At 64.7% G+C, this 57,671-nt stretch carries 53 protein-coding genes and 2 tRNA genes (2 of these 55 running past the window's edge); 38 read left to right on the top strand and 17 right to left on the bottom strand.

What is annotated here, in order from left to right; translation table 11 throughout:
* Positions 1-532: the 3' end of an MFS transporter gene (locus art_RS10575; protein ID WP_052136240.1), read on the top strand. The gene continues 698 nt to the left of window position 1, outside the view; the window shows 532 of its 1,230 coding nt (coding positions 699-1,230); its start codon lies beyond the left edge, outside the window; its stop codon occupies positions 530-532.
* Between the two features lie 178 nt (positions 533-710).
* Positions 711-1,091 (top strand): co-chaperone YbbN, encoded by a 381-nt coding sequence (locus tag art_RS10570; RefSeq protein WP_038464849.1) that lies wholly within the window; start codon positions 711-713, stop codon positions 1,089-1,091.
* A 110-nt stretch (positions 1,092-1,201) separates the two neighbouring features.
* Here art_RS10570 and art_RS10565 read toward each other — a convergent pair whose 3' ends face one another.
* The 6 genes from art_RS10565 to art_RS10540 form a co-directional block, all read right to left on the bottom strand.
* A complete protein-coding gene (locus art_RS10565; protein ID WP_038464847.1) occupies positions 1,202-1,480 on the bottom strand; it encodes a putative quinol monooxygenase in 279 nt (92 codons plus the stop codon).
* Between the two features lie 94 nt (positions 1,481-1,574).
* Positions 1,575-2,318, bottom strand: coding sequence for a GolD/DthD family dehydrogenase (locus art_RS10560; protein ID WP_038464846.1), 744 nt, complete (start codon positions 2,316-2,318; stop codon positions 1,575-1,577).
* A 3-nt stretch (positions 2,319-2,321) separates the two neighbouring features.
* Positions 2,322-2,780, bottom strand: a complete 459-nt coding sequence (locus tag art_RS10555; protein WP_038464844.1) for a ribose-5-phosphate isomerase — start codon at positions 2,778-2,780, stop codon at positions 2,322-2,324.
* Positions 2,781-2,824: 44 nt separating this feature from the next.
* Positions 2,825-4,534, bottom strand: coding sequence for a dihydroxyacetone kinase family protein (locus tag art_RS10550; RefSeq protein ID WP_038464842.1), 1,710 nt, complete (start codon positions 4,532-4,534; stop codon positions 2,825-2,827).
* Positions 4,535-4,568: 34 nt separating this feature from the next.
* The gene (locus art_RS10545; protein ID WP_038464840.1) at positions 4,569-5,873 is read right to left on the bottom strand and encodes an MFS transporter; all 1,305 of its coding nucleotides are present in this window, start codon (positions 5,871-5,873) and stop codon (positions 4,569-4,571) included.
* A 59-nt stretch (positions 5,874-5,932) separates the two neighbouring features.
* Complete coding sequence (locus tag art_RS10540; protein ID WP_367643779.1) at positions 5,933-7,129, bottom strand: alcohol dehydrogenase catalytic domain-containing protein; 1,197 nt, start codon at positions 7,127-7,129, stop codon at positions 5,933-5,935.
* A 121-nt stretch (positions 7,130-7,250) separates the two neighbouring features.
* Here art_RS10540 and art_RS10535 point away from each other — a divergent pair, with 121 nt between their 5' ends.
* On the top strand, positions 7,251-8,228 hold the full coding sequence (locus tag art_RS10535; protein ID WP_052136943.1) for a sugar-binding transcriptional regulator: 978 nt from the start codon (positions 7,251-7,253) through the stop codon (positions 8,226-8,228).
* Between the two features lie 33 nt (positions 8,229-8,261).
* Here art_RS10535 and art_RS10530 read toward each other — a convergent pair whose 3' ends face one another.
* Both art_RS10530 and art_RS10525 read right to left on the bottom strand, forming a co-directional pair.
* On the bottom strand, positions 8,262-9,743 hold the full coding sequence (locus tag art_RS10530) for an FGGY-family carbohydrate kinase (RefSeq protein WP_038464838.1): 1,482 nt from the start codon (positions 9,741-9,743) through the stop codon (positions 8,262-8,264).
* Positions 9,744-9,859: 116 nt separating this feature from the next.
* Positions 9,860-10,816, bottom strand: coding sequence for a DNA-3-methyladenine glycosylase (locus art_RS10525; RefSeq protein ID WP_038464836.1), 957 nt, complete (start codon positions 10,814-10,816; stop codon positions 9,860-9,862).
* Positions 10,817-11,032: 216 nt separating this feature from the next.
* Between art_RS10525 and art_RS10520 the strand changes: the two genes are divergently transcribed.
* Entirely contained in the window at positions 11,033-11,656 is a 624-nt protein-coding gene (locus tag art_RS10520) for a hypothetical protein (RefSeq protein ID WP_157875234.1), read from the top strand.
* 143 nt (positions 11,657-11,799) lie between these two features.
* Here art_RS10520 and art_RS10515 read toward each other — a convergent pair whose 3' ends face one another.
* Positions 11,800-12,735, bottom strand: a complete 936-nt coding sequence (locus tag art_RS10515; RefSeq protein WP_038464832.1) for a LysR substrate-binding domain-containing protein — start codon at positions 12,733-12,735, stop codon at positions 11,800-11,802.
* A 143-nt stretch (positions 12,736-12,878) separates the two neighbouring features.
* On the opposite strand from art_RS10515, the gene art_RS10510 reads away from it, so the two are divergent.
* Positions 12,879-16,331 carry a bifunctional proline dehydrogenase/L-glutamate gamma-semialdehyde dehydrogenase gene (locus art_RS10510; protein ID WP_038464830.1) on the top strand — a complete coding sequence of 1,151 codons (3,453 nt, stop codon included), beginning with the start codon at positions 12,879-12,881 and terminating at the stop codon, positions 16,329-16,331.
* A gap of 111 nt (positions 16,332-16,442) precedes the next feature.
* Here art_RS10510 and art_RS10505 read toward each other — a convergent pair whose 3' ends face one another.
* The 3 genes from art_RS10505 to art_RS10495 are packed head-to-tail and all read right to left on the bottom strand — an operon-like array spanning position 16,443 to position 17,981.
* Positions 16,443-16,844, bottom strand: a complete 402-nt coding sequence (locus tag art_RS10505) for a VOC family protein (RefSeq protein WP_038464828.1) — start codon at positions 16,842-16,844, stop codon at positions 16,443-16,445.
* Between the two features lie 10 nt (positions 16,845-16,854).
* A complete protein-coding gene (locus tag art_RS10500; protein WP_082000546.1) occupies positions 16,855-17,355 on the bottom strand; it encodes a helix-turn-helix transcriptional regulator in 501 nt (166 codons plus the stop codon).
* Positions 17,356-17,369: 14 nt separating this feature from the next.
* Positions 17,370-17,981: an ATPase AAA gene (locus art_RS10495; RefSeq protein WP_038464826.1), complete on the bottom strand. Its 612-nt coding sequence runs from the start codon at positions 17,979-17,981 to the stop codon at positions 17,370-17,372.
* Between the two features lie 80 nt (positions 17,982-18,061).
* On the opposite strand from art_RS10495, the gene art_RS10490 reads away from it, so the two are divergent.
* Both art_RS10490 and art_RS10485 read left to right on the top strand, forming a co-directional pair.
* The gene (locus tag art_RS10490) at positions 18,062-19,447 is read left to right on the top strand and encodes a cystathionine beta-synthase (protein ID WP_038464824.1); all 1,386 of its coding nucleotides are present in this window, start codon (positions 18,062-18,064) and stop codon (positions 19,445-19,447) included.
* Between the two features lie 28 nt (positions 19,448-19,475).
* Entirely contained in the window at positions 19,476-20,651 is a 1,176-nt protein-coding gene (locus art_RS10485) for a cystathionine gamma-synthase (RefSeq protein WP_038464822.1), read from the top strand.
* Between the two features lie 161 nt (positions 20,652-20,812).
* Here art_RS10485 and art_RS10480 read toward each other — a convergent pair whose 3' ends face one another.
* A complete protein-coding gene (locus tag art_RS10480) occupies positions 20,813-21,628 on the bottom strand; it encodes a hydrolase (RefSeq protein ID WP_038464820.1) in 816 nt (271 codons plus the stop codon).
* Positions 21,629-21,715: 87 nt separating this feature from the next.
* Positions 21,716-21,964: a hypothetical protein gene (locus tag art_RS10475; protein WP_157875233.1), complete on the bottom strand. Its 249-nt coding sequence runs from the start codon at positions 21,962-21,964 to the stop codon at positions 21,716-21,718.
* A 96-nt stretch (positions 21,965-22,060) separates the two neighbouring features.
* Between art_RS10475 and soxR the strand changes: the two genes are divergently transcribed.
* Both soxR and art_RS10465 read left to right on the top strand, forming a co-directional pair.
* Positions 22,061-22,555 carry a redox-sensitive transcriptional activator SoxR gene (gene soxR, locus art_RS10470; protein WP_038464817.1) on the top strand — a complete coding sequence of 165 codons (495 nt, stop codon included), beginning with the start codon at positions 22,061-22,063 and terminating at the stop codon, positions 22,553-22,555.
* Between the two features lie 307 nt (positions 22,556-22,862).
* On the top strand, positions 22,863-23,573 hold the full coding sequence (locus art_RS10465) for a transglycosylase family protein (protein ID WP_038464815.1): 711 nt from the start codon (positions 22,863-22,865) through the stop codon (positions 23,571-23,573).
* Between the two features lie 185 nt (positions 23,574-23,758).
* Here art_RS10465 and art_RS10460 read toward each other — a convergent pair whose 3' ends face one another.
* Positions 23,759-25,135 (bottom strand): amidohydrolase, encoded by a 1,377-nt coding sequence (locus tag art_RS10460; protein WP_082000236.1) that lies wholly within the window; start codon positions 25,133-25,135, stop codon positions 23,759-23,761.
* A gap of 97 nt (positions 25,136-25,232) precedes the next feature.
* Here art_RS10460 and art_RS10455 point away from each other — a divergent pair, with 97 nt between their 5' ends.
* The 22 genes from art_RS10455 (at position 25,233) to art_RS10355 (ending at position 48,906) form a co-directional block, all read left to right on the top strand.
* A complete protein-coding gene (locus tag art_RS10455; protein ID WP_038464813.1) occupies positions 25,233-25,982 on the top strand; it encodes an SDR family oxidoreductase in 750 nt (249 codons plus the stop codon).
* A 476-nt stretch (positions 25,983-26,458) separates the two neighbouring features.
* Positions 26,459-26,551 (top strand): K(+)-transporting ATPase subunit F, encoded by a 93-nt coding sequence (gene kdpF / locus art_RS21665; RefSeq protein ID WP_157875232.1) that lies wholly within the window; start codon positions 26,459-26,461, stop codon positions 26,549-26,551.
* Positions 26,552-26,560: 9 nt separating this feature from the next.
* The gene (gene kdpA / locus art_RS10450) at positions 26,561-28,216 is read left to right on the top strand and encodes a potassium-transporting ATPase subunit KdpA (protein WP_038464811.1); all 1,656 of its coding nucleotides are present in this window, start codon (positions 26,561-26,563) and stop codon (positions 28,214-28,216) included.
* Entirely contained in the window at positions 28,213-30,348 is a 2,136-nt protein-coding gene (gene kdpB, locus art_RS10445; RefSeq protein ID WP_082000234.1) for a potassium-transporting ATPase subunit KdpB, read from the top strand. Before kdpA ends, kdpB begins: the two co-directional genes overlap by 4 nt.
* A 2-nt stretch (positions 30,349-30,350) precedes the next feature.
* Complete coding sequence (kdpC, locus tag art_RS10440; protein ID WP_038464809.1) at positions 30,351-30,947, top strand: potassium-transporting ATPase subunit KdpC; 597 nt, start codon at positions 30,351-30,353, stop codon at positions 30,945-30,947.
* A gap of 3 nt (positions 30,948-30,950) precedes the next feature.
* Positions 30,951-33,488: a DUF4118 domain-containing protein gene (locus tag art_RS10435; RefSeq protein WP_038464807.1), complete on the top strand. Its 2,538-nt coding sequence runs from the start codon at positions 30,951-30,953 to the stop codon at positions 33,486-33,488.
* Positions 33,485-34,159 (top strand): response regulator, encoded by a 675-nt coding sequence (locus tag art_RS10430; protein ID WP_038464805.1) that lies wholly within the window; start codon positions 33,485-33,487, stop codon positions 34,157-34,159. The genes art_RS10435 and art_RS10430 overlap by 4 nt, the downstream gene beginning before the upstream one ends.
* 69 nt (positions 34,160-34,228) lie before the next feature.
* Positions 34,229-34,831: a PadR family transcriptional regulator gene (locus art_RS10425; protein ID WP_038464803.1), complete on the top strand. Its 603-nt coding sequence runs from the start codon at positions 34,229-34,231 to the stop codon at positions 34,829-34,831.
* A gap of 112 nt (positions 34,832-34,943) precedes the next feature.
* A complete protein-coding gene (locus art_RS10420; protein WP_052136239.1) occupies positions 34,944-36,413 on the top strand; it encodes an MFS transporter in 1,470 nt (489 codons plus the stop codon).
* Between the two features lie 260 nt (positions 36,414-36,673).
* Positions 36,674-37,342: an MOSC domain-containing protein gene (locus tag art_RS10415; RefSeq protein ID WP_038464801.1), complete on the top strand. Its 669-nt coding sequence runs from the start codon at positions 36,674-36,676 to the stop codon at positions 37,340-37,342.
* A 437-nt stretch (positions 37,343-37,779) separates the two neighbouring features.
* Positions 37,780-39,711, top strand: a complete 1,932-nt coding sequence (locus art_RS10410) for a DEAD/DEAH box helicase (protein ID WP_082000233.1) — start codon at positions 37,780-37,782, stop codon at positions 39,709-39,711.
* A 366-nt stretch (positions 39,712-40,077) separates the two neighbouring features.
* A tRNA-Thr gene (locus art_RS10405) sits at positions 40,078-40,149 on the top strand.
* A 64-nt stretch (positions 40,150-40,213) separates the two neighbouring features.
* Positions 40,214-40,287 (top strand) — tRNA-Met (locus art_RS10400).
* A gap of 370 nt (positions 40,288-40,657) precedes the next feature.
* Positions 40,658-41,320 carry an NAD(P)H-binding protein gene (locus tag art_RS10395; protein ID WP_038464798.1) on the top strand — a complete coding sequence of 221 codons (663 nt, stop codon included), beginning with the start codon at positions 40,658-40,660 and terminating at the stop codon, positions 41,318-41,320.
* 10 nt (positions 41,321-41,330) lie between these two features.
* Complete coding sequence (locus art_RS10390; protein ID WP_038464797.1) at positions 41,331-42,905, top strand: Na+/H+ antiporter; 1,575 nt, start codon at positions 41,331-41,333, stop codon at positions 42,903-42,905.
* 117 nt (positions 42,906-43,022) lie between these two features.
* Positions 43,023-43,574, top strand: a complete 552-nt coding sequence (locus art_RS10385) for a GNAT family N-acetyltransferase (protein WP_038464795.1) — start codon at positions 43,023-43,025, stop codon at positions 43,572-43,574.
* Positions 43,575-43,633: 59 nt separating this feature from the next.
* Positions 43,634-44,548 carry a hypothetical protein gene (locus art_RS10380; protein ID WP_038464793.1) on the top strand — a complete coding sequence of 305 codons (915 nt, stop codon included), beginning with the start codon at positions 43,634-43,636 and terminating at the stop codon, positions 44,546-44,548.
* 99 nt (positions 44,549-44,647) lie between these two features.
* Positions 44,648-45,520 carry a CoA ester lyase gene (locus art_RS10375; protein WP_038464791.1) on the top strand — a complete coding sequence of 291 codons (873 nt, stop codon included), beginning with the start codon at positions 44,648-44,650 and terminating at the stop codon, positions 45,518-45,520.
* Positions 45,521-45,522: 2 nt separating this feature from the next.
* Complete coding sequence (locus art_RS10370; RefSeq protein WP_052136236.1) at positions 45,523-46,434, top strand: hypothetical protein; 912 nt, start codon at positions 45,523-45,525, stop codon at positions 46,432-46,434.
* Positions 46,435-46,715: 281 nt separating this feature from the next.
* Positions 46,716-46,976, top strand: coding sequence for a hypothetical protein (locus art_RS10365; RefSeq protein WP_052136234.1), 261 nt, complete (start codon positions 46,716-46,718; stop codon positions 46,974-46,976).
* Between the two features lie 225 nt (positions 46,977-47,201).
* Positions 47,202-48,407 carry a Cmx/CmrA family chloramphenicol efflux MFS transporter gene (locus art_RS10360; protein ID WP_082000232.1) on the top strand — a complete coding sequence of 402 codons (1,206 nt, stop codon included), beginning with the start codon at positions 47,202-47,204 and terminating at the stop codon, positions 48,405-48,407.
* Positions 48,408-48,504: 97 nt separating this feature from the next.
* Entirely contained in the window at positions 48,505-48,906 is a 402-nt protein-coding gene (locus art_RS10355; RefSeq protein ID WP_052136232.1) for a nuclear transport factor 2 family protein, read from the top strand.
* A 98-nt stretch (positions 48,907-49,004) separates the two neighbouring features.
* Here the strand turns inward: art_RS10355 and art_RS10350 are convergent, their stop codons facing one another.
* Positions 49,005-50,561: an MFS transporter gene (locus art_RS10350; RefSeq protein ID WP_038469623.1), complete on the bottom strand. Its 1,557-nt coding sequence runs from the start codon at positions 50,559-50,561 to the stop codon at positions 49,005-49,007.
* A gap of 78 nt (positions 50,562-50,639) precedes the next feature.
* On the opposite strand from art_RS10350, the gene art_RS10345 reads away from it, so the two are divergent.
* The 7 genes from art_RS10345 to art_RS10315 all read left to right on the top strand — a co-directional run bounded on the left by art_RS10345 (position 50,640) and on the right by art_RS10315 (position 57,157).
* Complete coding sequence (locus art_RS10345; protein WP_038464787.1) at positions 50,640-51,206, top strand: TetR/AcrR family transcriptional regulator; 567 nt, start codon at positions 50,640-50,642, stop codon at positions 51,204-51,206.
* A 38-nt stretch (positions 51,207-51,244) separates the two neighbouring features.
* Positions 51,245-51,694, top strand: a complete 450-nt coding sequence (locus art_RS10340) for a MaoC family dehydratase N-terminal domain-containing protein (RefSeq protein WP_038464785.1) — start codon at positions 51,245-51,247, stop codon at positions 51,692-51,694.
* Positions 51,694-52,125: a MaoC family dehydratase gene (locus tag art_RS10335; RefSeq protein ID WP_038464783.1), complete on the top strand. Its 432-nt coding sequence runs from the start codon at positions 51,694-51,696 to the stop codon at positions 52,123-52,125. Before art_RS10340 ends, art_RS10335 begins: the two co-directional genes overlap by 1 nt.
* A gap of 11 nt (positions 52,126-52,136) precedes the next feature.
* Positions 52,137-53,453: a sugar MFS transporter gene (locus art_RS10330; protein ID WP_253901552.1), complete on the top strand. Its 1,317-nt coding sequence runs from the start codon at positions 52,137-52,139 to the stop codon at positions 53,451-53,453.
* The gene (locus tag art_RS10325) at positions 53,447-54,565 is read left to right on the top strand and encodes a UDP-N-acetylmuramate dehydrogenase (protein WP_253901593.1); all 1,119 of its coding nucleotides are present in this window, start codon (positions 53,447-53,449) and stop codon (positions 54,563-54,565) included. Before art_RS10330 ends, art_RS10325 begins: the two co-directional genes overlap by 7 nt.
* A gap of 225 nt (positions 54,566-54,790) precedes the next feature.
* Positions 54,791-55,918: an acyl-CoA desaturase gene (locus art_RS10320; protein ID WP_038464781.1), complete on the top strand. Its 1,128-nt coding sequence runs from the start codon at positions 54,791-54,793 to the stop codon at positions 55,916-55,918.
* A 99-nt stretch (positions 55,919-56,017) separates the two neighbouring features.
* The gene (locus tag art_RS10315) at positions 56,018-57,157 is read left to right on the top strand and encodes a winged helix DNA-binding domain-containing protein (RefSeq protein WP_038464779.1); all 1,140 of its coding nucleotides are present in this window, start codon (positions 56,018-56,020) and stop codon (positions 57,155-57,157) included.
* Positions 57,158-57,276: 119 nt separating this feature from the next.
* Here the strand turns inward: art_RS10315 and asd are convergent, their stop codons facing one another.
* Positions 57,277-57,671, bottom strand: the 3' end of a protein-coding gene (asd, locus tag art_RS10310) for an aspartate-semialdehyde dehydrogenase (protein WP_038464777.1). It continues 739 nt past the right edge of the window; 395 of the gene's 1,134 nt are visible here — the last part of the coding sequence; its start codon lies beyond the right edge, outside the window — the gene reads right to left on this strand; it ends in the stop codon at positions 57,277-57,279.

Raw genomic sequence — 57,671 nt, 5'->3', positions numbered from 1 at the left:
CCTGTTCTACAACTACGGCTTCTTCACCATCCTGGCATTCGTGCCGTTCATCCTCGGGTTCGACGCCTACGGAATCGGCGCCGTGTTCTTTGGCTGGGGCGTGGCTGTGGCCGTCTTCTCCGTGTTCGTGGCCCCCATGGTGCAGCGCCGCTTCGGTGCGGTCGGCGCCTTGACGGGTTCGCTGCTGGGCCTCATGGTGATTCTCGCCGGTTTGGCATTCGCCGCCGGGCATTCCGTCACGACCATCGTGGTGCTGACCATCGTCTCCGGCGCGCTGCTGGGCATCAACAACACCCTCTTCACCGAAATGGCCATGGCGGTGTCCGATTCACCCCGGCCCGTGGCCAGTGCCGGCTACAACTTTGTGCGCTGGATGGGCGGTGCCCTGGCGCCGTTCCTGGCCGCCAAGATCGCCGAGCATTCCTCCGCATCCGTGACCTTCATTGTGGCCGCAGCCATGGTGCTGGTCAGCGCCGCCGTGATCTTTGGCGGGCGCAAGTTCCTCACGGCCCACGAGCCTGTCCCAGCGTAGCTTTCCCGGGTGAGGCACGACGGCGGCGTGCCCGGCTTGGGTGCGTTGCCGTCGTGCTTCTGTTGGGTGCCGGACGGTGTGGCGGCGGGGCCTGTGGGCCGGCGCCGATCGGGGCCGGCGCTCAAGCGCTCAGCGAAACTTCTCGCCAAGCCACTGCCTCTCAAGTAGCGTAGGAGCCATGGCTACAGTTGAAATCACCACGGAATCTTTTGGACCCACCATCGAAGGCAACGACATCGTGATCGTTGATTTTTGGGCAGCCTGGTGCCAGCCCTGTGTGCGATTTGCGCCCACTTTTGAGGCTGCCTCCGAAAAGCACGACGACATTGTGTTCGGCAAGGTCGACACCGAAGCCCAGCAGCAGCTGGCCGCCGAAGCCAACATCACCTCCATCCCCACGCTGATGGCCTTCCGCGAAAAGGTGCTGGTTTTCGCCCAGCCCGGTGCGCTGAACGGCACCCAGCTGGACTCCGTCATCGACGCCGTCAAGGCTCTCGACATGAAGGAAGTCCACGCAGCCGTGGCGACCAAGCAGGCCGAGGACGCCGCCGCCGAGTAACGCAGGTCCTCTGTGAAAAATGAAGCCGATCCCGCTTTATGACCCCGGAATTCCGGGATCCGACAGCGGGATCGGCTTCCTTTTTACACGTTCGTGGTGCTGCTGGCTGCTTAGGAGCGTTCCAGCTTGACCGGCTCGGCCAGCAGCGCGCTCAATGATTCGTTGAGGTCCTGCACTGCGATGCCCTTGCTGTGCGCATCCAGGTCTTCCTTGGACGCCCACTGCTCGGTCAGGACGATCTTGTCATTCGATTCCTCGGTGATTTCGTACTGGATGCAGCCTGCTTCCTCGACGACCTGCTCAATGGCAATGTCCAGGGCGAGCTTCACGCGGAAGGACTCGCCCTCGTTGGGGATGAAGGTGGCCTGAAGGTTGATGATTTCGCTCATGGAATCAGCCTAGGCGATGCGGCGGCCCGGGCGGGAAGCCGTCCCGCAGTGTGAACTCCCGCGGGCGCAGCTGGAGCCCGCACCCCGGCCAGGGTCAGATGCTGGAGTAGCCGCCGTCGATCAGGATGTTCTCACCTGTGATCATGCCGGCATTTTCGCCGGCAAGGTAGGCGATCAGGGAGGCAACCTCTTCGGGCTGTGCAAACCGGCCGGTGGGGATCTGCTTCTTCAGGGCTTCTCCCTTCTCTCCGGCCCAGGCGAGCTTGCCAAGGGGCGTCTCTACGACGGTGGGGGAGACTGCGTTGACGGTCACTCCCTGCTGCGCCCATTCCATGGATAGCACCTTGGTCATGCCGACAATTGCCGCTTTGCTGGCGCAGTAGGCCACGTGCTCGTCCAGGCCGATCACGCTGGCCTGGGAGGCCAGATTGATGATGCGGCCGTATCTGGCTTCTGTCATGGCGTGGCCGGCCGCCTGTGCCATCTTGAAGCTGGCGGTGAGGTTCACGGCAAGCGTGGCATCCCATTTTTGTTCGCTCAGTTCAAGGGCCTTGTCTAACAGGACGATGCCGGCTGAGTTGACCAGGATGTCAACCTTTCCGGCGGCCGCCACCACTTGGCCGATGGTTTCGGTGCCGGCAGCCGCAGCGGTCAGGTCCTGGGCGATGCCCTGGTGTCCGCTGCCGGGGAGTCTGGCCATTTCTTCGTGGATCGATTCACTGAGGTCCACGCCGAACACTTGGGCGCCGCGCTCCGCAAAGTGCCGGGCCACGGAGTTTCCGATGCCGCTGGCGGCGCCGGTGACAACGACGGTGCGTCCAGCAAATTCCTGGCTCATTGCCTACTCCTCGTAGCCGCAGATGGCGTCGACTTTTTCGGCCGAGGCGCTGGACTCATCAAAGGTGTATCCGAGCCACTCGCCGGCGAGGCGGCGGGCAAGCTCCACACCGATGACGCGCTGGCCCATGCACAGGACCTGTGCGTTGTTGCTCAGAACGGAGCGCTCCACGGAGAAGGAGTCGTGGGCCGTGACAGCACGGATGCCCTTGATCTTGTTGGCGGCAATGGCAACGCCGAGGCCGGTGCCGCAGAACAGGATGGCCCTGTCGGCGGATCCGTCGGCCACGAGCTTCGCGGCGTTGACGGCAATGTGGGGGTAAGCGGTCGTATCGTTGGGATCTACACCAACGTCGATGATTTCGGCGACGAGGCCGTTGGCAGCCAGGTCCTTCTTGATGATTTCCTTGTATTCAACGCCGGCTTCATCGCAGCCGATGACGACGCGCAAGTTCTTGTTCATGGTGGGTTCCTTAAAGCTTGTGGTGTGTGGAATGGGGCCGGCTGCTATTTTGCAGGCAGGTCCGCCAATGCGGTGACCAACAGTGCCAGCGAGGTGGCGCCGGCGTCGGGGGTGCCAATGGACTTCGCTGCCAGAGGGCGGGCACGTCCCAGCTTCGGGCTCAGTGCTGCGGTCGCTGCTGCCTGCTCGACGGCCACAGCGGCGGCGGCTTGCCAGGAGCCGGCGAAGTCTGCGCCGGCGGTGACTGCGGTGGCCAATGATTCCGTGAAGGGCAGCAGCGCATCAACGAGGGTCTTGTCGCCGATGGTGGCGCGGCCCAGCTCGATGATGGCATCGGCGAAGGCGTGCGCCGCCGCCACAAAGTCCGCCGGGGTGTAGCTGGCGCGGTTGTTTTCCAGCGAGGTACCGGCCGCCTCGAGGGCTGCGCCCCACAGGACACCGGAGGTGCCGCCGGCCTTTTCGGCCCAGGCCTGGCCCGCGCGCTGCAGCACCCAGGCTGCGCCCGCACCACCCTCGGAGGCGGCGGTTGCTGTCTGGAGTGCAGCGTCGACGCCCTTGACCATGCCGCGGCCGTGGTCGCCGTCGCCCGCCACTGCATCAATGTCGCCCAGGCGCTGTTCGTGCTCGTGCAGGGTGGATGCCATGATTTCCAGGCCGGCGACGACTGCGCCGGCCAGCTGTGCGGAGGCCTCGGAGTATTCCGGGGCCACGGCCGCCTCCAGTTCTGCCTCGGCGCCGTCCTGGAAGCTCTCCAGGGCGGCAACGGGGGCGGCCTGCTTACGGTATGCGGGTGTGTAAGCGTCAGCCTTCCAGAACGTTTCCAACTCTTCATCTAGCCACATGAGTGTCAGTGAGGTGCCGCCCATGTCAAGGCTTGTCACCAGCTCGCCCACTTCGACGTCCACCAGTTCCAGGCCGGCGTCGCGCAGACGCTTGGATACCGGACCCCAAAGCAGGAACAGCTCCTCATACTTGGTGGTGCCCAAACCGTTGAGGATCACACCGACCTTGTTGCCGGCCCCTGCGGGCGCGGAGACGAGGAGCTTGTCGACCAGCATGTCAGCGAGTGCGGATGCCGTGGGCATGGGCTCGTCGCTGATGCCGGGCTCGCCGTGGATGCCCAGGCCCAGGCCGAGGTGCCCCTCCGGAACCTCGAAGAGCGGATTGTCCGCGCCGGGCATGGTGCAGCCGGAGAATGCAACACCCAGGGTGCGTGTGGCTGAGTTTGCGGCACGGCCAGCACGCTCCACGCCGCCCAGGTCGAGTCCGGCGGCAGCCGCGGCTCCCATGACCTTGAACACGGTGAAGTCGCCGGCAATGCCGCGGCGCTTTTTCTCGTCATCGGAGGAAGCAATGTCGTCGGTGACAACCACAATGCGGGTGTCGATGCCTTCCTTCCGGAGGCGCTCGGCCGCAATGCCGAAGTTCATGGTGTCACCGGCGTAGTTGCCGAAGCTCAGCACCACGCCCTGCCCCTGGTTGGCAGCCTTGGCCACCGAGTACACCTGGGCTGCCGACGGGGAGGTGAAGATGTTCCCCACGACAGCGCCGGTGGCAAAGCCAGTGCCCACGAGTCCGGCGAATGCCGGGTAGTGTCCGGAACCGCCGCCAATGACCACAGCCACCTGAGGTTCGCCGGTGCGCAGGGCTACGGCACCGCCGGCAACTCCGCGCAGGCGGTCCGCATAGATGTCAAGGAAGCCTTCAAACTGGTCATCCGAAAAATCTGCCGGTGAATTGAATATCTTGGTCATTGCTGCTCCAGGGATCTTGTTAGGAAAGGTGTGCTCAGTGCTGGCGGCCGCGGGCCGCGTCCTCGGGCACCTTGAGGAAGTGCGTCAGGGCGAATGCCACCCCGTAGAGGGCCACGAAGGCCCAGACGACGCCGGTGTTCCCGCCCCAGGGCAGGACGATCGCGACGACGGCGGCACCGAGGAATGCGGCACCTCCGGCTGCGGTGGTGTACATGGCCATGGCCGCGCCCTGGTGCCTCGGGGTCAGTGCGGGCATGATCGCACCCATGGGCACGAAGCCAGCGAGTAGGATGCCGAAGACGACGCCGGCAAGGACTGACAGCCAGTAGCCCCATTCGGAGCCGGGTGCCACCAGGTGCGGCACGTACCACCAGGCGAGCAGGCCGAGTGCGGAGCCTGCGATGCCGAACCAGCGAACGGTGCGCAGCCACCCCCACCTGTCGCCGATGGCGCCGAAGACGGCGTTGAAGGCGATGTTGGAGGCGTACACGATCACTGTCATCATGAGCCATTGGGTTTGGGTCCAGCCGAGCTGGCCGCCGATGACGGCGGGCAGGATGACAAACATGCCGTACTGCGGTGCGGTGTTGATCAGGCGGACCACAAAGCCTGCCAGGACACGCGGTTCGCTGGCCAGGAGTCGGACGCCGCCGGTGAGGACCTGGGCCGTGGACTCATGGGCCGGGGCCTGCCGCTGGGAGCCGCTCGGCTCCTTCACACCGAACCAGACAATGGCAAAGCCAATCGTCACCAAGGCAATCGAAGCCCACAGGGTTTTGGTTTCGCCTGAGGCGCCGCCGCCGAAGCCGGGGATGGCGAACAGTGCGAACAGTGAACCAAAGGTGGGTAGGCCGCCTGTGAACATGACATAGAACCAGCCGACGGCGGTGCCCTTGCGCTTGACTGGCACCACATTGTTGACCCACACCAGGAAGGCGAACGCGAACAAGGGATAGCCCAGGCCACGGAAGAAGTAGCTGGCGAAGATTGCCACTGCTGAGCCTGTGCCCAGGCTCAGCAGGAACAAGACTTCAAAGACCACCCAGAGCACGAAGCCCAGAGCCATGACCTTGCGCGGCCCGACCAGGTCCGACAAGGCGCCTGAAAGGTAGGACGCAACCATGACAGCCACCCCGTACAGGGTGATGATGGTGGGAACCAACGCAGCTTGGCTGCCGAGCGCCTCGGCCATGTGCGGGGAGATGAAGTTGGATTCAACGCCGTTGCCTGTCATGAAGACCAAGACTGCGATGAACCCCCAGCGCAGCGACTGCGGGATGCCGATCCGATCGAGCCAGGTATCCGGCGCCTTTTCCGGGGTGCGGGTGTATGAAGTCATGGTATAAAACGCCTTTGTTTTGGGGAGAGGGGTGGCCAGGTGGGTGTGAACGTGGGCGGTTACTTCACAAAGCCGGGAACGATGGACACCTTCACGGAAGCGCCTGCGGTGTCGCCGACAAGGTCCAGCGCGTCCTGGAACTTGTCCAGGGGGAACTGGTCGGTGCAGATTTCATCCAGGGGTAGGATGCCTGATTCGATCATCTTGATGGCGGCGGGCCAGCAGTGCGGGCCGAGGTGCGCGCCGCGGACGTCGAGCTCCTTGTCGTCGCTGATGATCGACCAGTCGACCGTGACATCCGAGCCGAAGACCGAGTACTCAACGTAGGTGCCGAGCTTGGCCAGCAAGTTCAGGCCCTGGCCAACAGCTGAGGGGTGGCCGGTTCCTTCGATGTAGACGTCGGCGCCGTAGCCGTCGGTCATGTCCTTGATGATCTGGACGGCATCTTCGCGGGCAATGTTGATGACCATGTCGGCGCCGCACTTGGTGGCGAGGGCGAGCTTGTCGTCTGACATGTCCAGGGCGATGACCTTCATCGGATTCTTGGCCTTGGCGCCAGCAACCATGCCAAGGCCGATCGGGCCGCAGCCTGCAATAACAACGACGTCGTTGAACTTGATCTCTGCGCGTTCCACTGCGTGCAGTGAGCAGGAGAGCGGTTCGGCGAAGGCGGCGTGGGCCGGTGGGAGATCGTGGGAGACCTTGTGGGTCAATGCCTTCATGGGGACCAGCACGTATTCGGCCATGGCGCCGTTGTAGTTGCGGAAGCCGAACATGTCGTGGGGGCCGCACATCCAGTACTGGCCGCGGACGCAGTAGCGGCACTCGCCACAGGGAACGATCTGCTCGCAGGCAATACGGTCGCCCATTTCCAAGCCGTGATGGGCGAGGCCCTTCCCATCGCCGAGAACAACGGTTCCAATGAACTCGTGCCCGGGGGTGACTCCGGTCTGTGCCCAGGCGGGGCGGTTCTCGTCGCCCCAGAACTTCGGTGCACCATGGTAGCACTTGAGGTCGCTGGCGCAGACGCCGACGGCCTCAACCTTGATCAGCAGTTCGCCCGGTCCCGGGACGGGAACCGGCAGGGTTTCCATCACGTAGTTTTCGGGTCCGTGGACGACGACTGCCTGCATAGTTGCAGGGACGGCGGTGGATGTGGGAACAGTTTCAGCAGCGGTGGTGGTCATTGTTTCCTCCAGTGGAAGTGTGATGTAGCTCAATGACTCAAGTGTGAAGACATCCTGAACAAATGTCAAGAACATAATTTCACAACGTGGGAATCGTGAAATTTTGTTCACACGAACGCCTGCTTCGGGCTACCATGGGAACAGGTCCGCCGTGGGGCAGACCACAAATGCAACCAGGGAGAATGTGCAATTGGCGACTGAAACTGCCGCCGCCCAAGGCGGCGCCTTGAGCCGGTTCCCGGTGGAAACGCTGTATCAGGCTGCCCACATGTACTACCTGGAAGACGTGAACCAGGCCCGGATTGCTGAAGTCATGAAGGTCTCACGCCCCACCGTCAGCAGGCTCCTGCAGGAGGCGAGACGCGTTGGCATGGTCAAAATTGAGGTAATTCACCCTTCCAGGGCGGTGACGGAGTCGCTGGCCGCGGAGCTGGCTGAAGCCCTCGGCCTGGAAAAGGTTTACCTTGCGGATGCTGACCAGTCCGGCCGCCTGGGTGCGGGCCTTGCACCGTTGGTGGGCGAGGCCATGCGGGACATGGAGCTGGCCCCCGGCGACATTTTGCTGGCTTCCTCCGGCCGCACCATCTATGAGCTGGCAGGGGCGCCGCTGCCCAAACTGCCCGGTGTGATAGTTGTCCCCACCGTGGGTGGGCAGACAGAACCGGAGCCGTGGTACCAGACGAACGAGATTGCACGCTCCATTGCGGAGCAGACAGGTGCACGCCCGGCGTTTCTGTGGACCCAGGCGCTGCCGTCACCGGAAATGTTTGCGCTGCTCCAGAACGACCCCGACTTCCAGCGGATCCAGCGGCTTTGGGAATCGGCGAAAGGTGCCTTGCTGGGCATCGGCGCCCCTCCGACGACCCGGAGCTCGATCTCCCGCTTCATCCCGAAAGACAACGACTCGCTGTCACGGGCAGCGGGGGACATCTGCCTGAACTTTTTTGACGCCGACGGTGCGGAAATACACTTCCCGGGCAGCGAAAATATGATCGCCACCCCGCCGGCCCTGCTACGTTCAATCCCCTGTTCCGTGGGCATTGCGGTGGGCACGGAAAAGGCACGAAGCATTGTTGGAGGGGCAAACGCCAGATACTTCCGGCGCCTTGTGACCGATGTCCGGACGGCGAAGGCCATTTTGGATCTCGTGCAGGTGGCGGCAGCCTAAGAGGCTGCCGCCAGGTCCGCAACAAATCAGCGCTTAGGTGCCGTCCCGCTGGATCCGCGCCAGAGCATGCATGTGCCCGCCTGTGGCCGGATACAGCCGGCAATAGTTGTCATACAAGGTGTCGTACAGTGGCGCCGAGGCCGGATCCGGTTCAACCACGCGCGCCATGCGCGTCCAGTCGGTCTCCGGCGGGACGGCTCCGGTGGCGATGGCCGCCATGAGCGCATCCCCGTAGCTTGCACCAATGGTCTGCTCTGGAATGATCTGGGGCCGCCCCAGAATGTCGCTAACCAGCTGGGTCCACAACGTCCCCTGCGTACCGCCGCCCACTGCCAGAATCCGCTGGATGGGCTGGCCCGAACTTTCAAAAAGTTCCAGGCTCTGGCGCAGACCGAAGGCGATGCCTTCCAGGGCAGCCCGGACCAGGTGCCCGCGGCCGTGCCGGAGGGTGAGGCCAATGATGGTGCCGCGGGCATCAGGGTCAAGAATCGGTGAGCGTTCCCCCGCAAAGTAGGGCAGTATCAGCAGTCCGTCAGCGCCGGGGCCGGCCGCCAGGGCTTCTTCCATGAGTGTTTCCATGGGGACGTCGCCGAACAGGTGTGCCAGCCAGGTGATAAGGCTTCCGGAGGTCGACATTCCGCCGGCAAGAGTCAGTGTTCCCTGTTCCACTCCTGCGGTGGTCCACAGCTGGCGGTGTGAATGGAAGGCCTCCAGTACCTGCACAAAGAACATGGTGGAGCCATACATCAGCATCAGGTCCCCGGGCTGGCGGACGCCGGCACTGTAACCTTCGGCCCAGGCATCGACGGTGCCGGCGCAGACGGGAGTTCCCGCCGGGATTCCCGTCACGGCGGCGGCGCCGGCGGTCACGGTGCCAACAATGTCGGTGGACCAAGCCAGCCGGGGCATGGGGATGTGCCGGGCGATGGCGTCCGTGCGCTCGGGAATCCAGTCCTGCCGGTGGATGTCGTACAGGGGGTCGCACTGGCTGGCCGTATGGTGGTCCAGGATATATTCCCCGGTGAGCTTGGCGGTCAGAAAAGAGCTGGCGCTGAACCAGTAGCGGGTCGCGTCGAAAATTTCGGGCTCCTCATCGGCAAGCCAGCGAAGCTTGGGCCCCACCGCCTGGGACGACAGGACCTTGCCGCCGGTGGCGTACATGGCGGCGTCGCCGAATTCCCGGTTCAGGTCCTCGATCTGCCGTTCCGCCCGGGTGTCCACACCATAGAGAATCGCCGGGCGAAGCGGTGTGAAGTCGGCATCGGTGACGACAAGGCAGGGCCCCATGCCGCTGATGGAGACTCCGGCGACCGTGGCCGGATCGTGTCTTGCGAATAGCTCGCCGCACAGGCTGATGACCTCCTCCCACCACGTGTTTTCTGCATCGAATTCCGCCCACCCGGGACGGGGGAGTGACACCTGGTGGGTGATGGTGGCGGTGCCAACAATGGAGCCGTCCGGATTCGTCAGGACGGCCTTACTGCTTCCGGTTCCTACATCAATGCCGAGGAACATGTGTGTCCGCCTCTGTGATCGGGTCATTGGCGCGTCCCATGCAAGGTGTCGCGGCCCAAGTTGAATGTCTCCATTATGCGTTGATTCTGCTGTGCCAGGACATGGTGGCCGTCCGGTCAGTGCCCGCGATGGTCCTGAATGGTCATCCGCGGCCCGAACGCCGGCTTGCGGAAACCGCTCAGCTGCAGCATCCGCACCACGCGCTGCCGGTGCCCGTGCCATGGTTCGAGCAGCTCCAGCATACCGGCGTCGTCCACCGGCTTCCCGGCCAGCGCCCAGCCAACATAGGCTGCAAGATGGTAGTCACCCACCGCCACCTGGTCGGCGTCGCCATGAGTGCGCTGCGTGACCTCCGCCGCCGTCCAGGCGCCAATTCCGGGGATGCTTTGCAGCTTTCGGCCTGCCTCTTCCGCAGGCAGCAGGCTTAACCGCTCCAAGCCCGACGACGACCGCAGCATCCGCTGCACCGTCGCCGAGCGCTGTGGTCCAACACCTGCCTTGTGCCATTCCCAGGAGGGAATGGCCGCCCACTGCGACGGGGTCGGGGCCACGAGCAAGTTGGCCGGGATGCCAGGGACGATTCCCGCTCCGGGCGCCGCAGAGCCAAACTTCCGCAACAACGTGGCGTAGCCGCGCTGGGCCTCAATCGCGGTGACCTTCTGCTCTAGGATGGCCGGCACCAGCGCGTCAACCATGCGCCCGGTGGCGGGCAGGCGCAGTGCCGGGTGCCGCCGTCGTGCTTCCCGAATGCGGCGGGGAAGCGACTCGGTAAAGGCGGGGGAGTCGAAGTGGGACCAGTCGTCATAGGTGCCAAGCAGCGCCGGGACGCCGGCCAGCGCATGTACCGCGCCCGGCCCCCAAGTCCGTGCATGCAGCTCTGTGCCGCGGTGGGTGATGCCCAGGGTTGCCGGGCCGGTGGGCGTGTTGAAGGCCAGCCAGGCAGTGCCGGGTGCCAGTGCGACGGTGGGATCGCCGGGGCCGCGGGCCAGGATTCCCAGCGTATGCTGCAGCGAATAGGAGCCGCCGGGATCCCAGACCGCTGGGGGTGCTGAAGTGGCTGCTGCGACTGTCATGGAACCATGGTCGCATGCGCTGCTGGGAATGAGGGATGCCTTTCTCCCGAGATGTGAAATCACGCCCGATTACTTTGGCCGAGGTGTGAGTTGGCGCCCTCTCCTAAGGGCCAGAGAGGGCGTCAACTCACACCTCGACGGTGGGGGTGCCATGGTCAAAGTTCGACGGCGGTCGTAGGCTGGGCGAAACAGCGGCGGCGAGGGTGATGGGCGGACATGCAACGGGTAGGGAACATCTGGGGCAAGAGGGCGCCGGCAAGTTGGCGGATGGGCGAGGACCTGTCGTGGCCGCTCACGGTGGCCCTGTATATTCGGGACGTTTTGAAGCTGCCGGCCACGGTGCCGTTCTTCATTCCACCGCTGGTGCCGGAGGTGCCCGAACACATTCCAGTCACCGGACCTGATCTAGACATCCTGCTGGGCGATGAGTGGACGGCGTGGTTCTCGGGACTGCTGGCGGACCCACGAGTTATTCCGCGAGGAGGACCCATCGACTACTTTTCGCTCGAGGACCGGGAGCCAGCGTTCCGGGACATGGTTGAGAAGTACTTTGGGTCTGCAGGGGCGGCAGCGGACAATGCTTTCGAAGCGTACTTCAAGCAGTTCCAAGCCAACCTCAGGGTTCAGGGCTTGGCTGTGACGAAGCTGGTGCAGTCCATTGAAAAGGAGCTGGGGCGAAAGGCTTCGCCCTTTGAGCTGAACCTAGTGATCCTGCCGCTGGAGGGATTCTGGCTGCGTCAGACAGGGCCGCAGCAGGTGCTCCTGAGCGAGGCCGCGCGCAGGAAACCCGAACAACTGCGCCGCCTGCTGGGCCCCGTCATCAGGGAACTGGCGCGTTAAAATCAGCCATCCGCCGTCGCACTTTCACTGTTCTTCCTGCTGAGGTGTGAGATCACGCCCTGTGGGACAGGGCGTGATCTCACACCTCGGTGAAGTGGACAGGGCGTGATGTCACACCTCGGCGAAGTGGACCGGGCGTGATGTCACACCTCGGCGTCAGCGGCGATGCCCTCCGCCGCCTGGGTCAGGATTTCCCTGCACGCCAGGATCGCCGGGCGCAGGCGGCTGGCCAGGCGGGCCGACGTGAACACTGTGCGGCGGGGCAGGTCCGGCAGGTCCAGCAGCGCCAGTGCTGGCGGTCGTCCCGTCCACATGAGATCCGGCATGAGGCCCACGGCGTTGCCGGACTCGATGAGCCTGACCTGGGCCTGGAGATCGGCTGTTTCAAAGCGGACGTCGGGCTCAAAACCGGCCTGACGGCAGGCTTGCTCGGCCCAATGGCGGGACGCGGCCCCGTGCGGTTCCATGACCCACGGCAGTCGTGCGGTGTCCTGGATGCCGATGATGGGTCCGTCCAGCAGGCGCGCCATGCCGCCGGCCACGCCCTCGTGCGGGACGGCGAGCCGAATGGCGTCGGTGGTCAGCGTTACCCGGTCGAGCTCGGGGTGCAGCGGGGCTGCATGGCCGGGATACTGTTCGGCAACCACGAGGTCAAAGTCGCGCGCCCACGTTTCGTAGAGCGCGGTTTCCGGTTCGCGCTGCACCACTTCAATGCGCACCTCGGGGTAGGCCTGGGCCATGGCGGTGAGTGTGTTCGGCAGCAAGGCCAAGGCGGCCGACTGGAACACGGCCAGCTTCACGGTTCCCGTCACGGTCGACAGGGAGGCTGAGAGGTCGGCCTCGGCACGCTCAAGGGTCTCCAATATTTCCGCCGTGTGCGCTACCAGGATCTCGGCCTGGGGCGTGAGCTGCACGCGCCGGCCCACCTTGCGCAGCAGTTTTGCGCCGGCTTCCTTTTCCAGAAGTGCCAGCTGTTGGGAGACGGCCGAGGGGCTGTATTGCAGCGCCGCAGCCACGTCGGCAAGGGTTCCGCGAAGGTGCAGTTCACGCAGCATGCGCAGCCGTTTGAGGTCCAGCATGGACGCCTCCAGATAGGTTAATAAAAGTGATCAATATCCATCATAAATCACCACTTTTGCTAAATGAACTTTAGTCGCATACTTGTGGTGAGAACCATTGTTCCAGCACGCTCCGCACAACAGAAAAGAACCCACCAGCAGCCATGACAAGCACCACCGCAGCGGCCACAGCCGCCAACATTCCGGTCCCCGGCGACGATCTCGCGGACGAGACGATCGCCTTGGTCCGGCACTGGCTCACGGAAGCCGCAAAGTTCCCCGCCGACGTGTCCGCCCAGCGGCTGGCCGGCGTCCTGAAGGACCCCAACGGGCTGGACTTCACCGTGGGATTCGTCGACGGCGTCATCCGCCCGGAAGACTTGGCCGTGGCCGGACGCAACCTTGCGGCACTGGCGCCCAAGGTCCCGACATTCCTGCCCTGGTACATGCGCGGCGCCGTCCGCCTGGGCGGCATCATGGCTCCCGTGCTGCCGCAGCTTGTCATCCCGATTGCCCGCAGGGTGCTGCGCGACATGGTGGGCCACTTGATCGTGGACGCCACCGACGCCAAGCTGGGCCCGGCCATCGCCAAGATCCGCGCCGGCGGCGTCGATTTGAACATCAACCTCCTGGGCGAGGCCGTCCTCGGAGAGAGCGAAGCCAACCGCCGCCTCGAGGGGACCCTGGCACTGTTGGCGAGGGACGACGTCAACTACGTCTCCATCAAGGAATCCTCCACCGTGGCCCCGCACTCGCCGTGGGCCTTTGACGATGCCGTCAACCACGTGGTGGACAAGCTCACCCCGCTCTACACGCTGGCCAATTCCTTCCCCAAGCCCAAGTTCATCAACTTGGACATGGAGGAATACAAGGACCTCGGCATGACCATTGCCGTGTTCAAGCGCATTTTGGACAAGCCCGAGTTCAAGCACCTCGAGGCCGGCATCGTGCTCCAGGCCTACCTGCCCGACACCCTTGCCGCCATGATCGACCTGCAGGAGTGGGCTGCCGTGCGCAGGGCCGACGGCGGCGCTCCCGTCAAGGTACGGATCGTCAAGGGCGCCAACCTGCCCATGGAACAGGTGCAGGCCTCCGTCAACGGCTGGCCGCTCGCCACCTGGGGCACCAAGCAGGACTCCGACACGAACTACAAGCGCATCGTGAACTACGCGCTGACCCCCGAACACATCAACAACGTGCACGTCGGAGTGGCCGGGCACAACCTCTTTGACGTAGCCCACGCCTGGCTCCTCGCCAAGCAGCGCGGCATCAGTGCCACCTCCGGACAGCTCGAATTTGAGATGCTGCTGGGCATGGCCACCGGCCAGGCCGAGGCCGTCCGCCGCGACGTCGGCTCCCTCCTGCTGTACACGCCTGTGGTCCACCCGGGCGAATTCGACGTGGCCATCGCCTACCTCATCCGCCGCCTCGAGGAGGGTGCCAGCCAGGACAACTTCATGTCCGCCGTGTTCGAGCTCTCCGACAACGAGGCCCTGTTCGAGCGCGAAAAGCAACGCTTCCTCGCCTCGCTGTCCGACCTTGACGACTCGGTGCCGCCCACCAACCGAGTGCAGGACCGCTCGCTGTCTGCCGCCCCTGCACCTGCGGACGGTTTCTCCAACACCCCGGACACCGACCCCGCCCTGGCCGTGAACCGCGCCTGGGGCGCCAACATCCTGGCCCGCATCCCGTCATCCACCCTGGGTGAACGCCTCGTCGCCGACACCACCGTCACCGAGCTGGACGAGCTGAACAAGATTGTGGACACCGCCGTCGAGCACTCCACTGAATGGGCTGCGCTGGGCGGGGCCGGGCGTGCGGCAATTTTGCACCGGGCCGGCGACCTTCTCAACGCCCGCCGCGCCGAACTGCTTGAGGTCATGGCCTCGGAGACAGGCAAGACGCTTGACCAGGGTGATCCCGAGGTCAGCGAGGCCGTGGACTTCGCCCACTTCTACGCCGAACGCGCCAAGGAATTGGAAACGGTCGACGGCGCAACGTTCGTCCCAGCGCGGCTCACCGTTGTGACGCCGCCGTGGAACTTCCCTGTGGCCATCCCGGCAGGGTCGACCCTTTCGGCGCTCGCTGCGGGATCCGCCGTCGTTATTAAGCCGGCGACCCAGGCACGGCGCAGCGGCTCCCTTATGGTGGCGGCACTGTGGGACGCCGGCGTGCCGCGCGAAGTTTTGGCGCTGGTGCAACTGGGCGAGAAGGAGCTGGGACAGGCGCTCGTTGCGCACCCCTCCGTTGATCGGCTGATCCTGACCGGTGGCTACGAGACGGCCGAGTTGTTCCGGCGCTTCCGCACAGACCTTCCGCTGCTGGCCGAGACGTCCGGCAAGAACGCCGTCATCGTCACGCCCAGTGCGGACTTTGACCTGGCGGCGAAGGACGTTATCCAGTCTGCTTTTGGGCACGCCGGGCAGAAATGCTCTGCGGCATCGCTGGTGATCATGGTGGGTTCCGTGGCGAAGTCCAAGCGCTTCCGCAACCAGCTGCTGGATGCGGCGGCGAGCCTCGCCGTGGGCTACCCCGGCGTGGCCACCTCGCAGATGGGCCCGGTCATTGAACCGGCGGCCGGCAAGCTGCTGGGCGCCCTGACCACCTTGGACGCCGGTGAGTCTTGGGCCATCGAACCGCGCCAGTTGGATTCCACCGGGTGCCTGTGGTCACCGGGAGTGCGGACCGGCGTTGCGGCTGGATCCCACTTCCACCTGACCGAGTTCTTTGGCCCCGTTTTGGGCGTCATGACGGCGGACACCCTCGAAGAGGCCATCGCCATGGTCAACGCGATCGACTACGGACTCACCTCCGGACTGCACTCCCTGGACTCAGCGGAGATCGGCCTCTGGCTCGACACCATCCAGGCCGGAAACCTGTACGTGAACCGCGGCATCACCGGTGCCATCGTGCAGCGCCAGCCGTTTGGTGGCTGGAAGAAGTCGGCGGTTGGTCCGGGCACCAAGGCCGGCGGACCGAACTACCTCATGGGCCTGGGCTCCTGGGTTTCAGCGCCGGCAGCGGCCGCCGCTGAGTTGGGCGATGCAGCCCGGAAGTTGCTGACGGCCGCGTCCTCATTCACCGATGATGAGCAGGCGTTCCTGAGCCGCTCGCTGCACAGCGATGCCGCCGCATGGGCCGCCGAATTCGGTGTGGCCAAGGACGTTTCGGCGCTGTCGGCCGAGCGTAACGTCTTCCGCTACCTGCCCCTGAACCCGCTGGTGCGGCTGGCCGAGGGCGAATCTCCCGCGAAGCTCCTGCGCGTGCTGGCGGCAGGAATCCTGGCCGGGGCAACACCGGAGGTCTCCTCCGGCGTCGCACTTCCCAGCGAGGTGCAGGCCCTGCTGTTCAGCCTGCGGATTTCGGTCGCTGTGGAGCACGACGGCGACTGGCTCACCCGGGCGCGGCGCTTTGGTGCCGGGCGCATCCGCCTGATCGGCGGGGATGCTGCGGCCGTGTATGAGGCCACTGGCGGGCGGCCCGACCTGGCGATTTACCACGGTTCGGTGACGGAAGCCGGGCGTGTGGAGATGCTGCCGTTCCTGCACGAGCAGGCCGTCAGCATCACAGCGCACCGCTTCGGCACGCCGGACCACCTCTCGGACGGCCTGATCTAGCACTCCAGCGGCAGAGACGGAGCTGCTGAGGCAAAAATGCGCCCGCTCCCTACTAATGCGCCCGCTCTACGGGGCGCATTAGTGGGGAGCGGGCGCATTTTTCTGGGGAGGTCAGGCTTGCGCGATGCGGACCGTGTTGCCGGACGGGTCGCGGAACGCGCAGTCCTTCGGGCCCCACGGCTGATCGATGGGTTCCTGCAATACCTCGGCACCGGCGGACACTGCCTTCTCGAAGGTGGCATCAAGGTCTGATGCGCTGAAGTTGAGCATGGGCAGCACGCCCTTGGCGAGGAGGCGCGCCATGGCGTCGCCATCGTCCTTGGAGCGGCCAGCGTGCGGCTCGGAGAGCACGATCCCCAGACCCGGCTGGGTGCTGGTGCCCATGGTGACCCAGCGGAATTCACCGTTGCTGACGTCGTTCTGGACAACAAGCCCCAGTGCGTCGCGGTAAAAGGCGATCGACTCGTCGGGGTCATTGACGGTGAGGTGCGTGTACTGCAGTGAAATAGTCATGGCACCAACGCTAATGCGGCAGCCTTGCCGCTGCTTCTTCAATCCTGCTCGACTTGGCGGCGCCCGCGCCTGGGTTTGCCGACTTGGTGGCGGCGCGGGTGCCATTGCCGGCGCCGTTGCGGGCCGGCCGGGTAGTGACTCTGACAAAACAGGGCGGCATGGCTTCGATGGCGCTGTGGTCGCGGGACTTGTAGCTGCTGGGCGTTTCGCCCATGATTTCCGTGAACCGCGAGCTGAAGGAACCCAGCGAGGTGGCGCCCACGGCCATGCACGTATCCGTCACCGAAGCTCCAGCACGCAGCAGCGCCGACGCTCGTTCGATGCGGCGGGTCATGAGATAGGAATAGGGTGTCTCACCGTAGGCGGCGCGGAACTTGCGCGAGAAGTGGGCGGGGGACATGAACGCCTTCGCCGCAACGGTGGGCACGTCCAGCGGTTGAGCGTACTCCCTGTCGATCAGGTCCCTGGCCCGGCGCAGCAACGTGAGCGTGGCCAGCTCCTCCTCCGTCACTGACGGTTGGGGGTTCATGCCGGGTCCTTGGTAGCCGCGGGGGTCGCAGTCCCGTCCGCGATTGCGTCCGCCGGGACTACCGCCAGCCTGCGCAGCCACACCTCGACCTCGGCAGGTGAGTGCAGCCGCACCACACTCAGCCCCGGAAATTCGCCTTCCAAGGCGGGAACGCGCAGCCGCAGCTTGTACCGCGTGCGCCAGCCCCAGCGGATGATGTGGTCGCGATCGGTGAACACGCCGTGCAAGGGGCCCTCAAAATTGCCGTTCCACAACTCCTGGCCGCGCAGCCGGCGCCGCACTGTGCGCCGCACCAGCCGCGACATGGACAGCCACACAGGATAATCGAGCCACACCAGTGTGTCCGCGCGCTCGGCGAGCATGCGGCGCACGGCAGAATATTGCCACTCGGTGACCCAGCCAGACCCCTTGGTGAGATGGCCGACGTCGGAGGTAAAGTCCGTGCGCGGCACCCAGTTGGGTCCGTGGAACAGGCTGTCGATCTCGGTGTGCGGCAGGTCCAGCACCCTGCCGAGGCGCGCGGCCAGGGTGGTTTTGCCGCAGCCCGAGACCCCGGCAACGAGGATTCGTTGGGGCCGGGTGGGCAGGGGGTCGGCAGCGGTCAGCATGAAAGCAAGTTTATTGCGGCAAAAGCCCTAAACGGTAATGTTCCTTGGCGCGTGGCGGGCGGAGGACTACGTTTGAACTTATGAAGTATGCCAACTCCGTCCTGGACCTGATCGGCAACACCCCGCTGGTGAAACTGAACAAGGTCACCGACGGGATCGCGGCCACCGTCCTGGTCAAGCTTGAGTACCTGAACCCCGGCGGATCAGCCAAGGACCGCATCGCCGTGAAGATGCTGGACGAGGCCGCACGTGAGGGCAAAATCCAGCCCGGCGGCACCGTGGTGGAACCCACCAGCGGCAACACCGGCGTGGCGATGGCCATGGTGGCGCAACAGCGCGGCTACAACTGCGTGTTCGTGGTCCCCGACAAGGTGGGCGAGGACAAGCGGGCCGTCCTGGCGGCCTACGGTGCCGAGGTGGTGGTGACCCCGACGGCGGTCGCGGCCGATTCCCCGCAGTCCTACTACGGCGTCTCCGACCGTTTGGTGAAGGAGATTCCGGGCGCCTACAAGCCGGACCAGTTCTCCAACCAAAACGGCCCATTGAGCCATTACGAATCCACCGGCCCGGAGATCTGGCGCGACACCGACGGGAAAGTCACCCACTTTGTGGCCGGCGTGGGTACGGGCGGCACCATCACCGGCACGGGCCGGTTCCTGCGCGAGGCTTCCGCGGACCGGGACGCCGCAGCTGGCGGCGAGGTCCAGATCATCGGCGCCGACCCCGAAGGCTCCGTCTACTCGGGCGGCACCGGGCGGCCCTACCTGGTTGAAGGCGTGGGAGAGGACATCTGGCCGGCCTCCTACGACCCCAAGGTCCCGCACCGGATCATCGCGGTCAGCGACAACGACAGCTTCGCCATGACCCGCCGCCTGGCACGCGAGGAGGGCCTGCTTGTGGGAGGTTCCTCCGGCATGGCTGTGGTGGCCGCGCTGGAAGCTGCGAAGGGGCTGGGACCCGCGGCAGTCGTCGTCGTGCTTCTGCCGGACAGCGGCCGCGGCTATTTGGGCAAGATCTTTGATGACTCGTGGATGCAGTCGTACGGTTTCCTGAAGGTCACGGACGAACCCGCCATCGGGGATGTGCTCAAGGCCAAGACAGGCGCGCTGCCTGAGCTGGTGCACATCCACCCCAACGAGACGGTGCGCGACGTCATCAACCTCATGGCGGAGTACGGTGTCTCGCAGATTCCGGTGCTCACCGCCGAGCCGCCAGTGGTGATGGGGGAGGTGATCGGTGCCGTCGATGAGCGCACGCTGACCGGCAAACTGTTCCGGCACGAGGCCAAGCTGACCGACAAGATCACCGACCACATGCAGCCACAGCTGCCCATCATCGGCTCGCTGGAGCCCATCTCCGCCGCACGCACCAAGCTGCAGGAAGTTGACGCGCTCATGGTCACTTTTGTCGGCGCGCCCGTGGGTGTGCTGACCCGCCACGACCTGCTCAACTACCTCAACGACTGATACAGACGACCGACTTTTTAGGAGCATCATGACCGAGCACTCCACCACAGGCTTCAACACCCGCGCCGTCCACGCCGGACAAACCCCCGACCCCACCACCGGCGCCGTCATCCCGCCGCTGTACCAAACCACCACGTTCGCGCAGGACGGGATCGGCAAGCTCCGCAACGGCTATGAATACGGCCGCGGCACCAACCCCACCCGCGACGCACTCCAGGCCCAGCTCGCCGCACTCGAGGGCGGGGCGTTCGCGTTCAGCTTCGCCTCCGGACTGGCCGCCGAGGACGCCCTGATCCGCGCGCTCCTGGTCCCCGGCGACCACATCGTCATGGGCAATGACGTCTATGGCGGCACCTACCGGCTGATCAACCGCGTGCTTTCGGTGTGGGGCATCAGCAACGCCGCCGTTGACATGAACGACGGCGGATCCCTGGCCGCCGCTGTTGCCGCCGGCGGTCCGGAAGGCGCGACGAAGATGGTCTGGGTGGAGACGCCGTCGAACCCGATGATGAAAATCACCGACATTGCCGCGCTCGCCGGGGCGGCGCACGCCGCCGGGGCGCTGCTGGTGGTCGACAACACTTTTGCCTCGCCCTACCTGCAGAACCCCCTCGCCCTGGGCGCCGACATTGTGGTGCATTCGACGACGAAGTACATTGGCGGGCACTCGGACGCCTCCGGCGGCGCGATCATTCTTTCCGACCCCGAGGCTGCTGAGAAGATCGGCTTTGTGCAGTTTGCCGTGGGCGCAGTCTCCGCGCCGATGGAAGCCTGGCTGACGACGCGCGGGCTGAAGACCCTGGGCGTGCGCATGGATCGGCACTGCTCCAACGCGCAGGCCGTGGCCGAATGGCTGCTGACCCGCCCCGAGGTGTCGCGGGTCTTGTACCCCGGCCTGCCGGGCCACCCCGGGCACGAGCTGGCCGCCCGCCAGATGCGTGGTTTTGGCGGCATGATCTCGGTGCAGTTCAAGGCCGGGGAGGCTGCTGCCCGCCAGGTTGCAGAGGCCACGCGCGTGTTCACGCTGGCGGAGTCGCTGGGCGGCATTGAGTCGCTCATGAACTACCCGTCGGAAATGACGCACGCGTCGGTGAAGGGCACGGAGCTGGCCGTGCCGGTTGACTTGATCCGGTTGTCCGTGGGGATTGAGGACATCGAGGACTTGATTGCAGACCTGGATCAGGCCCTGAACACCCTGTCGTAACGCTGGCCCGCCGGCCGCGCCTATCCAAACCCGCCGGCCGCGCCTATCCAAACCAAACGCTCGCTCACATATGGGGCCTTTTTTACGAACGCTCCTGCACTGAACTGCAGGAGGGTTCATGAAAAAGGCCCCATATCTGCAGGAGCGTCGGCGGCAGAGGATTATTCCTTGGGGGTGCCGTCCAGCCAGTCCATGTAACGCTGCAGGGAACGCCGGGTGATGGAGGCTGCATTGCCATCGATGATGCCGAAGGCGCCGTAGATCCGGTCAAATTCCAGCGGCGAAATGGTGTCAAGGATGCGTTGGATGGCCCGCCTGGGCAGGGGGATGTTGTTGACGTAGCTGCGCATGGCGTTCACGGATTTCCTGTCACCACCGACGGCTATGGTGTCGCCCGTGATGAGTGCCCCATGACCCCCGACCCCTTCAGGCCAGTGGAGCACACTGCTGCCAGCAAAGTGGCCACCGCACTGGAGCATCCGCAGTCCGGGTACTGGTTCAGCTTCGCCATCCCACAGCTCGATGACGGAGTCCGGACGGCGGATCCAGCGCTTGTCGGCTGTGGCAACGTACACGGGGACACCGCCAAAGGCGTGGCTCCACTGAATGGAGGAACCCGTCAGATGCGGGTGGCTTGCTGAAATGGCGGTGACTCCGCCCAGCGCGTGGACCGCAGCGATTCCGGCGTCGTCAATGAATCCAGGCGGCTCCCACAGCACATTGCCCTGCGGTGTCTGCAGGAGAAGCCCGCGCTGGCCAATCCCCAATTTTGGTTCGGTGGTCACGGCATGCAGGCCCGGCTCCAGTTCGTGGACAACGATCCGCATACCCGTTGCGGCGAGCTCATCCCTCGTGGTCCAGCGCTGGCCGGTGGCCGGGACGTATTGACGCTCGTCGGCACAAATTTCACACACCTCCGGCGGCGCAGGCGTGTCGGGGTGTTCAATGGCGCACGTGGCGCAGGTCCAAATGGTCATGGGGCTCCTTGAAGGTGTTGCTGTGAACAGGATCAGCCAACTAGCTCAATCTAGCGTGAGGTCAAGCCGTTTCGGAAGATGTTTGGCTCAGCGCGGGCCCGTAATGTGTCCGGCCCACAAAAGGGACAAGTCTTCATGCGGACGCAGCTGATTCGGGGGCACCTCGGAGGCGGAGTTCTTCCTCGCGAGCTTTCGTAGCCGACGCAGGCGCTTGGCATTGCGGCGAAATGATTCGTCGGCCGTTTTTCGTGCGTCCTGGCCAGTGTCCGGGGGAGGGGTCCCTGCCACCGGTGAGGCGTCGCGGCTGGTGCGGGTATGGAACAGGGGTGCGGTCATGGCGGGCTCCGTGGGTGTTGAGCGGATGTAGTGGGCACCAGCCAACTAGCTCAAGCTAACTTGAGGTCAAATCATCTCCATGGCACCATTCAAGGCATGGCACGGATTGCACCCAATGAATTGCTCCCCATCGGCGAAATCGCACGTCGAGCGGGCATCAGCGTGCCCACCGTGCGGTACTACGAGGAACGGGGCCTGATTCAATCCGAGCGGACCTCAGGCAACAAGCGCCTCTTTCCCCGCCACACACTCCGCAGGATCGCCGTCGTTGCGGCCGGCCAGCGAGTTGGCCTGACACTGCAGGAGATTACGACGGCGCTCGCCTCGCTTCCCGCTGACAGGGCACCGACGCAACGTGAATGGACGCACATGAGTACTGGCTGGTCGGAGCTGGTTGCCTTGCGGATTCGCCAGCTTGAAGTTCTGCAGACCTCGCTGGATGGCTGCATCGGTTGTGGCTGCCTGTCCCTGGGGAGGTGCACGCTGTTCAATCCAGACGATGTGGCAGCAGCAGAAGGTCCCGGCTCACGCTGGGTGAGGAGGGCGGAAAATGCGGGCAGGCGGACGGATGCAACCTCGGCTCCGGACTGAAAAAAGCGGAGATCTTGAAGGGTCAGGGTCATGGCAAAAAGCCTAGGTTACCTCACGAAACTGTCAAAAGATATGTCAAGAAGGTAACAGTTACCTGATTTGTGTATCGATTCCATATCGCTTTAGGCTTGATCATGCCCTGCGGGGCCGGCGGCAGCTCTAGCCGCCACGATTGCCCGGGCCTTCCAACACCGAACACCGTCATGCGGAAGGCTACGGAAACAACCTCCATGTCTATGGGTTGGACGGTGGCGTGCAGATGTCCGGGGACGGATGGAGCGAAGGTGGCCTTCGGGAGAACGCATCGATGAAAAACTCCAAAATTACGCGCAACATTGGCCGTGTCCTGGCCATCGGCGCCATTGCCGGCGGCGGTCTGGCCGTGGCTGGGACGGGGGCCAACGCGGCCGACGGTGGCACCTGGGATGCGATCGCGCAGTGTGAAAGCGGCGGCAACTGGGCCATCAACACCGGTAACGGATACTCCGGCGGCCTGCAATTCAGTCCGAGTACCTGGGCTGCCTATGGCGGAACCGGGTCTCCGGAAAGCGCCTCGCGTGAGCAGCAGATTGCAGTGGCCGAGAACGTGCAGGCCGGTCAGGGCTGGGGTGCTTGGCCGTCTTGCGCCGCACAGCTGGGCCTGAGCGGGGGCGGCGGTGCAGCTTACGCCCCCGCTGCTGTTCCGGAGGCGCCTGCTCCGGCTGCCGCCCAGTCCGCAGACGTGGTTCCAATTCAGCAGGCACTTGTGCAGCAGGTGCCCGTCGAACAGCTTCCAATTGAGCAGGTTCCCGTTCAGCAAGCACCTCTCCAGCAGTTGCCTGTGCAGCAGGCACCCGCTCCCGTTGCGATCGCCCTCAGCGGCGAGACCTACACCATTGAATCCGGGGACACCCTGAGCATCATTGCCGACAAACTCGGCATTCAGGGCGGTTGGGAAACCCTGTACCAGGCCAACACCGACACGGTCATTCACCCTGACCTGATCTTCACCGGGGCAGTCCTGCAACTCCCCGCCTAATCCGCACGCCTGCGCCGCAGCAGCCCACGCTGGGGTTTCCCTGAAGCGCCGCCCCACTGGAAACGCGGCAGCACCTTCCGGGCATAAATCATGAACGCCGCAGCACTGAGTGCTGCGGCGTTCAGGAAAACACCCCGGAAGGTGCTGCCGCGTTCGTGTGGGGGAGTCGTGGGGGGAGGGGAGTGCTACACGCGGGAGGCTGCGACACCCACCCGGGCGTCGGCGTCGTAGGTGTAAACCTGCTTGCCGCCGATGAACACCTGCGTGGCGCGGGCCATGACATCGAGGGGGTCACCGCTCCACAGCACCAGATCCGCATCCTTGCCCACCTTCAGCGAGCCTATCCGCGCATCGAGGCCAAGCACCTTGGCGGGGTTGATCGTGATGGCGCGCAACGCAACATCCCGGTCCAGGCCCTCGCGCACGGCAAACGTGGCCTGGTGGACCAAGAAGTTGATGGGCACCACCGGGTGGTCGGTGATGATGGAAATTTCGACGCCGGCCCCCGCCAGCTTGCCCGGGTTGGCGATGGAGCGGGCGCGCAGCTCCGGCTTGGACTTGGTGGTGAACAACGGGCCAATCAACACGGGAGTGCCGCGTTCGGCCAGCACGTCGGCCAGGACGTGGGCCTCGGTGCCGTGGTCGATTACGAGCACATAGCCAAATTCGTCGGCCAGGCGGATGGCGGTGGCGATGTCGTCGGCGCGGTGGCAGTGCTGGCGCCAGGGGATCTCGCGGCGCAGCACCATGGCCAGCGCCTCCATCTGTGCATCGCGCGGGCGCGGTTCGGGCAGCGCCAGCCAGTTCTGGGCGGCCATGAATGCCTGGCGGATCACGAGCGCGGTTCCCAGCCTGGTGGAGGGCGTCTTCTTCTTTTCGCCGTAAACGCGCTTGGGATTCTCGCCGAGGGCTGATTTCAGGCCGCTGGGAGAGCGCAACACCATTTCTTCGATGTAGCGCCCGTGCGTGTGCATTGCTACGGCGAGCCCGCCGATCGGGTTGCCGGAGCCCGGGTTGACGTTGACGGCTGTGATGCCGCCGGCTAGGGCGTCGTCGAAGCCCGGGTCAAACGGGTCGACGGCGTCAATGGCCCGGACTGCGGCCATGACGGGATCGGTCATCTCATTGACGTCGCTCGTGGAGGAGACTTCGCCTTCCGGGTCCATGCCCAGGTGCACGTGGGCGTCGATGAAGCCGGGCAGCAGCCACTGGCCCTTCGCATCGAGCACGTCCGCGCCTTCGGGAACCTGGATGGAGGCGCCCAAACCAAGGATCTTGCCGCCTTCAACCAGTACGGTGCCGTCGAACGGTTCGCCCTCTACCGGGACGACGTGGGCGTTGGTGATCGCCAGGACGCGTCTCTTCGCAGCGGCTGCAGCCTCGCGGATAGTGGCGCTGATGGTTGCCGTGTCAGGCTTTTTGGCTGCGGCGGGCACGGGCTTCTTTCCGCCCGGGATCGGCTTGACGGGAACCGATCCCGGCTTTCCCGCTGGAGCAGCGGCCCTGCGTGTCACCCGGCCAGGGATAAAACCAGGTGTGGGGGTGGGCTGTGAGCTGCTCATGATTGCCTTTCGCGTGCCATTTCTGGACCCTTCAAAGTTATCGCGTTTGAGGTGCCCAATGTGTCGGGGCACACCCACGCGGGCATAGGCTGGGGCGATGCACAGCAAAACAGCATTAATCACAGGGGTGGGCCGTACTGTCGGCATCGGCGCCGGCATTGCCCGGGCGCTCGCAGCCGACGGCTGGGACGTGGTCCTGAACTATTGGCAGGCCTACGACGAACGCATGCCATGGGGCGTTCAGCCGGACGATGTCGGCACTCTCACCGCTGAGCTCGAGGCGGCCGGCGCCAGGGTGTGGTCCCTGCCGGGCGACCTCGGCGACCCGTCCGCCGTCGAACGCTTGATGGCGGCGATCGCGCAGGAAGCGGGGCCGTTGGAGGGGATGGTGCTCGCACACTGCGAATCGGTGGATTCGGCCATCCTGGACACGTCGGTGGAGGCCTTTGACCGCCATTTTGCCGTCAACACCCGCGCCAGCTGGCAGTTGATTGCCGCGTTTGCCCGGCAGGCCAAGCCCGACGGCGGCGCGATCGTTGCGCTGACCAGCGACCACACGGCGTTCAACCTGCCGTATGGGGCGTCCAAGGGCGCGTTGGACAGGATCGTGCTTGCGGCCGCACGCGAGCTGGGCGGGCAGGGCATCAGCGCGAACGTCCTCAACCCCGGACCCGTGGACACCGGCTGGATGGACGCGGCCACCCGGGAAGCCATGACGGCGCTCCAGCCGGGAGAACGGCTCGGCACCCCGGCGGACGTGGCGCCGACCGCGGCATTCCTGCTCTCACCGGGCGGGCGCTGGGTCAGCGGGCAGCTCATCAAGTCCGACGGCGGATTCTCCTCCTGACGCTGGGCTGCTGGCGCTCCCGGGGACCCTGGCGCGGGGCCGACATGGCAATCGGACGCCTGTAGACCTGCCTCCGAAGGCAATATCGCCCCCGCAGCGCCCCACCCGATTCCAAACGGCAGATAAGGCGATTTGCTGGTCTCACAGAATTCCAAACGGCAGAAAAGGCGATGAATCCGGGCAATTCGTCGCCATATCTGCAGTTTCGATCTGGTGCGGGCGCCGGGGGTCGCCATATCTGCGGTTTCGATCTGGTGCGGGCGCCGGGAATCGCCATATCTGCAGTTTCGATCTGGTGTCCGGTGCGGCACGTCGCCCGCGGCCCGGCACGGGCTGGGTGCTACACCGCCAAGAGTCAGGAAGCCGTCAAGATTGCCCGGAACAGCGTAAAGAACACGTAAAAACCAGCTCCAAGCCCACTCCGCGGGTGTGCGATTGAGAAAGACATCAACGCACATTGTGAAAGTAGGTTTGTCGTGGTTTTAGTTACGTGGCTCATTTTGGGGCTGGTGGGCTTGGCTTTGCTGGGTTACCTGCTGGCCGCCCTGATCCGCCCCGAGAAGTGGTAAGCGGACACCATGGACCTTAATTTCTTCTCGCTCGCCACCCAGCTGGCCATATTGCTAGTGGTGCTGGCCGCCGTCCATCAGCCCCTGGGCAAGTATCTCGCCAAAACATTCACCAGCCACAAGCACCTGGCCGTGGAACGCGGCCTCTACAAGCTCTCCGGCATTGACCCGCAGGCAGACCAGCACTGGAAGGTGTATCTGCGCTCACTGCTGGCATTCAGCATTGTCTCCATTGTGGTGCTGTTCCTTGGCCAGCTGCTGCAGGGAATCCTGCCCTTCAATCAGGGATTGGGGGCCGTGGACCCGTGGGTTGCCATGAACACGGCGGTCTCCTTTGTCACCAACACCAATTGGCAGACGTACGCCCCGGAGGCAACCCTTGGCTTTGGTGTCCAGATGATGCTGCTGGCCGTGCAGAACTTCCTCAGCGCCGCCGTGGGGCTGGCCGTTGTGGTGGCCCTGATTCGCGGTCTCACGAGGGCCCAAACCAACAACCTTGGCAACTTCTGGGTCGACCTGACCCGCGGCGCCCTGCGCGTCCTGTTGCCGATGGCAATTGTTGGTGCGGTCGTCCTGATCATCACCGGCGTCATCCAAAACTGGGGCGGCACGGCCATCCACACCCTTGTCACAGGCGCCCAGCAAACAGTGCCCGGCGGTCCGGTCGCTTCGCAGGAAGTCATCAAGCTCCTGGGCACCAACGGCGGCGGCTACTTCAACGCCAACTCGGCCCACCCCTTTGAAAACCCCACGGCTTTCAGCAGCTTGTTCCAGGTGTTCCTGATCCTGGTCATCCCGTTCTCCCTGCCGGCCATGTACGGACGCATGGTGGGCGACAAACGCCAGGGCTACACAGTACTCACCGTCATGGTGGCGTTCTGGCTCATTTCCACCTCCCTCATGGCCTGGGCCATCGCCGCCTTCACCGGCAGCGGCACCAGCGTGGGCGAAGGATTCGAGCAGCGCCTGGGCGGTGCCCCCAGCGCCTTGTTCGCCACAGCCACCACCCTGACCTCAACCGGCGCCGTGAACGTGGCCCACGATTCCCTGCCGCCCCTGGCCGGCGGACTGGCCATGCTGAACATGATGCTGGGCGAGATTGCCCCCGGTGGCGTCGGATCCGGCCTCTACGGGATGCTGATCCTCGCCGTGGTGGCGGTGTTCATCGGCGGCCTCATGGTGGGACGCACCCCGGAGTACCTGGGCAAGAAGATTGGCGCACCCCAGATGAAGCTCGTGGCCCTCTACATCCTGGTCACCCCCACACTGGTGCTGCTCGGCACGGCCATCACCGTGGCAACACCCGCACTAGCAGCAGCGGCACCCGCCGAGGGCCCGCACGGCTTCAGTGAAATCCTGTACGCCTTCACCTCCGCCGCCAACAACAACGGCTCGGCCTTTGGCGGCATCACCAGCTCCGGTCCTGGACTGGCCACCCTGTTGGCGCTGGCCATGTTCCTTGGCCGCTTCCTGCCCATAGCGCTGGTCTTGGCGCTCGCAGGATCCTTGGCGAAGCAACGCAAAATCCCCGCCACCACAGGAACCCTCGCCACGCACGGACCGCTGTTTGCCGTGCTGCTGGGCGGCATCTCCCTGATCCTGACAGCACTTACCTACTTCCCCGCGCTCGCCCTGGGCCCGGCTGCAGAAGGACTCCTGAAATGAACCTGAACAACACGCTCGCGGCTCTGCCCCTGGCCTTCCGCAAGCTCGATCCCCGCCAAATGATCCACTCGCCAGTCATGTTCACCGTGCTGATCGGCTCCATTGTCTGCACCGCCGTGAGCGTCCAGCAACTGGCCATTGGCTCCGAGTCGGCCGTATTTTCCATCATCGTCACCGTGTGGCTTTGGTTGACGGTGCTGTTTGGCAATCTGTCCGAGGCCATTGCCGAGGGACGTGGCAAGGCCCAAGCTGACAGCCTTCGCGCCGCCCGCACCTCAGTCATGGCTCGACGCCGGACCCGCACCTTGGTGCCAGCCGGCCAGTCAAGCGGGGCTCACGACGGCAACGGACACGAAGAGTACGAAGAGGAGCTCGTCCCCGGCACCGACCTCGAGGTGGGTGACATTGTCATCTGTGAGGCGGGGGACCTGATCCCCAGTGACGGCGACGTCATCGAGGGCCTGGCCAGCGTGGACGAATCCGCCATCACCGGCGAATCTGCCCCCGTCATCCGTGAATCCGGTGGGGACAGAAGCTCCGTCACGGGCGGCACCATGGTGCTCTCGGACAGGATCACCATCCGCATCACGGCCGCCAGCGGCAAGACGTTCCTGGACAGGATGATCTCCCTGGTGGAAGGCGCCACCCGGCAAAAGACGCCCAATGAAATCGCGTTGAACGTGCTGCTGGCCTCGCTGACCATCGTGTTCGTGGTCGCCGTCATGACACTGGCACCCATGGCGAACTTCGCCAGCGCCCTGCCCACCCCCGTGGTGCTGGTGGCACTGCTGGTCTGCCTGATCCCCACCACCATCGGCGCGCTGGTGCCGGCCATCGGCATCGCCGGCATGGACCGGCTCATTCAACGCAACGTCCTGGCCACCTCCGGCCGGGCCGTGGAAACCGCCGGCGACATCACCACCCTGCTGCTGGATAAGACAGGCACCATCACCTACGGCAATCGCCGCGCGGTTGCCTTCCTCGCGGCCGACGGCGTAAACCAGCAACTGCTCATCGAGACGGCACGCTTATCCTCGCTGGCAGACGAAACACCCGAGGGCCGCTCGATCGTGGAGCTGGCAGTGGAGCTGGCCGAGGGCGATGGGGATGGGGCAGCTCCGGATGCCACAGCAACGCTCACCACGGACGTCGATGTGATCGAGTTCAGCGCCGTGACCCGGATGAGCGGGCTCAACCTGCCCGTGGGGCATCCTGCCAACCCAACCCAAGCGGTTCTGGAGGTGCGCAAGGGGGCCGCGTCCGCCGTCGAACATTATGCGAAGGAACGCGGCGGAGTCCTGCCGCAGGAACTTGACGAGGCGGTGTTGAAAATCTCGGGAACCGGTGGCACCCCTCTGTTGGTGGCCACGTACGACGGCGGGCGCGCGCAGGTTTTGGGCGTCATCCATTTGGCGGATGTGGTCAAGCCCGGCATGAAGGAACGGTTCGCCGAACTGCGGGCGATGGGCATCAAGACCATCATGATCACCGGTGATAACAAGGTCACGGCCGCTGCCATTGCCGCGGAGGCCGGGGTGGATGACTTTGTTGCCGAGGCCACCCCGGAGGACAAGCTGGCCGTCATCAAGGCCGAGCAGGAGGCGGGGCGGTTGGTGGCCATGACGGGGGACGGCACCAACGATGCCCCGGCGCTGGCTGCGGCGGATGTGGGTGTGGCCATGAATTCGGGCACCAGTGCGGCCAAGGAAGCGGCCAACATGGTGGACCTGGATTCGGACCCCACCAAGCTCATTGACATTGTGGGCATTGGCAAGCAATTGCTGATCACACGCGGTTCGCTGACCACTTTTTCGGTGGCGAACGACGTGGCCAAGTACTTTGCCATTGTGCCGGCGTTGTTTGCCGCCACGTTCCCCGGGCTGGGCCTGCTGAACATCATGGGGCTGTCCTCACCCGAGAGCGCCATCCTCTCGGCCGTCATCTTCAACGCACTGGTCATCGTGGCGCTGGTTCCGCTGGCGCTGCGCGGGGTGAAATACAGGGCAGTCTCGGCGGCCAAGGCCCTGTCCCGAAACCTGCTCATCTTTGGCCTGGGCGGCGTCATTGTCCCGTTCATTGGCATCAAGCTCATCGACCTGCTGGTCTCCCTCATCCCCACGATTGGTCAATAATTATGAACGCCTATGGACGCCAACTCTTCACAGCCTTGCGGTTCCTTCTCTGCGCCACCCTGTTGCTGGGCCTGGCCTACCCCGTGTTGGTTTTCGGGGCCGGGCAGCTGATTGCCCCCGCCCAAGCCAACGGCTCCATTCTGACGGTGGGTGGCAAGGCTGCGGGTTCCTCACTGCTGGCCCAGCCGGTCACGGGGGAGAAGTTCTTTTACCCGCGGCCCTCGGCGGTGGGCTGGGACCCGGCGTCGTCGTCGGCCTCCAATCTGGGACCCAACCAGCCCGCGCTGGTGGAGGCCATTGCCACCAACCGGGCAGAGGTGGTGGCAAGGGAGAAGGTTGCCCCGGACGCCGTGCCCATCGACGCAGTCACGGCGAGCGGCTCAGGACTGGACCCGGATATATCGCCAGAGTACGCAGCCCTGCAAGTGCCGCGGGTGGCGGCGGCCAACGGGGTCGGCGAAGCAGCCGTGCGGGAGCTGATCGCACAAAACACCAGCACCGGGGTGAATGCGTTTCTGGGCCAGCCGTCAGTGAACACCACCACCTTGAACGCTGCCCTGGCCGCCGTGCAAAAAACTGCCACAGGCCTGCGAGAATAAACTATGACGCGCGGCATCCTGCGGATCTTCCTGGGCTCAGCACCCGGTGTGGGCAAGACCTACTCCATGCTGGAGGAAGGCCATGCCCAAGCCGCGGCAGGTGTTGATGTGGTGGCCGGGGTCATCCTCGACCATGGCCGGGCGCAAACCCGCGCCCAACTGGCCGGTCTCGAGAGCGTTCCCACCCAACACCTCAGCTACCGCGGCTCCGACTTTCAGGAGCTGGACGTTGCCGCATTGCTCGCCCGCCGGCCCGCGTTGGCCCTGGTTGACGAGTACGCCCACTCCAACATTCCCGGGGCAGGCAATGCCAAGCGGTGGCAGGATGTGGAGGAACTGCTCGCCGCCGGCATCGACGTGTACTCCACCGTCAACGTCCAGCACCTGGCCTCCCTCAGGGATGTGGTGGAATCAATTACGGGGGTCCGCCAACAGGAAACCATCCCGGACGACGTGGTGCGCAGGGCCGAACAAATTGAGCTCGTGGACATCCCGCCGGAACTGCTGCGCCAGCGCCTGAGTACGGGACACGTGTACGCGGCAGACAAGGTGGACGCCGCCCTGGCCAATTACTTCCGGTTGGGAAACCTCACGGCACTGCGGGAGCTGGCACTGCTGTGGCTGGCCGACCGGGTCGAAGAAGGGGTGGCCGCCTACCGGCACAGCCACGGCATCGCCGAGAACTGGCCCACCCGGGAACGCGTGGTGGTGGGGCTCTCCGGAGGGGCCGAAGGAGAGGTGCTGTTGCGCCGGGCAGCCCGGATCCTCAGCCGGGTCAGCGGCGGGGAGCTGCTGGCCGTGCACGTGCCGCGGTCCGACGGCGTCTCCGGGGACGCGCCGTCGGCCCTTGAAGGACAACGCCAACTCGTCACTGACCTGGGTGGCAGCTACCACTCGGTGGGCGGGGAAGACCCCGCACGGGCGCTGCTGGACTTTGCCCGCAACGCCGGCGCCACGCAAATCGTCATCGGTTCCTCACGCCGGAAACCGCGCCTGGGATTCTTGCTGGGGGCCGGGGTGGGGGCGCGGGTGGTGCGCGACGCCGGCGACATGGATGTGCACATGGTGCCGCACCCGCATAGCGCTGCCGGGGGAGTCGTGCGCAACCGGGGGGAACTGAACCGGAAACGTGTTGTGGCAGGATTCGCGCTGGCCGTGGTGCTCCCTGTGCTGGTGCAGCTGGGCACAGGGCCGTTGAGCCTGCAAACCACCATGGTCATCCAGCTCGCCGCCGCCATCGGGGTTGCCCTGGTTGGCGGGCTGTGGCCGGCCATCCTGGCAGCCGTGTGGGGAAGCCTGCTGCTGAACTACTTCTCCGCCCCACCCGTGGGCAATTTGACCATCAACGACCCCGAAAACCTGTTGGCCCTGCTGGTGTTCCTTGTGGTCGCCGTTGCCGTGGCGCTCGCCGTGGACCAGTCGGCAAGGCGCTCGCGGGAAGCTGTGCAGGCAGGCGCCGAGGCTGCCACCCTCAGTGAACTGGCCCGCGGCATCCTCGCCTCCCAGGACACGGTCCAGGTGTTTCTGGAACAGGTGCGGGACCATTTTGGCATGCGCTCGGTGGCCCTGTTCGCCACGGCGGCGCCTCCAGGAACATGGCACCTGGCTGCGTCAGTGGGGGAGGAGCCCCCACAAAACCCTGCTGCAGCTGACACAGTGGAGGAAGTCTCAGACCATTGGGTACTGGGGCTGTCCGGGCGGATCCTGCCGGCCCGCGACAGGCGGCTGCTCAGTGCCTTCGGCGCCCACCTGCTGGCCCTTGAGCAACGCGAGGCGTTGAGTGAAACACAGCGCGAGAACGTGCAGCTGAGCCAGGACAACAACATCAGGACCTCGGTGTTGCGTGCCGTTTCCCATGACCTGCGCACACCCCTGGCCGGCATCAAACTGGCGGTCAGCAGCCTGCGCCAGACCGAGGTGACCTTCAGCCCGGAGGACGAGGCGGAGCTGCTGGCCACCATTGAGCACTATTCGGACCGCATGGATGCGCTGGTGGGAAACCTGCTGGACATGTCCCGGCTCAGCGCCCAAATGGTGCGCCCCGTGGCGGGCCCGGTGACGTGGCAGGAGGTGCTGCCCGGCGCCCTGCACGGCGTCCCCTCCGAGAGGGTGCGCCGCGAGCTGCCGCCCAACATGCCGCCCATCGAGGCCGACCCCGGCCTGCTGGAACGGGTCATCGCCAACATTGTGGAGAACGCCGTCAAATACGCCCCCGATTCGGACATCCTGGTGGTTGGCTCCGTGGGCGGCAGCGGCAGCGCCACCATCAACGGCCGCCCCGCCAGCGAACTGCGCGTGATCGACCACGGCAGGGGTGTCCCGGCCGCGGAAGTCATGGCCATGTTCCGCCCCTTTCAAAGGCTCGACGACGTCTCTTACGGCCCGCACGGCGGCTCCGGTGTGGGCTTGGGGCTGGCTGTTGCCAAAGGATTCACCGAAATCATGGGCGGCGTCCTGGAAGCCGAACAAACACCCGGCGGCGGGCTGACCATGACCATCCGCATGCCGCTCTCCACCGGAATAGTGAGAACCCTGCCATGACCACCGTCCTGATCGTCGACGACGAACCCCAGATCCTGCGGGCCCTGCAGATCAACCTGCACGCACACGGTTACACGGTGGTGCCGGCCCCCAACGGAACCACGGCGCTGGCCGCCGCACAAACACAGGCGATCGACGTCGTCGTGCTTGACCTTGGCCTGCCCGACATGGATGGCCTCGATGTCATCGCGGGACTGAGGGGCTGGACCGAGGTGCCGATCATCGTGCTCTCGGCCAGGCACGGCTCGCACGACAAGGTGGAGGCCCTCGACGCCGGTGCCGACGACTACGTCACGAAGCCGTTCGGGCTCGACGAACTGCTGGCCAGGCTGCGGGCGGCGACGCGGCGTGCCGGGCCGCAAGCTGCCGAGCCGCTCGTGCAGACCGCCGAATTTACGGTGGACCTAGCCAATAAACAGGTGCTGCGAGGCGGCGAGGCCGTGCGGCTGACGCCCACCGAATGGAGCGTGCTGGAGCTGCTGGTGCGCAACCCGGGGCGGCTGGTCAGCCAGCAGCAGATCCTGACGGAAGTGTGGGGGCCCGCCTACGCCAAGGAAACCCACTACCTGCGCGTGTACATGGCCCAGTTGCGGCGGAAGCTGGAGAAGGATCCGGCTGCGCCCGTGCACCTGCTCACGGAGGCGGGCATGGGCTACCGCTTCGCGGCGTGACGGACGCCACAGGAGCATTCCCTTCATTTGGCCTTACCTGGTCATAAAGTCATTAGTACGATTGTGACTATGACAAAACGGTCCCCGCTGGCTCTTGCCGTGCTCGCCTTGCTGATGGAAATGCCCATGCACCCCTACCGCATGCAGCAGCTCATCACCCTGCGCGGCCAGGACAAGGTGGTCAACGTCAGCCAGCGTGCCAGCCTCTACAGCACCATAGAGCGGCTCACCCGCGACGGGCTGATCCGCGTGGCCGAGGTTGAACGGGACGGCTCCCGGCCCGAACGTTCCGTCTATGAAATTTCCGACGCCGGACGCGACACCGCCCACAGCTGGCTCACCAACATGCTGTCCGTGCCGAAGCGGGGCTTCCCGGAATTCCATGCGGCGTTGGCGCATGCCCCGGTCCTTGAACCCGGCGAACTTGCCGGGCTGCTGCACACGCGCCGGACCGCCGTGGCGGCGGAGGTGGCCCAGTTGCAGGCGGAAATGGCATCCGTTGCGGGGTTCCTGCCCCGCGTGGTCCTGCTGGATGCGGAGCTCATTGTCCGGACGCGCACCACGGAACTGGAATTCCTGGACGACGTCCTGGCCGGGTTGGGCTCCGGCACCATGACCTGGAGCCGGGACTCCCTGGCCGAACTGGCCCAGGCCAACGAACCGCACCCCTAACGCTCCTGGCCAGCGGTCCGCCGCCTGGGCCGCCGCCGTGAATCTCAAGCGTGAGCCGCGGCTGCGAGCCGCACCCCAAGAAACTTTGCGCCACAACATTAAAGGAACCTGCATGAATTCTGCTCCGCCCATTGGCAAGGCACGCGCCATAGCCTTGATCTCCCTGTTCATGGCCTCGTTCATGGAACTGCTGGATGCCACGATCGTCAACGTGGCCCTGCCCGACATTGAGCGTGCCCTCGGCGCCCAAAATGCCGAACTGCAGTGGATGGTGGCCTCCTACACGCTGGCCCTGGCCGTCGGCCTGATCACCGGCTCGCGCCTGGGCGACATTTACGGACGCAAGAAGGTGTTCATCATTGGCCTGGTGGCGTTCACCGTGGCCTCCGTGTTGTGCGGTGCGGCGATGAATCCGGAGATGCTCATCGCCTCCCGTGCGCTGCAGGGCTTGGCCTCCGCCGCCATGATCCCGCAGGTCCTTTCCAGCCTGCAGGTCATGTACAAGCCGTCCGAACGGGCCGGCGCCATGGCCGGATTCTCCGCGCTGGCGGGCGTTGCCGCCGTGTCCGGCCCCATCGTCGGCGCCATCCTGACCGACGCCAACCTCTTTGGCTGGGGCTGGCGCACCATCTTCTTCGTCAACATCCCCGTCGGCATCTTCGCCGTGATTTGTGCCGTCAAGTTCGTGCCCGAATCAAAGGCGCCTGTGCGGCACAAGCTTGACCTGTCCGGCGTCGTGATTCTGGCCGTGGGCATGCTCGCCATCCTGTACCCGCTGACCATGGGCCGCGAGGAAGGCTGGCCGCTGTGGACGTACCTGTCGATGGTGTTCGGCGTTCTGGTGTTGGTGGGCTTTGTGCTGCTGCAGCACCGCGAGGAAAAGCGCGGGGGCGAGCCCCTCGTTGCCGTGTCCCTGTTCAAGAGCCGCCCGTTTGCCGCCGGCATCGCCATGATGTTCCTGTTCTTCATCCCCATGAACGGCTTCTTCCTGATCCAGACCCTGTTCCTGCAGCTGGGCCTGGAATACCCCATCCTGAAGGCCGGGCTCACCATGATCCCGTTCTCCATCATGGTCCCGGTGCTGGCCGGAATTTCGGCGGCCATCCTGGCGCGCAAGATCGGCCGCGTGGTGCTGCAGCTTGGTCCGCTCGTCATCGCCGGGGGCTTCGTTGTCTTGATCTTCACCGTTCAGGCCGTGGGTGGCACGGTCACCCCGTGGCACCTGATCGCAGGCCTGGCCCTGAGTGGAGCCGGGTTCGGCATGGTCGTGGCACCCGTGGGCATCTTCGTGCTCTCCGAAGTCCCGACGAAGTTTGCCGGCAGCGCCTCGGGCCTGTTCAACACCACCAGCCAGCTCGCAGGGGCACTGGGTGTTGCCATCATCGGCACCATCTTCTTCGACGCGCTCGAGGGCAGCGCCGGAACCAGCCAGTCGGCCGTGTTCATCGACGGCTTCACCTCCACCATGTGGATCATGGCCGGCGGCATGGTCCTGGCTGCCATTGCGGCGTCGTTCCTGCCACGCTGGGCCTCCGAATCCGATGTGGCTGAGGACGCCGCCGTGGACCTGGTTGACGCCTGAGATTGACGACGCCGGGTCCCGACTCCGCCGGGTCCCGACTCCGCCGGGTCCCGACTCCGCCGGGCCCGTCGCCTCCGCCGGGCCCGTCGCCTCCGCCGTCTGTCCTGATCTGCGCTGGACTCGTCGTCAGTGTGCCGCACAACACTGTTATGCGGCACACTCGGCACGAGTTCAGCGCACGTTGGGTCAGTGCGCCGGCATATTTCCAAGCGCGACGGCGGCACTCCTGCCAGCGAGGTGTCTTGGCTTAGTGTTAAGCCATGAATGACGCGACAGCACATCCCGGCACGGTCCTGGCCATCTGCCGGGTCCACCAGCTGATCACCACCAAGACCGGCTTTGGTGTGACGGGCATTGACAAGCGCCCTGCCGATGGTCCGGTTAAGCTGAAGCGCTTTGGTGTCTTCGGCGATGCCGTGGGCGATACGGAACACCACGGCGGGCCGGACCAGGCTATCTACGCCTATTCGCAGGAGGACGCCGACTACTGGAGCGCCGAGCTGGGCCGCCCCATCCCGGCAGGGCTGTTTGGCGAGAATCTGCGCACCCAGGGTGTGCCGACCACGCGCGCCGTGATCGGCACGCGGTGGCGCCTTGGCTCAGCCTTGCTGGAGGTCACCTCGCCGCGGGTTCCCTGCGCCACGTTTGCCGAGCGCATGGCCGAGCCGCAGTGGGTCAAGCGGTTCACACAGGCGGGCCTGGTGGGCACGTATCTTAGGGTGCTCGAACACGGCAAGGCGCAGGCGGGGGACGCCATCAGTGTGGAGCATGTGCCGGCCCATGGCATCACGGTGGGCAAATTCTTCAGCAACCCCACAGTGGAGGACGTCCAGACGCTGCAGGCCCTCGAAGCGGCCGGCGAGTTGACGCTGTCCGGACACTTTTACGCCCGCTTCCCCAAGATTTTGCGGGGCAGTTTCAGCAACTGAGGTCCGTACACAGCACCCAACGTGAGGGTCCGCGGTGGTGAGCCGGGCGCCTCGGTGTGGTCCCGGCGTCGTGCTTGGAACAAGGGCGTGTGCCGGAACTCACGGCCGAACATCGACTTTAGGACTGTCCCGGCGGCAGGGTATGCCCTACAATTTATATATCCCCCACTCCGGTATATCCTTTTATTTTCTGCCCAATTTTTGAGGCAGGAGCCTGAAGTGTATGGGGCCCGCAAGTTCTTGAGCGGGCAAGTAGTGTTCATAGGGGATTGCCGGCAAAGAAACGCCATGCGGTGTTGAGTAACTTCAACATTGGCGGCCGTACCCACGGTGCGCAAATGGCGCGAGATCCTGCCCGGGATGCCCTGTAGAGGCTGGATTTCTTGTTATGCGGCGTTCCTCGCCGTCCGGCCCTATGAATGAGGACATTCACCACCATGCCCGAAAACTTGACTGAAAATTCCGCTGTTGTGGAAGAAGAGAACGAACTTACTTTCGCTGATATGGGCATTGACGGCCGTGTGCTGTCTGCCCTGAGCGACGTTGGCTACGAGAAGCCCTCACCCATCCAGGCTGCCACCATCCCGTTGCTGCTTGAAGGCCGCGACGTTGTTGGCCTGGCGCAGACCGGAACCGGAAAGACGGCAGCATTCGCCGTTCCGGCACTGTCCCGCATGGCTGAGCTCATGGACCTTAACGGTCCCACCAAGGACACCCAGATCCTGGTCCTGGCCCCTACCCGTGAATTGGCACTTCAGGTTGCTGAAGCGTTCACGTCGTACGCCAAGCACATGGACAACTTCTCCGTGCTCCCCGTATACGGCGGCTCGGCCTATGGCCCGCAGCTTGCTGGCCTGCGCCGCGGTGCACAGGTTGTTGTCGGCACCCCCGGCCGTGTCATCGACCACCTCTCCAAGGGCTCCTTGGACCTGTCCAACCTGCAGTACCTGGTGCTGGATGAGGCCGATGAGATGCTGCGCATGGGCTTCGCCGAAGACGTCGAGCAGATCTTGTCCAAGACCCCGGCCGAGAAGCAGGTTGCCCTCTTCTCCGCCACCATGCCTGGCCAGATCCGCCGCATCTCCAAGCAGTACCTGAACAACCCGGCCGAGGTGACGGTCAAGTCCAAGACCACCACCGGCGCCAACACCCGTCAGCGCTACCTGCAGGTCATGGGCCCGCACAAGCTCGACGCACTGACCCGTGTGCTTGAAGTTGAAGAGTTCGAAGGCGTTATCGCGTTCGTGCGCACCAAGATGGCCACCGAGGACCTGGCTGACAAGCTGAAGGCCCGCGGCTTCCAGGCTGCCGCCATCAACGGTGACATCCCGCAGCAGCAGCGCGAGCGCACCATCGAGGCACTGCGCAGCGGCAAGATCGACATCCTGGTTGCCACGGACGTTGCCGCCCGTGGCCTGGATGTTGAGCGCATCACGCACGTGATCAACTACGACATCCCGCACGACACCGAGTCCTACGTGCACCGCATTGGCCGCACGGGCCGTGCCGGCCGTTCAGGTGACGCGATCCTGTTCATGACCCCGCGGGAGAAGTACCTGCTGCGCGCCATCGAGAAGGCCACGCGCCAGCCGGTGGACCAGATGCACCTGCCGTCCGCAGAGACCATCAACTCGCTGCGCCTGGGCAAGTTCGCTGAGAAGATCACCGAAACCCTGGCCAGCCAGGACGTTGCCAAGTTCCGTGACCTGATCGCCTCCTACGAGCAGGAGCACGACGTTCCGGCGTCGGAGATTGCTGCTGCCTTGGCCGTCATGGCCCAGGGCAACCAGCCGTTGCTTGTCAACGACCTGCCGGCAGCTCCCGAGTACCAGAAGAAGGAACGCTCCAAGGACGGCTTCGGCTCACGTGGCCCGACCCGCACCCTGACCGAGGGCAACGCCACCTACCGCATCTCGGTGGGTCGCCGCCAGCGTGTCATGCCCGGTTCCATCGTTGGTGCCATTGCCAACGAAGGCGGCCTGTCCTCCGCACAGATCGGCGGCATCGACATCCGCGCCGACCACACCCTGGTTGAACTGCCGGCAGAGCTGAGCAAGGACCAGTGGCGTGCACTGAGCAAGACCCGCATCAGCGGCGAGCTCATCAACCTCGAGCTGGACAAGGGCCGTCGCCCCTCCGGCGGAGGCGGCGGCGCCCCTTACCAGGCCCGTGAAGAGCGCAATGACCGCGGTCAGGGCGGCTTCAAAAAGAAGTTCGACGGCGACCGTGGCGGCTTCCGCGCGGATCGCGGCTCAGACCGTGGCCAGGACCGCAACGACCGCGGCCAGGGCCACACCGGCCACGGTGGCGGCGACCGCCGTCCCCGCCACGAGGGCGGCGCGAACTACAACGCCAAGGGCAAGTGGTAACAACCACTGCTTTGTCCGGTTTGTGCCTGGCTGAGTGACAGTTTTGAATGAGTGAAAGAAGGGTCGGTCTCCACACGGAGGCCGGCCCTTCTTTCGCTCCCTCGCACCTCCCAACGCCGCAGCATCGTCCGGGGCTTTTTCGCCAACGCGGCAGCACCTTTCGTGCCCGGAGCACTGTTGCCAGGGCCTGTGTGAGCGAAGTCATGAGCTGCGTTGCATCGTTCGAAATCCCTTGATTTGACGCGGAATTTGAGCTGCGTTTGGGGATGAAAATGGGAAAATGCGGCCGCATCCGGAGGCTTGCTGAAAGTTGACTGGCATACGATTTCACATCCAGCCCAAGCGCTGGTAAAGTATTTTCTCGTTGCCCCCCTAGCTCAGTGGTAGAGCGCGTTCTTGGTAAGAACGAGGTCACCGGATCGATTCCGGTGGGGGGCTCGCAAATGAGAAAGCTCGTGTCGAGACGGTTTTGTCCGGGGCGGCACGAGCTATTCTTGTTTATGGCGGCATAGCTCAGTTGGTTAGAGCGCACGACTCATAATCGTGAGGTCCCGAGATCGAGTCTCGGTGCCGCTACAGACAAACCCCCTCCAGCATTGCGCCGGAGGGGGTTTTCTTGTGCCTGAAAGCAGCCCCAGAGCTTGCCTGGTCCCACTTTGTGGCCATCTGTGTCGTTTCGGCAGTTGCACTATGCACTGACACCCTCGAGCGGGAGCTGACGGGACGGTGTCCACGATTCTGTCGCCGAGAATGGGCCAAACCAGCCGTTCCGCCGGGCCAATCAGCGAAGATGAGCCCAACCCGCGTGAGGGGTGCACTTTGCATGTATTTCGAAAGAAAGGTCCATTTTCGGTGTGTCGGACGATGCACAGAGCGGGTTCGGGTAATTCTCGGCAAGGGCGTGGAGTAGGCTTCCACCAACTAGCCTCGGACCAAGGAGCAAAACATGAAAAAAGTTGTCATCATCGGCGGGCACGGAAAAATTGCCCTGCTGCTGGCCCCTATGCTGAAGGACGCCGGGTGGGAGATCACCTCGGTGATCCGCAACGCCGCCCACATCGACGACGTCGCGGCTGCGGGCGCCAAACCCGTCCTGCACGACGTCGCATCCTCCTCCCGCGAAGAGCTCACCGAGGTGCTGGCCGGCCATGACGCCGTGATCTGGTCAGCAGGGGCGGGCGGTGGCAGCCCGGAACGGACCTACGCCGTGGACCGTGACGCGGCGATCGCCTCCATGGATGCCGCCGCGGCCGCCGGGGTGCAGCGCTACCTCATGGTTTCCTATCTGGGCGCCCGGACAGACCACGGCGTCCCGCCGGACAACAGCTTCTTTGCCTACGCCGAGGCGAAGGCTGCGGCTGATGCCCACTTGCGGTCGAGCACCCTGGCATGGACCATTCTGGGACCGGGTGCGCTGACCCTGGAAGAAGCCACCGGCCTGATCGACCCGACCCCGGCCACCGCCCGCGAGGCAGACGCACCGGGCAACACGTCCCGCGCCAACGTGGCCCTCGTGACGGCTGCCGCCCTGCAACGCCCTGACACGATCATGCGAACCATCGAGTTCAGCGACGGCCACGTGACAATCGAGGAAGCCCTCACCCCGTAAAGTAAAGTCCGTGGAACAGCTCATACTCATTGTCGGACTCCTTTTCGCCACTGTGGTTGCCGTGGGCCTGGGCGACAAGCTCAAGCTCCCGTACCCGGTCCTGATGCTCATCATGGCGGGTGCGCTGACCTTCATCCCGGGATTTCCGGACCTGCGGATTGAGCCCGAGCTGATTCTGCCGATCTTCCTTCCCCCGCTGCTCTTTGCCACGGCGCAGAAGAGTTCGTGGGCCGTCTTCCGGATCCGTTGGCGCACCATCCTCCTGCTGGCGGTGGCGCTGGTTGTGGTCTCCACGGCCGCCGTCGCAGGTGCCGTCTGGCTGCTGATCCCCAGCATCGGCATCCCGGCAGCCATCGCCCTCGGCGCCATGTGCGCCCCGCCGGACCCGGTCGCTGTGGAATCCATCGCCGGCCGCGTCCACATGCCGCGCCGGCTCATCACGGTGCTACAAAGCGAGGGCCTGTTCAACGACGCCGCAGCCATCGTCATCTTCCAGACGGCCGTGGCCAGCGCCATGGACGGGCAGCCGTTCGGACTGGGCGTCATCGGGAAATTCCTGCTCGGCGCCGCGCTAGCGATCGTGGTCGGCATGCTCTTTGGCTGGCTGACGCGCGTCATCAGCAAACTCATCACCTCTTCCGTGGCCCGCAGCGCCGTGACCCTGGTGGCGCCGTTCGCCGCGTACATCCTGGCCGAGGAGGTGCACGCCTCGGGTGTCATCGCCGTCGTAGTCACCGCCCTCGAGATCAAGCGCCATGCCCGCGCCGAGGACGCCACCGAACGCATCACCCGCGCCGCCTTCTGGGACGTGGTGGAACTCCTCGTGACGGGCCTCGCGTTTGGCCTGGTAGGTCTGGAAGTACGCGAGGTCATCAAGATTGAAGGCTCCGCGATCTGGGGCATGCTGCCCATGGCGATCGGCATCAGCGTCCTGGTGATTGTGGTCAGGTTCCTGTGGTTTGGCCTGCTGGCGCTGCTGTCTCGGAAGAACGACGGCGACCTGCCGCCAACCAGCCTCAAGGACGTCGTGATCCTCACCTGGTGCGGCATGCGCGGCCTGGCCACGTTGGCCCTGGCCCTCGCGCTGCCGGTCACGCTGCCCGGTGGGGGAGACTTCCCTGCCCGGCACGAGATTATCGTGGTGGCCTGTGCGGTCCTGCTCACCACCCTGGTGCTGCCCGGCCTGACCCTGCCGTGGCTCATGCGCGTGCTGCAGGCAACCGACGACGGCACCGAGGAACGTGAGGCTGCCAAGGTTCTGGCCCTGCGCGCCCAGGAAGCCGCCATCGCAGCCCTGCGCGACCACGAACTGATGAAGAACCTGCCGCCCGAGAAGGTCGCTCTCGTCAAGGAAAAGATGAAGCGCCTCCATGCCGAGCTGCTCGACGGCAGTCTGAAGAATGAAGGCCTTGACGAGCGCCGTCGTCGTGGGCGGGAACTAGCCATCACCGTCCAAACGATCGCCCTGGACGCGGCCCGCACCGAGGTCTTGAACGCCCGCAATGAGGCCGACGCCGATCCCGAGGTCGTGGACAAGGTGCTGCGGCAGCTGGATCTGCGCACCATGATCACCCCGGAAAAATAGCCCACCGCAACGCTCGCTCACATACGGGGCTGTTTCCCGCAACGCTCGCTCACATACGGGCTATTTGCACGATCCCTCCCTCACTAGTCGGGGGCCCCACAATCCAAGGATGTCTTGATGACTGCTGAGCCAACAACCACCGCCCGCCTGTCGCTGTCCCGTCCAGCGCCGGGCGATGCCGCCGGGATGTATGCCATCTGCAGCGACCCCCGCGTCTGGACGCATTTCCCCAGCCTGCGGCACACCGATCCCGCGCAGACGGCCGCCATGCTTGACGCGTTCACGGCCAAGTGGGACCAGGACGGGCTGGGCCCGTGGGTGGTCCGGGCGATGGGGGAGCAGGAGATCATCGGCCAGGGCGGCTGCTCCATTAAGGCTGGCGTGTTTTGGAATCTTGGCTACCGCTTCTCCGCCGATGTCCATGGCAGGGGCTATGCCACGGAGCTCTCACAGGAGGCCATCCGCCAAGCCAAGGCGCACCGGCCGGAGCTGCCCGTGGTCGCGTACCTGCTGGAACACAACGTTGCCTCGGCCCGGGTTGCCGAGAAGTTGGGCCTGACGCTGGTGCACCGCGGCCCCGACGCCGGCAACCCCGATCCCAAGGCGGTCCGCCTCGTGTACGCCGACCGGCCGCTGAGCCGGGAGGAACTTGCCACAACCATGGCCTAGCCCCGTCGAGGTGTGAGATCACGCCCGCTGACGGCTCCGCACCCGCCTATGCTGGGGCCATGGACTCCCAGCCGGCAACAGTTCCCGAGTCGCTCCGCGATGCAAGCCCCGGTGCATGGCTCAAGCCCCTCATCGATGTGCAATGGCATGACATGCATGCCGTGGTGCCGCGCGGTTTCCCCGCCTATGTCCGGATCTTCCACCCGACGGAACGAGACCGGCCGCTGGACACCAAAACATGGCACGGGCACGATCTGACCGCAATGGTGGACATGGAACAGCGGCAGGTGGGCTGGTCCGCCGTCGCACAGGCCTTTGGTAAACAAATGCACGCACTGGCACAGTTCCATCGGCTGGTAGGCCCGGAGACCGCGAAACTTGGGCCTCTTGACGCAGCCGGCTGGCGCTATTCCAAACCGGAGGTAGGCAACCTCGCCCAGGGCGTCCTGGCCAAAGTGGCCGCCCACCTGTGCGAACACACCACCACTCCGGAGCGGGGCGTCACCGCCATCTGGGAGGGGTGGGGCGGGCTGACCAGCTCTTCCGGTTACGTGGAGCTGAGCATTGCGGACGGCGGCGTGCAGCACCACTTTGGCGGAGGCTTCGAAGCCCCCAACGCAGAGCCAGGCACCGGACTGCTGCCCGCAGAAGTGGTCAACGGCGAAAAGCTGGAGCTCCCAGGGAGGAGCTATTTCCTGTTCAACGCGGGCGCCAGCTTCTACACCGACCCGGCCTGGGTGGACCACGTGCCGTGGCATCACACGCGGCAGTGGCCGCAATCGCCGAGCATCCTGTGGCCCCAAGACCAAAAATGGGTGTTGGTTTCTGAGATCGACTTCGATTCCACCATTGTGGCGGGCAGTTGGGAACTCATTTCCGCGCTGGCGCAGGATCCGGACATCGAGGCCCTGGTGCTGCGGGAAGGCGCCGACCTGACGTGGGATGCGGACGTGCCCAACCGGTCAGTGGTCTAGACCAGTACGGTAAATTCTGGTGCAATCCGCCAGTGTATCCAGCAAGGCTTTGTAGCTCGGCACATCTCACGGACGCTGTTTGCCGTATACGGTAGATATATGTCTAGCACCGTCGGCAACGAAGCCATCCCCGCACCCGTCCGCACCCGCAATATCCCGGCTGAAATCGCCCGCTCGTGGCTTTTGGTGCCCGCCACCCGCCCGGAGATCTTTGACGAGGCCGCAGCATCCCGCGCCGACGCCATTGTGCTGGACATCGAAGACGCCGTGGACCCCAAGAAGAAGGATGACGCCCGCGCCGACGTCATCAACTGGCTGCGCAATGGCGGCCAGGCCTGGGTCCGCATCAACGACGTCCACTCCAAGTTCTGGGCCGACGACGTCGCCAACTTGCGCAACGTCCCCGGACTGCTCGGCGTCATGCTCGCCAAGACCGAACAGGCCGAGCAGGTCAAGGAAACCTACCACCGCCTCGACGGCAAGACCCGCGTTCTGGCCCTGGTTGAATCTGCACTGGGCATAGAGGAAGCCAACAACATCGCCCGCGCCGAGGGCGCCTTCCGCCTCGCATTCGGCTCCGGCGACTTCCGCCGCGACACCGGCATGTCCGCCGACCGCGAGGCCATGGCCTATCCGCGCGCCAAGCTCGTCGTCGCCAGCCGCGTCGGCAACCTGCCCGGCCCCATCGACGGCCCCACGGTCGGCACCAACCACCCGATCCTGCGCGAACAGTCGGCCGTCACCGTCTCCATGGGCATGACCGGCAAACTCTGTCTGGCCATCGACCAGACCACCATCATCAACGAAGTGATCAGCCCCACCCCCTCTGACGTCGCCTGGGCCACCGACTTCATGAACGACTTCCGGGCCCGCGGCGGCGTCATCCGCGACGGCTCCGACTTGCCTCGCCTGGGCCGCGCCGAGAAGATCATGAAGCTCGCGGTCGCGTACGGCGTCCAGCCGGCGCTCTAGCTGTGGACAGTCTGGTCCGTGGCATCTCCTGGTCACTGGAAGGCCCTGCGCTGTCCCTGGAAACGGACGACGGCGGTGCGCGGCTGCCTTTGGTGGTGGGGCAGTGGCTCAGGTTTGAGGTGCTCTCCGGTGATGGTGTCCCGGCGCGGTTCTGCCTAGGCTTCACGCGGGTGGAGGAGTCGGGGCAGCCCCAGCACTTCCCATGCCCTTCGGGTCAGGGGGCCGAGCGCGGCTTTCAGTGTGGTGCCTGCTTCGCCAAGGATCAGATGCGCCTGATGCACGACTTCCACCGCAGTGGCCAGGGGTCGCCCGGACTGAAGGCGTACATGTCGGCGCAGCACTGGCTGTACATCGCCACGTTCGCCGACGGCACCACCAAGGTGGGCACGGCATCCGAGCGCAGCAAGTGGAGCCGCCTGGCCGAGCAAGGGGCGCTCGTGGCCCGGTATGTGGCGAGGGCCCAGGACGGTGCCGTGGTGCGCCACCTTGAGGATGCCGTTTCCACGAACCTGCCGCCCACCCAATTCGTGCGCGGCGCCGCAAAGTTCGCCGCTCTTTTGCATCCCCGACCACCGGCCCACTTGGAGCAGACGAACAAGGCGATGGCCGACGTCGTCCGTGAATACGTGGAGGGTCTGGCGCTGGAAGGCTTTGAGCCCGCGGAGGAGCAATGGGTCCGCAGCGAAATGTCGGAGGCCGTGGCGGTTCCCAGCAAGCGCACCGCTTATCCGCAGCCGCTGGAATCAGGTATGCACGGCATCCGGATGGACTCCCTGCTCGGCCCAACAGCCCTTGTGGGACTGGACGGTGCGGACGGGGAATTTTTGGTGGACCTCGGTGCGCTCAAGGGGAGGAAGATCCGCCTGGGCGACTTCCAGACCGTTGTCCCGGCGCTGCAGGAATCCCTCTTTTAGCACCCCCTCTCACCGACGCTGTCGCAGCAAAGGTCGTTTTTCTCAGCGCCTCTCGCAGCAATGGATGGAAGGTCCGGATCCTGATCGCAGTAATGGCGGGTCAATCGAGACTGGCCGGGTGTTCGCGTTTGCCGCGGAACTAATTCATGAGCCACTGTGTCCAACCTAAGTTTGGTGGCGGGAGTCGCTTTTAGGCTCCGGCCGTATCCCGCCTAGCGTCTCCCGGCCTCCCAAACCTCGCTCCGCTCGCTTTGGGCCCCTCGCCCGGTAGACTTGGCACCGTGCTTAACGACTTTTGGGAAACCGCTCCGCCCGCCTACAAATACGCCGTTTTTGGTGGCATGGGGCTGACCTTCATCGGCATCGTCATCATCATCCTCGGCGCCATCTCTTCGACGCCGTCCATGACGTTCATTGCCCTGCCGTTCATCGGAGTCGGGCTTCTGGCCCACATGGCGTCCCTGGGCCTGCGCGGCCACAACATCCGCAAGGAAATGAAAGCCGCTGAGAAGCGCGAAGCCGCCCGTGACGGCAAGAAGTAGCGCGAAAACCCGCTTTTCAGTGAGTCTGAACGACCCGTGCCTTGGTTTGCTACGCTGGTGATATGAGTTCCCCCGAAGCATCCACTGTCGAGCTACCGGTACGCCCGTAGCTCGAAACCCAAAACAGCGTCCGCTGCGGCGCAGTTTTCAGTGACCCATTCTGCGGTCCTTTGAGCGCTGATGTGCCGGTCCCTCCCGACCGTCATCTCACTTCGAAGGACCCAAATGCCGTTCATCATTTATCTCCTCAGCGTTGCCGTTTTCTCACAGGGAACGTCCGAATTTATGCTCGCCGGCCTGCTGCCGGACATCGCTTCTGATCTCGAAATCACTCTTCCACAAGCGGGTCTCCTGACGTCTGCTTTTGCTGTTGGAATGGTGGCAGGTGCCCCTCTGATGGCTGCGATCAGCCGAAAATGGCCGCCTCGTCGGGCGCTTTCAATTTTTCTGTTTGTTTTCATTGCCATGCACGTGGCCGGTGCGCTGACTGACAGCTTCGGCGTTCTCCTGGCCACGCGCGTCATTGCTGCTTTCACGAACGCCGGTTTTCTCGCCGTCACCTTGTCCACTGTTTCGGCCCTCGTGCCGGTGGATCGAACTGCAAGAGCGCTTGCGGTCATTCTGGGTGGGACGACTCTTGCATTAATTGCCGGAGTGCCGGCAGGTGCAATGATCGGCGCACTTCTGGACTGGCGTGCTGCCCTTTGGGGAGTAGCCGTCATCTCAGTTCCTGCCCTTATCGCGGTCGTCGTGGCCACTCCGAACCGGGCTGCCTCTAGGACTTGTGGCACGGCTTCGCTCATGACCGAGTTCCGCGTGTTGCTTCACCGGAGGCTCATGCTTCCACTGGTGCTTTGCGCATTGGTCAACGGAGCAACGTTCTGTGCCTTTACGTATTTGTCTCCGTTGGTTACGGACGGGGCCGGACTTCCGGCTGGATTAGTTCCCATGGTCCTAGGCATATTCGGGATCGGGTCTTTCTTGGGTGTGTGGGCGGCTGGCCGATTCGGTGATGACCACGCGAAACGTATCCTGGGCATTGGTGGAACTGGTCTACTTCTTGGTTGGATCGCATTGGCAGCGCTTTCAGCAATACCGGTTGTGCTGATTCTCTTGGTGCTGTTACAGGGGGCGTTGTCGTTTGCCGTGGGAAGCACATTGATCGCTGTTTCCATCCGGGCTTCCACTGCTGCGCCAACCATGTCGGGATCCTTCGCAACGGCGTCCCTGAACATTGGTGCTGCCGTGGGACCCGTTCTTGGCGGGCTCGTCTATGCAACCGCAGCCGGGGCTACCGGCCCTGTCCTCGTGAGTGCAGGGCTCATACTCGTGGCAGCCATCGTTTACGGATTTCGGGGGAGGGTCACTTCAACGGCGTGGGCTTCGAGCCCACGCGCCGAGCACTCGAGCCCCGTGTCGTTGCATCGATAGCCTTCCGCTGGCAGCAACAGCAGCCGTGGTTGAATAGCAACAGCCAAGCTCCACCGCACCTCAGGCGATTGCCCGCCGATCCCCAAAGGAAATTCAGATGCAAACCAGCGAAGCCGCGCAGCGCTGGGCACAGACCTGGGCCCGAGCGTGGCCACTCAAGGACATTGAAGCCATTGCGGAGCTGCAGGCCGTAGGCGGGGACCATTGGGCGTCCATGTTCCGGCCCTTCCGGGGACGCGCAGGATTGCGCAGCTACCTTCAGGAGTGCTTCGCGGAGGAGACGCAACCCGCGGAAACCTGGTTCGCCGACCCTGTAGTCGACGGCGCCTCCGCCAGTGTCGAATACTGGGTGGTCATCTACCTCAAAGGCCAACCCGTCACCATTTCCGGATGTACGGTCCTGGCCTTCGACGAATCCGGACTGGTAACCGTGGCGCGCGACTATTCCAACGTCCGGGAGGGACGCCTCGAGCGGCCCAGCCAGGCATTCACCCGCTGAGACCGCCTGCCCACCCACAAGCAAAGGAAGGACGACGGCGTTCCGCAAGAAACGCCGTCGTCCTTCCTTTGAGAGGGAAGAGTTGGGAGGAGTTGGGCTTAGTGGTCCACCGGCTCCGGGGCGGTGACCGCGCTGCGCAGGGTCCACGCGCACATCAGTGCGGCAGCGAGCATGAGCACCACGCTGACCATGGCCACCGTGCCTGAACCGGAGTCGAAGGCGTGCTTGGCCGATTCCAGCAGCGCCTTGCCCTGCTCAACCGGCAGTGTGCCGGCCACATCAATGGCGCCGCCCAGCGTTTGCGAAGCCGTGTTGCTGGCATCAGCTGAAACACCCTCGGGAATCACCACATTCATCCGGTAGGAAGCGGCCAGGATGCTGCCCAACACGGCGGTTCCCAACACTGAACCCACTTCGTAAGCCGTCTCGGAAATGGCCGAGGCGGCGCCGGCCTTGGCGGGCGGGGCGGCCGAAAGGATGAGGTCGTTGGAGATGGTTTCGGCCGTTCCCACGCCGGCGCCGAGGACGGCAAAGGCAATGATGATGCCCAGCACGGAGCCGTCAGAGTTGAGAAACACGATCAAGAAGGCCGTGGCGTTGAGCAGCAGCCCGCCCACCACCAGCCAGGACGGCCGGAAATGGTTTGCCAGGGAAGCTGCCAGCAAGCCGAAAATCACGGTGATGGCGAGGCCTGGAACCAGCACGTAGGCGGCATGGGTGGGGGACAGGCCCACCACCAGCTGCAGGTGCTGGGTGATGAAGTACAGGAATCCGACTAGTGCGAAGATGCTCAGGAGGTTGGCGCTGACGCTGCCGCTGAACACCGGATTTTTAAAGAGCGTCACATCCATCATGGGGTTTTCGCGGCGCATTTGACGGCGCACAAAGACCGCGCCCAGGCCCACGCCCAGCACGATCAGGGCCAGGTTGACCACGGAGAAGCCCGACTGGGCGATCTCCTTGATGCCGAAAATCGTGGGCACCATGGCGCCGAAGGAGAGCAGGATGCTCCACACGTCGATCTTTCCCGGGTTCGGGTCCTTGGACTCAGGCACAAAAATGGGGGCCAGGATGAGTAAGGGGATCAGTACCGGAACCGACATCAGGAACACCGCGCCCCACCAGAAGTGCTCCAGAATGAAGCCGCCCACAATGGGGCCCAGGGCGGCGCCACCGGAGAACCCGGCAGCCCAGACGGCGATTGCCGTGCGGCGCTGGCCCGGATGCAGGAACAAGTTGCGGATGAGCGACAAGGTTGACGGCATCAGCATGGCGCCGAAGAGGCCGAGCAGTGCGCGGTAGCCGATGAGTGCTCCGGCGTTGGGGGCAAAGGCGGCGAACACGGACACCACGGCGAAGCCGGTGCTGCCGATAAGCAGGAGCTTGCGGCGGCCGAACCGGTCCGCCATGCTGCCCATTGGAACGAGCAGCGCAGCAAGCACCAGAGGGTAAATGTCGATGATCCACAACAGCTCGGACGCTGACGGGGTCAGTGCCAAGGAGATGGAGGGGATGGCGAAGCTCAGCACGGTGTTGTCCACCGACACCAGCAAAACGGGCAGCATGAGCACCGCGAGGGCTATCCAGGAACGGACGCCGGCGCGTGGTGTGGTTTCGGACAAACCGGTTTTGGAAGTTGCTGGTGATATCGCCATCATAAAAGTGTATACCGTCCAGACGGTTTACTGTACCGTCTGGACGGTGTACTCCATCACTTCTTGTAGGGTGGACTAATGACTACACAACCCTCAGCACGTGAACGGGTGCTCGCCGCCTATGAGGACCTGCTCATCAGCGACGGCCCCCGGGCCGCAACCTTGGATGCGGTTGCCGCCGCGGCCGGTGTCTCCAAAGGCGGGTTGCTTTACCACTTCAAGAGCAAGGAAGCGTTGACCGAGGGTCTCCTGACCAAGTTGCATGACTATGCCGCACTGGATTTTGCGGCCATGGCTGCGGACCCGCAAGGCTGCGCCAGCTATTACATTCGCACCAGCGTCTTTGGCAGCACCCCCTTTGACCGGGTGATTGTGGCCGCCATGCGCCTGAGTCAAAGCGAGGACGACACCGTCAGGCAGGCCTTTTCCGAGATCCATGCCCGCTGGTTTGAACTGATTCTTAGCGACATCGGCGATCCCGCCGTGTCACACGCCGTGATGCTTCTGGGCGACGGAATGTATTACAACGCAGCGCTCTTCGGCTTCCCCACGGGCGTGAAGAAGCAGGATGACACGCAGGAAAACATGGATGTTGCAGCGCTCTTGGCAATCGTTGACAAGATGCGGTCCGACGCGCGGACATAGTGCGTGCCCGGCAGCGTCCGGGCTATAGGCTTAAGTCCATGACCATCAACCCAGAGCTGCAGGGGCGCAGCTACGCATTAAGCGATCCGTACAGTGTTGGCAGGGAGTCGGTTCGCGACTTCGCCAAGGCAGTCAAGGCTACCAATGCAGCCCATTTCGACGTCGCCGCGGCCCAAAATATGGGCCACGCCGACCTGGTGGCACCTCCCACCTACGCCATCATCGTGGCCCAGCGCGCCGACGCCCTGCTGATCAACGACCCCGAATCCGGCATCGACTTCTCCCGCGTGGTGCATGCCGAACAGCGCTTCACCCACCACCGGCCCATTGTTGCCGGCGATGAACTGCTGGCCGAGCTGCACGTGGACACCGTCCGCGGCATGGGCGGCGGCGCGATGATCACCACCCGCGCGGAAATTTCCACGGTCGACGGCGTTGCTGTCGCCACAACAGTTTCGGCCATCCTGGTCCGCGGGGAGGGACAGTAATGAGCGTCAATAGTGCAGATTTGGCTGTGGGCACCGAGATCGGTTCACGCACACTGGAGATTTCCCGCGCCGACCTCGTCAAGTACGCGGGCGCTTCCGGCGATTTCAACCCCATCCACTGGAACGACCGTTTCGCCCGCGAGGTGGAATTGCCCGGCGTCATTGCCCACGGCATGTTCACCATGGGTGCGGCAGTGCAGCTGGTGACCGACTGGATTGGTGACCCGGGCGCCGTCGTTTCCTATGGCACGCGCTTCACCAAGCCTGTTCCCGTGGCCGACATCGACGGCGCGCCGGGGGCTGTGGTTGAGGTGACCGGTGTGGTTGGCGCGTTAAATAACGACGCCGGGACCGCACGCATCGATCTGACCGTCACCTTGGACGGGCAAAAAGTTTTGGTCAAGGCCCAAGCCGTGGTCCGCTTGACGTGAACCAAGGTTCCGTGAACCAGGTAACTGCCTGGCGTAACGGTGTTGTCACCGCGTACGCCGGTTCAGGGCTGGTCTTCGCCAGCTGGGTCTCGCGCATCCCGGCCATCCGCGACGACCTTGGCCTGACGCCCGGCCAGGTGGGCCTGATCCTGCTGTCCATGTCGCTGGGCTCGTTCATTTCCGTGGCGATCTCCGGGCTGGTCGTGTTGCGGCTCGGCTCGAAGCTCACCTCGCGGCTGGGCAGCATCATCCAAACTGTCGGGGTCATCATCATGGGGCTCGGCGCCACCGTGTTTTCCGAGCCGCTGGTGGTGGGTGCCGGACTGGTCATTGTGGGCCTCGGCACCGGCAGCTGGAACACCGCCTCCAACATTGAAGGGGCGGCGGTCGAACGCGCGCTGGGGCGGCACATCATGCCGCGGCTGCACGGCTCCTTCAGCATCGGCACCGTGGCCGGTGCCGGCCTGGGTGCCCTTGCCGCGGCGCTGCACGTCCCAGTGGCCATCCACCTGTCGGTGATTGCCGTGGCGGTTTGCGTTGCCGTGCTGATCGGCACGGGCCATTACCAGGCCGACAGGCTGGGATCGTCACGTACCACGGTTGACCTGGGTGACTCCGGCGCCGTTCCCGGTACCGGCCCCATCCCCCTTGTTACCGCCGGCACAGCCGAAACGGGTTCGGCGCAGAGGGCTGCCGCCGACAAGCAGGCCGGCCAGGCGAAGATCGCCGCCGCCTGGCGAGATCCGCGCACGCTCCTGCTCGGAGCGCTCGTGCTGGGCCTCGGCCTGGCCGAAGGTGCAGCCGGGGACTGGGTGGCGCTGGCCATGGTCGACGGCTACGACTCGACGGCCGCCATCGGCGCCGTCGGTTACGGCATCTTCGTCTCCGCCATGACCATCGGCCGCTTTGCCGGCACCGTGGTCCTGGACAAGTACGGCCGCGTCATCGTGCTGCGGGTTGGCGCGGCGCTGGCCGTGATTGGCCTGGGACTGTTTGTCTTTGCCCCGAGCCCCGCGATCGCCCTGGCCGCCCTGGTGTTTTGGGGCCTCGGATCTGCCCTGGGCTTCCCCGTCGCCATGTCCGCCGCCTCCGACGACCCCGAGCACGCCGCAGCCCGCGTCTCGGTGGTATCAACGGTTGGCTACGGTGCGTTCCTGGGCGGCCCGCCGCTACTGGGCCTGCTGGCCGAGCACGTTGGCGTGCTGCACTCACTGCTCGCGGTCCTGCTCATGCTGGTCATCGCGTTCTTCCTCACCCCCGTGGTGCGCCGGCCCAAGTACCTCGACGAGGCGGCCACCCGCCCCACACGGGATAGTGTGGAATCGTGAATGAGCAAATTTCCCTGCGTTCCCTGACCACCCTCGAAGTGGGCGGCCCGGCCCGCAATTATGTTGTAGCCGCCACCGAGGCGGAGATTATTGCCGCTGTCCGTGCCGCGGACGACGCCGGTGAGCCTCTCCTGATCCTTGGCGGCGGCTCCAACGTGGTCGTCTCGGATGACGGCTTCGCGGGCACCGTCCTGAAGATTGCCAGCCAGGGCTTTGTGGCGAACTCCGAGGACTCCTGTGGCGGTGCCTCCGTGGTGGTCCAGGCCGGCCATGACTGGGACGACTTCGTCCACCAAACAGTCCTCCACGCCTGGAGCGGCATTGAGGCGCTCTCCGGAATTCCCGGCAGCGCCGGCGCCACCCCCGTGCAGAATGTGGGCGCCTATGGCTGCGAGGTCGCCCAGACCATTGCCGCCGTGCGCACCTGGGACCGCAAGAAAAACGCCGTCCACACCTTCACCAACCACGAGCTGAAGTTCGGCTACCGCGATTCCCTCCTGAAGGCCACCACCGTCAACGGATCCCCCCGATACGTGGTGCTGAGCGTTGAGTTTCAGCTGCTGCTGGGCCGGATGAGCGCACCCGTGAAATACGCCGAACTGGCCCGCCGCCTCGGCGTGGAGGTTGGCAAGCGCGCCAATTCACTCGAGCTGCGCCGCACCGTCCTGGCCCTGCGCGCGTCCAAGGGCATGGTCCTGGACCCGGCCGACCGCGACACCTTCTCCACCGGCTCCTTCTACACCAACCCCGTCGTCAGCGCCGAGGTCGCCGCCACCTTGCCCGCCGACGCCCCGCGCTGGCCCGTCGGGGACCTGGTCAAGCTCAGCGCCGCCTGGCTCATTGAGCACTCAGGGTTCACCAAGGGCTACGGCCTCGCCGGCGAGCTCGCCGCTGGGTCGGCGGCTTCCGCTTCTTCATCCGATGGCAAGCACGACGCCGGGACCCCGCCGCGCGCCTCCCTCTCCACCAAGCACACCCTCGCCATCACGAACCGTGGCGGTGCCCGCACCGAGGACATCCTGGCGATTGCGCGGGAGGTGCGGGACGGCGTCGTGCGTCAATTCGGCATCACGCTGGTCCCGGAACCGGTCCTGGTGGGCTGCGCACTCTAACGCCCCCCCTTGAAACGCTCGCTCACTAAAGGGGCATTTTCCTCCGACGCTCGCTCACTTGTGGGGCCTTTTTGCCAAACGCTCCTGCACCCCGTACCGGGGTAGGGGGTTAAGACGGCTCTCGGGTGTGATGTGCGACGCCGCTGATTTTCATAGTGTTAATGGAAAGATTCACCTTTCTATTAGCGTGGCGCGTCATTCGGTGCAGCCAGCATAAGGAGCCCCATGTCGTCGGCAACACTTGACAGCCCGGAAGTACTGGACGCCACAACCGTCCCCGCGAAGCCGGCGCGGAAACGCCCCGAGCGCGACCGCCATGTCACGGACTTCATCAGGCTGACCGAACAGGTGCGGGCCACCGGCCTCATGCAGCGCGACGTCAAGTGGTATGTGACCCGCTTTGTCCGCCAGGGCATTGGCTACCTGGCCGTCCTGGCATTGTTCCTGACACTGGGGCAGACTTGGTGGCAGATGGTCACAGCCGTGCTGCTGGGCTTCATGTGCACGCACACGGCCTTCATCTCCCACGATGCCGCACACCGCCAGGTCTTTGCCTCGGCCAAGAAGAACGCCTGGCTGGCCCGTATTGCCGGCAACCTCTTTGTGGGCATGAGCTACGGCTGGTGGATGAACAAGCACGGCAAGCACCACCTGAACCCCAACAAGATCGGTGTTGACGGCGACATTGATCCCGGCGTCATCGTGTTTGACCCCGACAACGCCGCCAAGCGCAAGGGATTTGCCAAGTGGTTTGCCGCCCGCCAGGGATATTTCCTGTTTCCGCTGCTGACGCTTGTTGCACTGGATCTGCACATTGCCTCCATCAAGCGGGTGTTTGACCGCACCCAGGTTGTCCCGCAGCGTAAGGCGGAGATCGCCCTGCTGGTTGTTCGTCTGGTCCTCCTTCCGGCCTTCACCATCTGGTTCCTCGGCTGGGGCCTCGGCTTGGCCTTCATCGCGGTGCACGTCATGACGCTCGGCGTATACATGGGCGGCTCCTTCGCCCCGAACCACAAGGGCATGCCGCTGGTCCCGAAGGACGTCAAGATCGACTTCATGCGCCGCCAGACCCTCATGAGCCGCAACATCACCGGCGGCTGGTGGGTTGATGCCGGCATGGGCGGGCTGAACTACCAGATCGAGCACCACCTGTTCCCCACCATGTCCTCCAGAAACCTCAAGGCCGTCCAGCCCATGGTCCGCGCCTACTGCGCCGAGCGGGACATCACGTACACCGAAACCACGCTGGGCCAGTCGTACATGATCGTGATGCGCTACCTGAACCGCGTGGGCCTCGGTCAGCGCGACCCCTTCGAGTGCCCCATCACGGCGAGCATGCGCACCGCCCGCTGACCGCCACTTCTTCAACTGGCCCGCAGGAAACGGCGAAGAATACCGAGAAATCGTGGATTTTCGCGGTTTCCTGTGGGTCAGTTCTGTTAAGTTGAAGTCATGACACTTAGCGTCAGCCCCGCCACGATCGCCCGGCTGCGTCTCGCCGCCCAAGGGATCCTGCCAACGTCCACCCGTCCCAGCCCGGGGCCGGTGGACGTTGTGCGTTCCCTGACCGCGCTGCAGGGGCAGGACTTCCCGGGCGCCCTGTGGTCCATCGGGTTGCGGTCGCCCGGCAGCACCCGCGCCGACGTCGAGGCCGCCTTCAACCGCGGCGAACTCGTACGCTCCTGCCCCCTGCGCGGCACCCTGCACGTCACCGCCGCCGAGGACCTGGGCTGGATCCTCTCCCTCACAGCCGAGCGCATGCTGCAGGGGCAGGCCACCCGCCACCGCCAATTGGGGATTACGACGCCGGACCTCGAGCAGGTGCGCGACCTCGCCCTGGCGCTGCTGGAAAAGTCGGACGGCCGCGTCACGCGTGAGGGACTATTTGCCGCGTTCGAGCAGGCCGGGCAGGGGACCAAAGCCCAGCGCGGCTATCACTTCCTATTCCTGCTCTGCCTTGAGGGGACGCTCGTGCAGGGCCCCGTCAACACGGGAAACGGCAATGGGCAGTTCTTCGTCAGCTCACAAGACTGGATCCAGAATCCCCGGGTCCTGGAACGGGACGAGGCCCTCCCGGAGCTGGCACTGCGCTACTTCCGCAGCCACGGGCCGGCAACCGTCAAGGACTTTCAATGGTGGTCGAAACTGACGCTCAAGGACATCAACGCCGGGCTCGCACAGGTGCAGGACCAGCTGGAAACGCTCGAGTGCAACGGCACGGAGTACTGGCTCGCCCCGGAAACTGCTGAGCTGCTGGGCGGCCCGGACCACAGGAAAACCGTCAACGGCGCCCGTTCCGTGCTCCTGCTCCCCGGCTTTGACGAGTACCTGCTCGGCTACACGGACCGCAGCGCAGCGCTGGCCCCGGAGCACGCCCCGCTCACGGTGCCCGGCAACAACGGCATGTTCAAGGCGACCGTCGTGGCCGGTGGCAGGGTGAGCGGCACCTGGCGGAAGGCGCAAGGCGCGGCGGAAAAGCAAAGGCAACGGTCCGGCGTCGTGCTCCCGGAAATCTTCACGCAGCTGACAACAAGCCAAGACAGGGCCTTGAACGCGGCGGCGAAGAAGTACGCCACATTCCTCGGAAAGTGATCCGAGGCACAGGCCCAATCGCCGTCACGGATGAAAAATGCGCCCGCCTCCCATAAATGCGCCCCGTCGAGCAGGCGCATTTATGGGAGGCGGGCGCATTTTTCGCGCCATGGCCGCAGTTACAGCGTGCCGACGGCGATCTTCAGCATGCGGCGCAGCGGCTCGGCGGCGCCCCAGAGGAGCTGGTCGCCCACCGTGAAGGCGCTGATGTATTCGGGACCCATGTCCATCTTGCGGATGCGGCCCACGGGGACTTCCAGGGTGCCGGAGGCGGCCACGGGGGTCAGGTCCGCCATGGACGCTTCCTTCGTGTTGGGAACCACCTTGGCCCACTCGTTGTCGTTGGCCAGCAGCGACTCAATCTCGGCCACCGACAGGTCCTCGCGGAGCTTGAGCGTGAGTGCCTGGGAGTGGGAGCGCATGGCGCCGATGCGCACGCACAGCCCGTCCATCACAATACGGTTCGCGTCAGTGGTGCCCAGGATCTTGTTGGTCTCCACCCCGGCCTTCCACT

Source organism: Arthrobacter sp. PAMC 25486 (assembly GCF_000785535.1).
GTDB lineage: Bacteria > Actinomycetota > Actinomycetes > Actinomycetales > Micrococcaceae > Specibacter.
Note: the sequence above shows the minus strand (reverse complement) of the source record. Positions and strands in the feature narration are given on the sequence as shown.

Bases quoted from the DNA above. Each gene is read 5' to 3' on its own strand.
- art_RS10520 (WP_157875234.1), top strand. From the start codon at position 11,033: ATGCAACGGGTAGGGAACATCTGGGGCAAGAGGGCGCCGGCAAGTTGG.
- art_RS10380 (WP_038464793.1), top strand. From the start codon at position 43,634: ATGGACTCCCAGCCGGCAACAGTTCCCGAGTCGCTCCGCGATGCAAGC.
- art_RS10315 (WP_038464779.1), top strand. From the start codon at position 56,018: ATGACACTTAGCGTCAGCCCCGCCACGATCGCCCGGCTGCGTCTCGCC.
- art_RS10375 (WP_038464791.1), top strand. From the start codon at position 44,648: ATGTCTAGCACCGTCGGCAACGAAGCCATCCCCGCACCCGTCCGCACC.
- art_RS10485 (WP_038464822.1), top strand. From the start codon at position 19,476: ATGACCGAGCACTCCACCACAGGCTTCAACACCCGCGCCGTCCACGCC.
- art_RS10345 (WP_038464787.1), top strand. From the start codon at position 50,640: ATGACTACACAACCCTCAGCACGTGAACGGGTGCTCGCCGCCTATGAG.
- art_RS10430 (WP_038464805.1), top strand. From the start codon at position 33,485: ATGACCACCGTCCTGATCGTCGACGACGAACCCCAGATCCTGCGGGCC.
- art_RS10480 (WP_038464820.1), bottom strand. From the start codon at position 21,628: ATGACCATTTGGACCTGCGCCACGTGCGCCATTGAACACCCCGACACG.
- art_RS10420 (WP_052136239.1), top strand. From the start codon at position 34,944: ATGAATTCTGCTCCGCCCATTGGCAAGGCACGCGCCATAGCCTTGATC.
- art_RS10530 (WP_038464838.1), bottom strand. From the start codon at position 9,743: ATGTTCCTCGGCATTGATGTAGGAACCGGAAGCAGTAAGGCCGTCCTG.
- art_RS10460 (WP_082000236.1), bottom strand. From the start codon at position 25,135: ATGAGCAGCTCACAGCCCACCCCCACACCTGGTTTTATCCCTGGCCGG.
- art_RS10355 (WP_052136232.1), top strand. From the start codon at position 48,505: ATGCAAACCAGCGAAGCCGCGCAGCGCTGGGCACAGACCTGGGCCCGA.
- art_RS10415 (WP_038464801.1), top strand. From the start codon at position 36,674: ATGAATGACGCGACAGCACATCCCGGCACGGTCCTGGCCATCTGCCGG.
- art_RS10425 (WP_038464803.1), top strand. From the start codon at position 34,229: ATGACAAAACGGTCCCCGCTGGCTCTTGCCGTGCTCGCCTTGCTGATG.
- art_RS10525 (WP_038464836.1), bottom strand. From the start codon at position 10,816: ATGACAGTCGCAGCAGCCACTTCAGCACCCCCAGCGGTCTGGGATCCC.
- art_RS10555 (WP_038464844.1), bottom strand. From the start codon at position 2,780: ATGAACAAGAACTTGCGCGTCGTCATCGGCTGCGATGAAGCCGGCGTT.
- art_RS10385 (WP_038464795.1), top strand. From the start codon at position 43,023: ATGACTGCTGAGCCAACAACCACCGCCCGCCTGTCGCTGTCCCGTCCA.
- art_RS10510 (WP_038464830.1), top strand. From the start codon at position 12,879: ATGACAAGCACCACCGCAGCGGCCACAGCCGCCAACATTCCGGTCCCC.
- art_RS10565 (WP_038464847.1), bottom strand. From the start codon at position 1,480: ATGAGCGAAATCATCAACCTTCAGGCCACCTTCATCCCCAACGAGGGC.
- art_RS10495 (WP_038464826.1), bottom strand. From the start codon at position 17,981: ATGCTGACCGCTGCCGACCCCCTGCCCACCCGGCCCCAACGAATCCTC.
- art_RS10340 (WP_038464785.1), top strand. From the start codon at position 51,245: ATGACCATCAACCCAGAGCTGCAGGGGCGCAGCTACGCATTAAGCGAT.
- art_RS10465 (WP_038464815.1), top strand. From the start codon at position 22,863: ATGAAAAACTCCAAAATTACGCGCAACATTGGCCGTGTCCTGGCCATC.
- art_RS10395 (WP_038464798.1), top strand. From the start codon at position 40,658: ATGAAAAAAGTTGTCATCATCGGCGGGCACGGAAAAATTGCCCTGCTG.
- kdpC (WP_038464809.1), top strand. From the start codon at position 30,351: ATGAACGCCTATGGACGCCAACTCTTCACAGCCTTGCGGTTCCTTCTC.
- art_RS10410 (WP_082000233.1), top strand. From the start codon at position 37,780: ATGCCCGAAAACTTGACTGAAAATTCCGCTGTTGTGGAAGAAGAGAAC.
- art_RS10350 (WP_038469623.1), bottom strand. From the start codon at position 50,561: ATGGCGATATCACCAGCAACTTCCAAAACCGGTTTGTCCGAAACCACA.
- kdpB (WP_082000234.1), top strand. From the start codon at position 28,213: ATGAACCTGAACAACACGCTCGCGGCTCTGCCCCTGGCCTTCCGCAAG.
- art_RS10515 (WP_038464832.1), bottom strand. From the start codon at position 12,735: ATGCTGGACCTCAAACGGCTGCGCATGCTGCGTGAACTGCACCTTCGC.
- art_RS10490 (WP_038464824.1), top strand. From the start codon at position 18,062: ATGAAGTATGCCAACTCCGTCCTGGACCTGATCGGCAACACCCCGCTG.
- art_RS10435 (WP_038464807.1), top strand. From the start codon at position 30,951: ATGACGCGCGGCATCCTGCGGATCTTCCTGGGCTCAGCACCCGGTGTG.
- art_RS10505 (WP_038464828.1), bottom strand. From the start codon at position 16,844: ATGACTATTTCACTGCAGTACACGCACCTCACCGTCAATGACCCCGAC.
- art_RS10560 (WP_038464846.1), bottom strand. From the start codon at position 2,318: ATGAGCCAGGAATTTGCTGGACGCACCGTCGTTGTCACCGGCGCCGCC.
- art_RS10455 (WP_038464813.1), top strand. From the start codon at position 25,233: ATGCACAGCAAAACAGCATTAATCACAGGGGTGGGCCGTACTGTCGGC.
- art_RS10550 (WP_038464842.1), bottom strand. From the start codon at position 4,534: ATGACCAAGATATTCAATTCACCGGCAGATTTTTCGGATGACCAGTTT.
- soxR (WP_038464817.1), top strand. From the start codon at position 22,061: ATGGCACGGATTGCACCCAATGAATTGCTCCCCATCGGCGAAATCGCA.
- art_RS10475 (WP_157875233.1), bottom strand. From the start codon at position 21,964: ATGACCGCACCCCTGTTCCATACCCGCACCAGCCGCGACGCCTCACCG.
- kdpA (WP_038464811.1), top strand. From the start codon at position 26,561: ATGGACCTTAATTTCTTCTCGCTCGCCACCCAGCTGGCCATATTGCTA.
- art_RS10570 (WP_038464849.1), top strand. From the start codon at position 711: ATGGCTACAGTTGAAATCACCACGGAATCTTTTGGACCCACCATCGAA.
- art_RS10335 (WP_038464783.1), top strand. From the start codon at position 51,694: ATGAGCGTCAATAGTGCAGATTTGGCTGTGGGCACCGAGATCGGTTCA.
- art_RS10320 (WP_038464781.1), top strand. From the start codon at position 54,791: ATGTCGTCGGCAACACTTGACAGCCCGGAAGTACTGGACGCCACAACC.
- art_RS10545 (WP_038464840.1), bottom strand. From the start codon at position 5,873: ATGACTTCATACACCCGCACCCCGGAAAAGGCGCCGGATACCTGGCTC.
- art_RS10360 (WP_082000232.1), top strand. From the start codon at position 47,202: ATGCCGTTCATCATTTATCTCCTCAGCGTTGCCGTTTTCTCACAGGGA.